Consider the following 57,408-nt stretch of genomic DNA (forward strand, 5'->3'; position numbering starts at 1 on the left):
CAGGCCGACGGCGAGCGCGACCGCCGCGCCCGCCGACATCAGTGCTTTTCGGGTGCGAGGAAGTCGTGACAGAACATTCATGATGAGCCTCTCGTCCGCTTTCAGGCAGGAGCAGCCTGAAAGCGGCACCATCAAGAGTCGAGCGTCGAATCGAAATTGGATCGGTCCTCTTTGCCGAGGCTTATTAACACCGTCTTCGCTAGTGTTCCGCCGAAGCAATCGAGCCTGACCGGCCTGCTCAGTGCGCGCGATCGTCGGGTGCGAGGGTGTGCGTGGTCGCCACCGTCCGATGTCGGCAGCAGGACGACATTCATCTACGGCGCTCGGCTGCGCATTTTTCCGTCTCCTCCAGGACTCCGCCATTCAATGTTCGGTATATCGAACAATATTCGGAAGCGGTCGCCTGGACGTTAAGACGCCTGTTACGGCCTGTCAACGGCCTTTCATCGATTACTTGACGGACTGCCCGACCAGAGCGTCAACACCCTCTGTCGGCGAACCGGCGATGACCAGGCCTCGATGCGGACCCGGCGCACGCCGGCGGGCCGCCGGCCACCGGTCCGTAGCGCGTCAGGAAGGCTCTCGGCGGCCGGTGTCCGTACGTAGTCGCGGGCCGGCTGGTGCCCGGTGATGAGCGCGGGGCATGAGTGCCATGGCCCGGCTCCGACCCGCCAGTTGCCATGGCGTGCTCGCAGTCACCGAGCTCGGCTTGGTATGCCTCGTCCATCTTTTGAACAGAAAACTGGTTGAGCTGGAGTTTTGAGGTCGCCGATGCCTGCGGAGCCGTCCTTGGGGATCAACTTCACCTCACCGCCGGCGTTCACCGTCTCGTTGGCTGGATTTGTACCTGCGGGTAGGGCGAGGTCTGTCCGGTGAGGAGCGGTTCGGGGCTGTTGCGCAGGGTGTGGTCGACGAACGCGCTCAGGTAGGCGTTGGTGATCTGGAGCCCGAGGTCGCCGTCGATCGTGCCCAGCGCGAGCAGGTAGCGGATGGGGGCGGCCAGGTAGTAGGCGGCGTAGTCGGTGAAGTTGAAGTGCCGGGCTCCTTCGATCTGGTAACGCCAGGCGGGTCCGGTGCCGGCGGTGAGCATCGCGCGGGCCGTGGCGAGGTCGGAGCGGTTCGCGGTATCGGTGGGCCGGCAGATTCCGGTCACGCAGGAGTCCTGGGCGGCGGTAATCATCATGGGCTTGTTCAGGCCGGTGCGCGCGACCGGTCCGTACTGAGTGCCGTCGAGGTCGGCAGCGCCCGCGCAGTGCGGGTCGGTGCGGCACGCTTCCAATGCGGCCGCGCCGCCGAAGGAATGGCCGACATAGGCGGTGCGCATCGCGTCGACGCGTCCGGCGAACCGGCCGGTCAGGCCGAGCCGCGCGACCTGGACGGCGGCGAAGCGTGCGTCGGCGGCCCAGATGCCGGCGAGCCGGTCACCGGCCTGGGTGGCGCCGGCGGTGTGCAGGTCGGCGCCGTCGAACGCCGGGTTGCCGGAGGTGGTCGCGTGTACCGGATGGCCGTGCAGAACGGTCACGTTCGCGCTGTAGGTGGGGGTGACGCCGGCGACGAGGTAGCCGTGGCTCGCCAGGTTCTCAGCCAGCGTGGTGTACTGCGGCGCGGCGAACCCGAGGCCCGGTAGGAGCACGACGACCGGGAAGCGGCCGCCGGCCGGTGGGACGTCCTCCAGAGCGTGTGTCCGGACGGCGGCGAAGCCGGTCTCGCCCAGCCCCGGCAGGCTTGGCAGATGCAGTCGGTTCCAGGCACCCGGGGCGTACGGCGCGCGGCGGCCACGGGCGCCGGGCACTGCGGGGTACCACACCCACACGGACAGGTCCCGAGCGTTCCCGGGTGCGGGGGCGAGCGGATCGGCGCGGGTGTGGTCGGTCCAGTCGAATATCGTGCGGCCGACGTGGTACGGACCTGTCGGGGCGGGCAGTATGACCGGTTGCGCGTGCAGTGTTGCCGCGGCGGCGACGTAACCGGTGCTCACGACCACCAGCGCGGTCGCGGTCGCCGCGATCGATTTGACCGTACGGCGCGCCCACATGCGCCATCCTCGCGGGGTTTCGCGCCGCCCGGCCGGTCGGCTGAGGATCAGGACGGTCCCGAAGACGACCAGTGTGGTGGTGGCCGCGCCGGTGAAGGTGATCGTGGTCAGCGTGACCCGTTCGGGCAGCCGGCCCCCGCCTCCGAGCATCGGCCGGATGCTGCCGCGCAGCACCGCGGACGTGGGCAGGGCCAGCGCCCCGGCGACGGCGGTGATCCGGGCCGAGCGGCGTGCTCTGCCCGGGCGCGCGGACGGCATTTCATCATTCGCTTGCGGTACGACGACCCGTAGCGCCTTGTTGCAGACCATGAACAGGGCGAAGAACCCGCCCGCGCCGATCGCGGTCGCGGTGGCGAACAACAGTGGGTCGGTCCAGTGCTCGCCGAGCGTCTCCCCAATGCTGAGCAGGAGTCCGGTGACCAGGGCGGCCGCCGCCGCGAGCATCACGACGTGCCGCCGGGCGAATCTGATCACGTCGTCACGGCCCAGCACGCCGGCGAGCCGACGTCCGGTACGGGGAAGGGGTGTTGCCGCCGCCTCGGTCAGGGCCGGGAGGTCGTCCAGCCAGTCGCCCTCCGGCCCGCGAGCGTCGCGGGGTGGCAGCCGGCGGAACGCCCGCCGCTGCGTCAGCAGTCCTGCTGCCACCGCCGCGGTGAGGGGGACCAGCGCTGCGATGAGCCAGGGCGTGCCGTGGTTCCATAGCCGGTGGTCGGCCCGTACGGTGACCGCGAGCCAGTCGGTGAGGACCGTGGCGGCGACCAGCAGGGTGCACACGAGCGCGGCCCGCAGCAGCTGCGCGACCCGGAACACCGGCTGGCAGCCGCCTCCGCGCAGCAGCCGAGCGCGCGCCACCGTCAGCACGGCCAGCGCCGGAACGATGAACTGGGTGAACGACACGACACCGTCGTAGGGGTCGTCCTGCCAGGGGCTACCCGCGCGAACGGCGTGGACCTGGGTCGTGAGGAAGGCGAACACTGTGAAGACCGCCGCCCCCGCGACGGATACCCACAACGCCGTCACCGCGGCCGATTGTGCCCGGTGCCCGACCGGGAGGACCGTCATTTCGGAGTTTGTCAAGATCGTGACCTTTTTAGCTGTTGATGTCCCGGCGCAGGAAGAAGACCAGCGCGGCCGTGTCAAGCAGGACAAGCGGGAGGGTGGCATGGAACACGGCTTCGGCCGTCGTGCCGCCCGGGGCGACGTGCCCGAGGGTGAGATTGCGCAGGACAGAGCCCGGCAGCCACCTGTCGAGTTGCGCGGAGCGGCCCTGCAGGACGGCTTCGGCGGGCAGGATCCAGCCGAGGGTCACGGTCAGGGCGACGGGCACCGACCGGGTCATGACTCCCACTGCATGCCCGAAGACCGTGAGGGCCGCGCAGGCCATGGCGAGCTGCGCCGTCGCGGTCGCCATGGCGCCGACGGAGGGAACACGGCCGAACGCTCCGCTGACCAGGTAGGCGCCCAGCCCCATGATGATGGCGCTGCCCACCGCGACAGTGAGCGAGGCGGCGAGCTTTCCCAGGAACACCGGGCCTCGCGACCGGGTGGAGATGATCCACGGGCGGATGGTCCCGGTGCTGAAGTCGCCGGCCGTGATGGTCGCAGCCCGGCCCATGAACAGGGTCGCGTTGAAGATGGCGGCCTGGCGGAACCCCCACAACGGCGGCTCGTGCTGTGGCCCGGCGTTCGACATGCTGAAGATGGCCAGGCAGAGGCAGAGCAGCAGCAGGCAGCCAGTGGCTCGGCCGGCGGAACGGAGCAGTTCGGGGGACCTGCCCCTCGTGCAGCACGGTGAGGGTGTCGGCGACCCCTTCGAGCTCCCGGAGCATGTGCGTCGACACGATCACGCGGTGCCGCGGTCGGCGATGCGCCGGATCATCACGCGCAGGTGAGCGGTGGCCTCGGGATCAAGGGCGTTGGTCGGCTCGTCCAGCAGAAGGGCGGCGGGCGATCCCAACAGCGCTACGGCGATGGCAACTCGCTGCCGGTAGCCCTGGGACAGGGCACGGATACGGCGTGACATGACGTGCTCGATCCGGGTCAGCGCTGCGACGGATGCGACGTCGTCCGGGTCCGCGCCGGTGAGGATGCGATGAATCCGCAGGTTGTGGCGCACCGTCAACCCGGTGAACAGCGCAGGAGCCTCGATCATCGCGGACAGCGGGCGCTGCCCCTGCTCGGCCGGCACCGTGACCGAACCCTGCGTCGGCTTGATCAGGCCGGTCATGATGCGCATGAGGGTTGATTTGCCGGCGCCGTTGAGGCCGACCAGCGCTGTCACCTCGCCGCGCCGGGGCGACCAGGAGACCGAGCGGACGGCGCTCGCGGATCTGAACTTCTTGGTCACGTCAGTCACGACCACAGGTGCTTCGTCGTTCATGGCCGCCGATAGTACACACAACGTAGTACTTGTTGCGTAGTAATGTGGGCGGCGAGAGGAGGTGCTGATGCAAGCGAACGACGCTCAGACGCTGGTGCTGTGCGTACTGGCCGAAGGGCCGCTGCACGGTTACGCCATCAACACCGCGATCGAGGAGCTGACCGGGCGGCGGCTGGGGCCCGGCAGTCTGTATGGGGCCCTGACCCGTCTGGAGACCAAAGGGCTGATCGAGTCACTCGACGAGAGCGGCCGCCAGCGTCCGGTCCGGCTGACCCCCCAGGGCCGTCACGTCCTGGAACGGGAGCTGCGGGCCATGGAGCGCGTCGCCGCCGCGGGCCTGCGCAACCTCGGGGCGCGTCCGGCGTGAACATCGCTCGGATGCTGGTCAGGCTCTACCCGGCCGCCTTCCGGAGCCGGTGGGGTCCGGCCCTGGAACACGAGATACGGGCCGGCGGGTGGAGAGCCTGGCCCAACCTGCTGGCGGGGATCGCCGACATGTGGCTGCACCCGGTGGTCTGGCCCGCCGAGTCCCGCGCGCAGCGCTGCCGACGGGCCGCGACGATGGCGGTCGCGGTCTCGGCCGTCTGCTGGTTCGTCACGCACGCGGTCATGGAGTTGCACGCTCCACTGTCGGCGAGGATCGCCGGATCCTGGCCGATGAGCGTCTGCAGCCTCCTGATGCTCCTCGGACTCGCCCTCGTCGCACCTCGTCCCCGCATGACCCGCATCGCCATGATCGCGGTGGTTCGCTGCGCTGCGGCCCGATTCGCCGTCCCGGTCACGCTCGGCGCGGGCGCGGTGGTCTGCGTTCACACCGGCGCGTCCGCCGCCGCACCGACGCCGCTGCGACCGGCGCTGTTCGCCTGCTGGTGGACCGCGCTGGCGCTCGCAGCGATCCAAAGTTGCCGGATTATCGCAGCTCTCGGTCAGGCCGTGGTCGTGCCACCCCGCCCCGGAAACCTACGGCTCGGCCTGTGGATCCTGGCGGCCGCAGTGACCGCGCCCGGTCCCATTCTCCTCCGCGCTTCCACGACCAACGGGCACCTCGACCTGCTGTCCGCCGTGTCGGGTGCCGGACTACTCGTCTTGGCGCCGGCGTTCGCCGGAACCCTTCGCGACGTTCGTCACCTGACACCGGCCGACTGAGCGACACCCCATAGCGCCCCACGCCCGGTCGCATGTTTCCCTCACGACTCGGCGGTCGTTCAGTCCGGTGCCTCGGAACGTCTCGCGGCGAGCAGCAGCTGGATCACTTGATTCAGAGTGGCCTCGGGAGCGTAGGCGGCGGGATCCAGCGTGGAGTGCAGGACGAATCCGTCACCGGCCGCGATGATCAGGGAGGCCATCGGCTCCGGATCCACCCACGCGGCGATGTAGCCGCTCTCACGCAGTTCGCGGATGCTCGTCGCGAGTGCGTCGCGGAGTTCGGCCAGCAGGCCGACGACCTGGTTGCGGACGGTCTCGTCGCGTGACGCGGTCGCCAGGGCCTCGATATAGGCGGGGAAATGCTCGCGTGCCTGGTCGAGGGCCTCCTGGAGGGCGAGTACGGTGCCGAAGAGACGGCCCAGCGGGTCGTCCGCGACGCCGGTCAGGGCGGTGCGGGCCGGCTCGATCCAGGTCCGGACGGCGTGGACCAGCGCCTGAGCCACGAGCTCGTCCTTGGAACCGAAGTGGTACGTGATCGCCTGAAGGTTCACTCCCGCCGCCGAGGCGATTTGGCGGGATGTCGCTCGTGCGGCGCCGTGGCTGCGGAGCACGTCAAGGGTGGCTTCGAGCAGGCGGCGGCGGGTCAGGTCTTGGCGCTCATTCATACGTATGTATGATTTGAGTGGTGGCCGCTGGTGGAGCGCCCACGGAAGGGATCGGTCATGAGCCAGATGGATCTTGTGACGGGTGCGTACGGATACTCCGGAACCTACCTCAGGCAGCGGCTCGAGACGGCGGGCCACACGGTCCGCACACTGACGAACCACCCGACGCCGGACGCCGACATCGAGGTGTTCCCTCTCGACTTCGGCGACCCGGAGGCATTGGCGGAGGCATTCGACGGCGTCACGACGTTCTACAACACCTACTGGTCCCGATACGCGCCGGCGGGCACCAGCCATCTGGACGCGGTCACCAATACCGCGACCCTGCTCGAGGCCGCTGCCCGAATGGGGGTCGAGCGGGTCGTGCACCTGAGCATCACCAATCCGGATTCGGCCTCTTTCTACACCTACTACCAGGGCAAAGCGGCGGTCGAGGATCTCGTCACGGCCAGCGGCATGTCCCACGCCATCGTCCGGCCGAGCGTGATCTTCGGCGGAGACGACATTCTGATCAACAACATCGCGTGGTTGCTGCGGCGGTTCCCCATGTTCGCCATTCCCGGGACGGGCCGGTACCGGCTGCGCCCGGTGCAGGTTCAGGATCTCGCCGACCTGTGCGTACGCCTGGGGGCGGAGCGGACGAACACGGTCACCGACGCGATCGGCCCCGAGTCGTTCGGTTTCGAGGACCTGGTCGGCACGATCGCCCAGGCCATCGGAGTCCCGTTCCGGCCGGTGCATCTCCCGGCGGCTGCCGTGTCCGTGCTACTACGCGGATTGTCGATGCTGACCCGGGACGTCGTGCTCACGCGGGACGAGATCGAGGGGCTCATGGCAGAACTCGTCATGGTCGATGGCGAGGCCACCTGCCCCACGCTGCTGACCGGTTACCTGCACGAGAACGCCGGCCAGATCGGCCGCCGCTACCAGTCGGAACTCGCCCGCCGCAAGACTCCCGCGCGCCGCTGACCGCAGGGCACTCGACTCTTAATGACGTTCAAGCTGCGGCGTCAGGCCGCGGTTGTGGTGGCCGTCCCGCGCTGATCAACTGACCGGCCGGCGACCCCGGGAGCTTCGAACAGGGAAGGAGGCCGCCGGCCGTGAGGGAGGTCAGGAATCCTTGATCACGAACACGTTGAGGTCGTATGCGTTGTCCTGGGTGAGGGCGACCGAACGGATCGGGGCCGGTGCCTTGTCGAAGTCGGCGATCCAGCTGCCGTACCAGCCATCTGGGAACTGGGCCGTGTGCTGGAGGACGCCGTCCGCGCTGACGCCGAAGACCTCGAGGTTGCCCTGCGGTCCGGGGCGCAGCGCGACCGACTTCATGAGCGGGGCGTTCCACGGACTCGGGATCCAGTGATCCTGCCAGCCGTTCAGCGACAGTTCGGTGAGGTGGAGGACGCCGTCCGTGCCGACGCCGAAGACTTCGAGGTTCCCGCCCGGCCTGCGCCGCGCCGCGACGGAGCGGAGCGCGGGCGCGTTACAGAAGCCGGGCGTCCAGAAGTCCTGCCACCACCCCTCCTTCGCCTTGCAGGTGTGGTGGAGCGTGCCGTCGGTGCCGATGCCGAACACCTCGAGGTTGAGCTGGGGCCCGTAGGCTCCGGTCACCGACCGCAGCGGGGGCGCGTTGTCGAAGTTGATCGTCCAGTCGCCGGACCAGCCCGACGCCGACCCCGCGGTGTGGTGGAGCACGCCGCTCGCGTCGATGGCCAGCAGGTCGATGTCGCTGGACGGCCCGGTCGCCAGGTAGACCGACTGCACGCCCGCCGGTGCGCCGGCGAACCGCGTCCAGTTCCCCTGCCAGCCGTCGGTCGTGAGGCAGGTGTGGTGCAGCACCCCGTCGACGCCGACGCCGAATACCTCCAGCGTGTTCCAGGGACTGATGATCGCCTTGACCGCCACCAGCGGAGGGGCTCCGGTGAAGTTCGCCGTCCACTCCTCCTGCCACCACCCCTCCTTCGCCTTGCAGGTGTGGTAGAGCGTGCCGTCGGTCGTGCAGGCGAACGTCTCGAGGTTGCCCTGCGGGCCGACCACCATCTCCATCGTTCGTACGTCCGCAGGGGCCTTCACGGGCCGTATCCACTCTCCCTGCCAGCCGCCCAGGGTGAGGACGTCGCGGTGCACCGTGCCGCCGCCCGGCCATGAGTCGTTGACGATGATCTTGTAGGCGTACCCGTGCACACCGCTGTACAGATAGGTGCCGTCGGTCGCCAGCCGGGTCTGGTAGTCGCCGCCGATCCCCGTGACGAGGGTCAGCAGCAGGCTGTGCGTCCTGCCTCCGGCGACCGGGTCCAGCTGACAGACGTATCCGTTGGACCCGGCGAACAGCCTGCCGTCGTCCACGAGCACGTCGACGGGGTCGTAGGCGAGCCCCATCATCGCGGTGTACCAGTAGTTCTTCTTCGTCCAGGTGCCGTCGATGGGCCACCCGTAGACGTAACCGTGCACGCCCGCGAAGAGGCGCGTGCCGTCGGTCGCCAGCCGGGTCTCGTAGTCGCCGGCGCCGAACTTGTCGGGAAGGAGCATCTCCTGTTTCCGGCCTCGGCCGGCCAGGTCCATCTCGTAGGCGTATCCGTTGGAACCGGCGAACAACCGGCCTCCCGCGAAGAGCACGTCGACGCTGTGCCAATCCTCCACGCCGGTGTACCACGTGGCCCCGTCCCATGTGCCGTCGATGGCCACCGAGTACACGTAGCCGTACAGCCCGACGAACAGGTGGGCGCCGTCGGTGGCGAGCCGGGTCTCGATTCCGACCCAGGAGAGCCGCAACGCGTGGACGACGGTCCCGGTCTCCGGGGCGATCTGGTAGACCCAGCCGTTCGACCCCGCGAACAGACGGCCGTTGTCGTACAGCAGGGTGACCGGGTGGGAACCGGCCCCCTCCAGCGGTATCCGCCGCGGGCTCGCCCAGTCGCCCGCCGGCGACACGACGTACACGCAGCCGTTCACGCCGACGAACAGCGACGTGCCGTCGGTCGCCAACTCGACGTCGCCGCCGTCCGGGTCGAGCTGCAGCGGGGGACGCACGGGCGCTCTGCCTTCGGCGTCCAGCGCGTACAGCCGGCCGTTCGCTCCGGCGTACAGGACGCCGTCGTGGAAGAGGGGGTGTACGGCCGGGTAGTCGTCGCCCTCACCGGCCCGCCGGTACCAGACGTTCGCGAAGACCTGGTCCTGGGAGACGATGCCCAGCCGGGGGCTGGAATACCGGATCGCCGTGATATCGGTCTTGATGGTGGGAAAGAGGTCCTGGCAGAGCTTCTTCTGGCCGTACGCCCAGGTGGCCAGGTCCGTCACGGTGTCCGGGTCGTCCCCCACACGTGTCGGGAAATGCCGGAAGATCTGCTCGACCGTGATCGACGTCTTCCCGGTCGTGACGATCTCGATCAACGCCTGCCGTGACAGTTGCGCGGCCGTGCTGGTCTCCGTCGCGCCGTTCGCGCCGGTCGGCTTGCTCAGCAGGGTGTTGTCGCCCCAGATCTGGTACGGGCCGGGGCTCTCCTTCGAGGACGCCCACAGCGACGCGCCGTTGAAATGGTCGTGCACGGTGGCCGAGGCCATCTGCGAGATGGCGCCGGCCAGGAACGTCAGGTAGTTCTGGTAGGCGTCCGCGGTCGATGCCTTCCCGTACGCGACCACGCCGCTGCCGGCGATGCGGCCGGGGATCGAGCCGATCTCCTGGACGGTCTGGGGGTCGTTGCAGAACCTGCCGCCGGACCAGGGGTCGTCGTACAGGCCAGGGTCGACCAGGCCCGGCTGTATCGCCTGCGTCATGTTCTGAACGACGTCCCAGTCCACCGGCTGGTAATCCTCGTTGCCGGGCAGAGCCGCGAACTCCAGGAACCACTGCATGACCAGCGTCTTGTTGATCAGATGCCCCGCCGCGAACGAGTCCTGGAGGAAATGGTCGGCGTAGCCGTGGTAGACCCACGCCATGCGCTCGAGTTCGGCGTTCTTCTCCTCGAAGGAGCGGCGCGCGTAGTCGCGCGCGATGATGTGCGACGTCTGCCACCGGTACCAGGTGTACGGCGCGAAATGGCAGGCGTTGCGGGCCAGCAGCCCGCTGTAGTGCGCGGTTCCCTGGACGCCGAGCCCGCTCGTCAGCTCGTCGAGCCCGAGCGACTCCAGCAGGCTCTCCAGCAGTTCGACCGGGAGCGACTTGGTGACCGCATCGTCGAAGGCCTGGTGCGGGTTCTTGCCGCCCAGAACCTCGCTGAGCCTGTTGTAGCCCTCCTGCCGGATGCTCTGCAGGATCCTGGTCAGAATCTTCGGATCGACCGAGTCCAGGGCGGCCGCGTCGGACAGGTAGTCGGGCAACGCGTTGAGCTCCCCGTACGTCACCCACTGCTTGTCCGGTCCCAGCTGAACGGCCCTGACCCCGGGGAAGACCTCCTGGAGCTTGTCAGGTTTCACGTTCGGCTGGTGCTGCCACAGCTCGAGGAGTTTGAGCTGGGTGCCCAGAACCTTCTTGCGCTCGGCCTCGGTCCCCCACACCGCCCGCACGTCCGAGGTGTCCATGTCCCCGAGGAACCGGTGCTCGAACGACAGGTGCCGCTGGACCAGGCCGGACAGGCCGGGGCGCACCCGTACGGCCTCCGGCCGGCGGGCGGGCGATCCGGCCAGCACCCGATCGGCCCAGCGGTCGGCCTCGGCCTCGCGGGGGTCCGCCGCGGCACCGACGGCCGGGCCGTCCAGCACCGCGGGACCCGCCGCCCCGGCGGCCTGCTGCACCACGTGCGCCGCCTCATGGGCCAGCAGATGGAGGCCCGCGCGCGTGCCGGGCCGGTACGCCCCGGAGCGGAAGTACAGGTGGGAGCCGCACGCGAAGGCGTCGGCCCCCAGTCTCCGCGCCAGGCGGTCCACGGCCGGTCCCGTGTGGACGCGCACGGCGGACAGGTCCGCGCCCAGACCTCGCTCCAGAACGGCCCGCGCCGTCGTGGGCAGCTCATGCCCGGCGTCCGTGACGGCTTCGATGTCCTTGCCGATCGATCTCATCGGCCCTCCCCGTATCCCCTGTGTGCCGCATGGCGCGATGTGTGCGCCCTCATGCGATGAACCCGCTCATATTCGCCATCAGCGCCGGAAAACGCCTCAGAGGGCCCCCCTGAAATTTCGCTATGCTCGTGGACGATGCCCCCCAAATCGGACCCTGCGCCGTCCGGTGACGGTGCCCTCGTGGAACGCGAGGACGAGCTGGGGGTCCTGTACGGCGTCATTCGAAGTGCGCTGCGGGGCGTCGGCGGCGTGGCGGTCATCACCGGGCCGCCCGGCACGGGCAAGACCGCGTTACTGCGCGCCGTACGCGCGTACGGCCGGCGATCCGGCCTGCGCGATCTGCACGGCCGGGGCCGCGAACTCGAACGAGACGTCGGTTTCGGCGTCGCGGCGGGCATGTTCGGGCCCGCCGTTCGAGCCATGCCGCCCGACGCGCGGCGGCGCCTGCTCGCGGGGCTGCCCGGCGCACTGCTCGACGTGCTGCGACCGGTCATGGCCGAGGGCACGGCGCACACCCCTGACCAGATCGTGCTCGGCCTGTACTGGCTGACGGCGACGCTGTGCCAGCCGGACGACGAGCACGGTCCGCCCGGCCCCCTGCTGCTCACCGTGGACGACGCCCACTGGTCCGACGCCGGGACGCTGCGGTTCCTGTGCCACCTCGCCGACCATGTGGACGAACTGCCGGTCGCCATCGTGGCGACCGCCCGTACCACCGGCCGGTCCTGGCTCGACCGGCTCGCCGCGCATCCGAACGGCGTCGCCGTCACTCCCGGGGCGCTCAGCGACCGGGCGGTCGGGCTGTTCGTCGAACATCGTTTCCCGGGCGCGCATCCGAACTTCTCGCGCGCCTGCGCGCGAGCGACCGGCGGAAACCCGTTCCTGCTGGTCGAGTTACTACAGTCGCTGGAGGCGGACGGCGTGGCCCCGACGCGGGCGTCGGCCGACGCGATCGCCGGGATCGTTCCTCACGCGGTGCTGCGGTCCGTGCTCGCCCGGCTGAGCCGGCTGCCCGATGAGGCACGACGGCTCGCCCGCGCGGTCGCGGTCCTCCGCGACGACGTGCCCCTGACACGCGCGGCGGCCCTGGCCGGCATCGACCTGGAGACGGCCGAACGGGCCGCCGACGCGCTGGCCGGGGCGCACTTCCTGCGCCCGGGAGCGCCGCTCTCCTTCGTCCACCCGCTCATCGCCGGCGCGGTCTACTCCGACCTGCCGCGCTTCGCCCGGGCACGGGCGCATCGGCAGGCCGCCGACCTGCTGGCGGCCGATGGCGAACCGGCGGACGCCGTCGCCGGGCACCTGCTGCACACCGAGCCGATCGGCGACCAGCGAACAGTGGCCACGCTCGAGGCCGCAGCCGCGCGGGCGTCCGCCCGCGGTGACCCGGCCGCCGCGGCCAGGATGCTCCGGCGTGCCATCGCCGAGCCGCCGGACCGCCCGCGGCAGGCCGGGCTTCGGACCGAACTCGCTCTCGTCCAGCTCCGCAGTGGTGATCCCGACGCCGCGCGCAACGGCCGGGCGGCGCTCGACAGCGCGTCGTCTCCCGCCACACGCTCCCGGGCACACGACGTTCTCGCGCAGATCCTCATCGCGCAGGGCGAACACGAGGAGGCCGGCGCCCACAGCGCCAAGGCGCTCGACCTGCTGGAGGAGGGCGGCTGGGCATGGCAGGACGTCCTGGCCCGGCATCTCACCGCGACGGCGTTCCAGCCGGGGCGCTCGCCGGAGGTCAGGGCCCGGCTGGGACCGCTCCTCGCGCAGGCGAGGGCCGGCCGTCCGCCCGACCACGCCGGGCTTCGCACGCACCTGGCCCTGCACCTCGCCCTGAGCGGCGCTGCCGCGCGGGAGGTCGTCGAGCACGCCGTCGCCGTCGTCGCCGAGAGCAACGGCTCACTCGCCGGTCTGCTCGTCCACGCGCTGCTCATCGTCGACGAGGTCCCGACGGCGGAGAAGATCGCCGATGAGGCACTCGCGGCGGCGCGCCGGCAGGGGTCCGTCATCGCGTACGCGAACGCCAGCTTCCATCGTGCCCTCTGCCGGTACGCGCGCGGCGCGCTGGCGGACGCGCGGGCCGACCTGGAACAGCTGCGCACCGTCGAAACGACCGGCGGCCACGGGGCCGCGGGCTGGGTCGGCACGCTGCTCGCGCACCTGGGTCTGGAGACGGGTGACCTGAAGGCCGCGCGAGCGGGGCTCCGGCTCGCGCGGCGAGCCCCCGAGGACAGCATGGAGGGCGCGCTCGCGCTCGGCGCCTCGGCCCGGCTGCTGCTGGCGGACGGGCATGCGGACGCCGCGACCTCGGCGGCGCTGCGCGCCGGCAGCTCGCTCGCGGAAAGGTTCGACGTCGACCACCCCGGGCTCCTGGCCTGGCGCTCCCTGGCGGCGGTGGCCGCGCACACCGCGGGGCGGTACGAACACGCCAGGCGCCTGGCCGCCGAAGAGATCGGCCGCGCCGAGACCCTCGGTCTCACCCGGCCGCTGGGTGTGGCCCTGCACGCCGCGGGCCTGGTGGCACCCGCGTCGTCCGCGATACCACTGCTGCGGCGGGCCGCCGAGACGCTCGCCGGATCCCCGGCGGTGACCGAACACGCACGCGCGCTCATCTCGCTCGGCGGCGCCCTGCGCCATGCCGGCCATCTGAACGAGGCCCGGAACTCGCTTCGCCGGGGGCTGGCCCTGGCGGATCAGATCGGCGCCGGTCCCCTCGCCGACCGCGCCCTCGAAGAACTCCTCGGCTGCGGGGCCCGGCCGCGCCGCGCCGCGATCACCGGCCAGGCGGCCCTCACGCCGGCCGAACGCCGGGTCGCCGATCTGGCGGCCGCCGGGCACACGAACCGCCAGATCGCCCAAGCGCTGTTCGTCACCGCCAAGACGGTCGAAACGCACCTCACCCACGTGTACCGGAAACTCCAGATCACCGATCGGACCAGTCTGGCCACCGCGCTGACCCGGCCGCTCGCCTGACGGGCCCGCCACGGCAGCCGCTGCCCGGCTCGGCCGTGGGATTTCCACCGAGCGAGCACGCTGACGGGCTGCGGCCGGTCACGCGGTCACGAATCGGCGGGCTCGGCCGGGACGGGTTCGGGGCCGGTGAGGTGGGCCTGGGCGTACTTGCGGAACGCGGCGACCAGGCGACTGCGGTCGTTGGCGCGGGTGGCCAGCACGACGTGAGCCGGATCGACACCGTCCAACGGAATCGAGGTGAGGTCGGGGCGCAGGGCCCTGAGGTTGTGGCCGGCGGAGATGGCCACGGCCTCCCCGGAGGCGACGAGTTCGAACTTGTCCTCGAGGGCGTCGATGACGGGACCGTCGGGCGCGGGGCGACCGTCGGGGCGCGGATCGATGCGCCAGTAGGCGCTCCACGCCGGGTCAGCGGCGGCGACCCGGACCTGGATCTGCCCCGGTCCAGGTCGCGGCACTGGCACGTCCGCCATCTCGTAATGCTCGGGTGGTCCATAGCCGGTCGCGATTACAGCCTTCATGTATCCCTCCAGAAGCGGACCGTGCGGTCATGTTATGGCGAGGGAAGTTAGCAATAAACGGACCGCGCGGTCAACTTGCTAAGCTGCGGACGTGCCCTCGACCCGTCCACTGCGCGCCGATGCGGCACGTAACCGTGCGCTGCTGCTTGCGGCGGCCGCAGACGAGTTCGCCGAGCGAGGTCTGGACGCCTCAGTCGCCGACATCGCCCGCCGGGCCGGTGTCGGAAAGGGCACCGTGTTCCGCCACTTCGCTACCAAGGACGACCTGATCGCCGCGATCGTCCTCGACCGGATCAACGCGCTCAACGCCGTCGGCGAACAACTGCTCGAAGCGGCGGATCCGGGTACCGCGCTGCTGGAGTTCCTGACCGCCGCCGCGCGACAGCGACAACAACGCGACCTGTCGTTCCTGCAAGAGGCCGGCGAACTCAACGCCGAGGTGACTCAGGCCCGCACGAAGATGTTCCGGACCATACACACGCTGCTCGACCGGGCTCGCGAGCACGGCGCCGTGCGAGCCGACGTCACCGGTACAGACATCATCCTGCTGATGTGCGCGCCGAACTACGTCACCAGTTACGTGTCAGAGGCCTCGCCAGACCTGTGGCAGCGATACCTCGCCATCATCTTCGATGGCCTGCGCCCCGAAGGCGCCCACCCGCTGCCCCAACCGCCACCTGCAGTTTCTTGACGGCCACTCCTCCACGCCATCGCCGCCATACATCGCGGCATTCTCATACACACTTTTCTGCCGCGATGACGTCAGCCGACTCCATACATACTGTTCGCCGCAGCGCGCGCCGCAATCGCCGATGTTGAGCAACCGCGTCCTCTTGCGGAACCAGCGCGTTCACCAAAGCTTAAATTGCCGAGGCGATATGCTCACTCCCATGTATTCGACGCAGGTCTCGCAGCACGTCAGGGCTTCGCGGCCAGCCGTCTATCAGGCGCTTCTGGACGCGGACGCCATCGTGAAGTGGCGGGTGCCGGCGGGCATGAGCAGTCACGTGCACGAATTTGATGCCCGCGAAGGTGGAGCGTTCCGCATTTCGCTCACCTATGACGCGCCGGGTGACGCTGGCAAGTCGACGCCACATACCGACACCTACCAAGGTCACTTCCTGAAGCTCGTGCCGAACGAGCAGGTGGTCGAGGTTTTCGAGTTTGAGACCGCAGACCCCGCGCTTCGCGGCACGATGACGATGACGACCACGCTCACTGATGCAGACGGCGGCACTGATGTCCTCGTCGTGCATGAAGGGATTCCCGACGGTGTGCCCGCCGTCGACAACGAGACGGGCACGCGTATGGCGCTGGCAAACCTTGCCCAGCTCGTTGAGGGGCTCCGTGGATCACCTGGCTGAACCATCCGCCGCCGAGAGGACGGCATCTCGTATCCGGCCCTGCTGCGTGGCCGTGAGACCGGCGGTGGGTCAACTCGGGATCCCCGTAGCATTCGCGCGGAAAACAACGGATTAACCTGGGTTTCCGGCAGCCTTGAGTGGGGTCGCCACCTGGCGGCCAACGCATCATCGGGGACGGCAGGGCTGATGCGTTCTCATGGAGTGAGACGGCATAGCCGGAGTGCGTCGGCGGGGTGGCTGCGGTAGTGCGGGGCGGGCCAGGCTGATTGGCGCCGTCCACCGATATGCCCTGCACCCGGCTGGGCGGCTCGGGCTCGGGTGGGTCTTTGGGCATCGGGTCACGGTGGTCGGCCACCAACGCCGTGGGGGAACCCGCGTGTTTCCACGGTGTTCTACTCAGACGAGAAAATTATCGTCTCAGCGGACGGCGGTAAACGCAGTGACGTGCCGTCGGCGCCCAATACATGGATGTGCCTCCCAAATGGGTGATTCATTCGGGGGTCATCACCGAAGCTCATGACCATGCGCCCGTCCGTACGGCGCCACCGGGCGACCGCCCCATCAGACATCAGATCTCAACAGTCTCACCAGCCGAGAACGCATCAGCCCTGTTGGGGACGGTCTCCCCAGAGGAGCACCGAGATAATCAGACCGGCCAGCCCGTGACCGATCGTGAGCAGCAACAGCAAGGACGCCACGAGTCCAGCGCAGGGGCGCGGACAGCAAGAACGCGACGGCCATCCACTCGCAGACGAACCAGCGGTCAACCTTCGCAGGCTTTCTTCCGAGGTGTTCGTGGACCTTCCGGCCGGGACAGCCGGACGTGTCCAATCCGACCAAGCCTTCTCAGCCGCTGGTCTCGGCCGTGAGCCGCCCCGGGCTGGTTGGAGGCCCTGATACCTGGAGAGTCGAGGGGCTATGGCACCCTCGAGGAAGTACTCCGCTGAGCTGCGCGAACGTGCCGTCCGGACGGTGTTCGAACTGCGTGAACAGACGGGTGAGAAGACCGGGACGATCGCCCGGGTCGCCGAGCGGCTCGGGGTCGATCGCGAGGCGTCGCGTACCTGGGCGCGCCAGGCCGAGGTGGATGGAGGGGGAAGCACCCCTGTCACATATTTCGGTCCCCGACTGTCAATTGGGTGGACACATTGAGCAGATAGGGAGGTAAGCGATCTTGGACGTCTATGAGGCGGTCACGACCCGACGGGCGGTGCGCGGATTCACCGACCGGTATGTCCCGAGGGAGGTGCTTGAGCGCGTGCTGTCCGCCGCGGCTTGGGCGCCGTCCGGATCGAATCTCCAGCCGTGGCACGCCTACGTGCTGACCGGTGGGCCGCTGGCCGAGCTCAAGAAGCGGGCCGGCGAGCGCCTGGCCGCAAGTGATCCCTGGGACGAGCGGGAGTACGAGATGTACCCGCCCGCGCTGAAGTCCCCGTACTGCGAGCGCCGATCCGCCTTCGGCAAGGAGCGCTACAGCGCACTCGGTATTTCGCGCGAGGACTGGGAGGCACGCCAGCGGGCCGCTTCCGCGAACTGGGACTGTTTCGGCGCGCCCGCCGCCCTGTTCTGCTACATCGACCGCGACATGGGCCCGCCCCAATGGTCCGACGTCGGCATGTATCTGCAGACCGTCATGTTGCTGCTCCGCGCCGAAGGGCTGCACAGTTGCCCACAGATGGCGTGGTCGGTGTATCGCAGGACCGTCGCGGAGGTCCTGTCACCCCCGGACGGGCTCATCCTCTTCTGTGGCATGTCGATCGGGTTCGAGGACGTCACGGTGGATTACGCCCGTACGGGCCGGGCGCCGCTCGACGAGACGGTCACGTTCGTCGATGGCTAGTACGGGGTTAGTACTGCAATCGCATGTGGCGTGACGGGGTGGGTTGATGCTCGTTGGTGGCAGGTCGGCCGGCTCCGCCCGGACGGTATCCAGCGCCTGCTCAACCTTTCCCGACTGGGACGAGAACACGGTCCATCCGGGCCGGGCAGCCCGGATCGACGCGGCCGTCCGTCGCTTACGGCGGGGGCGTAGGTCCCTCTGATGCGACATCGCGGGTACTTGTGCGTCCACGCGAGCGTGCGAATGCTTCGAGTTTCGCTGGGTTCATTATCCACTGGAGCGTGTGGATGCCTTCTGGCAGGGCTTCGATGGTCAGTAGTGCGATGTGGGTGCCGTTGCGGGAGATCAGGATGCCGGGGCGTGTGTTCGTCTCCACCCATTGCACGTCTGTGCCTGGCCAGAAGCGTGGTCCGAAGGCGGCGATGAACTTGGCCACGCGGGTGGGGCCGACCACGGGGATCCTTGCGGCTCCCTTGATGCCGTTGCCGTCGGTGTAGCTGATGACGTCTGCGGCGAAGAGGTCTTCGAGGGCGGTGACGTCGCCTGCGCGGGCGGCGGCGAGGAACACTTCGAGGAGTCGTCGGTGCTCGGCGGTGTCGACGGGTTCGCGTCGTCGGGTGGACAGGTGTTTGCGGGCGCGGCTGACGATTTGGCGGGTGTTGACGGTGCTGAGTTGGAGGATGTCTGCGATCTGGGCGTAGGGGTAGTCGAAGGCTTCACGGAGGATGTAGGCCGCGCGTTCGGTGGGGTTGAGTTTTTCCAGTAGGAGCAGGACGGCGAGTTCGACTGCCTCTGCGCGTTCGGCTCCTGCTGCCGGGTCGGCGCTGGTGTCGAGGGGTTCGGGTAGCCAGGGCCCGATGTAGGTCTCGCGTCGTGCTTTGGCGGACTGGGCGACGTTGATGGCCAGGCGGGTGGTGGTCTGGGCGAGGAATGCCGCGGGGGCGATCACGACGGTGCGGTCGGTTTTCTGCCAGCGTAGCCAGACCTCTTGGAGGATGTCCTCGGCCTCCGCCACGCTTCCGAGCATGCGGTAGGCGATGCCGAACAGGCGTGGGCGTAGTTCCAGGAAGGTAGAGGTGGCCTGGTCGAGGCTGCTGTCTTTTTCCGGGTGTTCTGCGCGCATGCGTGCCTGTCTGATGCCGTCTGTTGCTGTTTCCCCAGCTTACCGAGGTCACGGCGCCGGGTCTGATTTGAGGCAGGCCGCGGCGGGGGCCGGTAGTCGGAGTTGTCGGCCGCGGCGGGTACGCCGGCGGCGAGGACCAGTACACCGGCCGGCTGCACGATGGCCAGGAGCAGCTCGAGTGGGCTGGAGGTGTGTGACGAGTGATTTTCGTCGGGGCTGTCACAGGTGGTGGGGTTGTCTTGTCCTAGCTGGTGACCGGGCGGCAGAACGACCCCCGGCGTATAGAAGGGCATGGCATGAAGTTCGTGGTCGTCGGTGGCACCGGTCTCATCGGGTCCAAGGTCGTGAGGAGTCTGCGCGAGCGCGGTCATGAGGCGGTGGCGGCGGCGCCGAGCACCGGTGTGAACACTCTCACCGGTGAGGGGCTGGCCGAGGTCCTGGCCGGTGCGTCGGTGGTGGTCGACGTGTCGAACTCCCCGTCGTTCGAGGACGCCCCGGTGCTGGAGTTCTTCGTGACCTCCACCCGTAACCTGCTGACGGCTGAGGCGGCCGCCGGTGTCGGGCATCACGTGGCGTTGTCGGTGGTGGGGACCGAGCGGTTGCCTGAGAGCGGCTATCTGCGGGCCAAGGTCGCGCAGGAGACGCTGATCGAGGGTTCGTCGATCCCGTTCTCGATCGTGCACGCGACGCAGTTCTTCGAGTTCGTCCGCGGCATCGCCGACGGCAGCACCGATGGCGGTACGGTCCGGATGGCTCCGGTGTCCTTCCAGCCCATGGCGAGTGATGATGTGGCCCGGGTGGTCGGTGAGGTCGCGGTGGGGACACCGCTGAACGGCAGAGTGGAGACCGGTGGCCCGGAGCGGTTCCGGATGGATGTGTTCTTCCGGGACACCTTGGCCGCCTGGAACGATCCGCGTGAGGTGGTCACCGACCCGCACGCCCGCTACTTCGGCACCGAGCTGAGCGAACGGTCTTTGGTGCCGGGCGATGACGCGATTCTCGGCAAGATCCGCTACAGCGACTGGCCGGGCCGCATCCCCACCGGCGAGTAGCGACCCTTCCGCACGGAGATCCTCACGTCCGACAGTACGCAGAAGACCAGATCGACCGCGTGGCAGACGGCGCTGACCACGCTGCAGGAGGCCGTACCGCCCTTCATTCCCACCGGAGCGCACGCGATGACCGTGGTAATCGAATTCCCGCCGTCGATACACCCGGTTCATCTCCGATCGGTGCGCGTCCGAAGAATCGGTCGCTCCCGGCGCTTGTGACTGATCGCCGTCGATGACTGAGATCGCCCGAGGTACAGGGGCCAAGGCGGCCGGCTCCCGGCGATCCGCCGGCTCCCGGCGATCCGCCGGCTCCCGGCGATCCGCCGGGTACCGGCCGGGCCGCCGCCGATCGACCGCACACCCGCCGCGATCGGCGTTATCCAGGACGGCCGCGCGCGCCGCGATCATGACGAGGACCAACCAGGACGGGCCTGACAATGGGGTACAGCCCGGACGCCGCCCGGTGATCCGCACCGGCCGCGGCGACATGGATCGACCGGTCCCGAGCCGCGAGGGGCGGCCTCGGGACCGGTCGAATCTTCGTCTCCGAGTCACCACGAGTCACCCGGCTCTCTCCGGCCGGCCCCGGGGGAGCGGGCGCGATCTCCCTCCTCCGGCGGCACGTCACTCTCCGCCAAGTGCCGTCGAAGGATTACGCCAAGCACGAACGCGCCGTGCCCGGCCGCCCGGCCGCCCGGAACGTCCCTCTGTGGTCATGGGCGATCGTGGTCGCTCAGTGGCTGCTCGTCTGTCCCGCAACGTCCCGTCGGAGAGGCGTCAGGATGAAGTCCTGGTTCACGGGTGCGGCTGTGTCGAGTAGCAGGCGTGTGGCGGTCGGCTGCCGGCCGGGGGCGCCGGCGACAACGACGGCGAAACCTTCGTGGAAGCCGGTGGCTGCGTACTCGCCGTTCTGGTCCGTACGGGTATGGAGGAGTTGGCGGCCGTGCGAGTCGGTGACCGTGATCGTGATGCCCGGTAGTGGTTCTCCGGCAGGGCCGCTGACTCTCCCGGTCAGCATCGGCGGTTGCTCGCCGAAATGCTGCCGACGCGGCGGGAGGGCGACCGGCTCGGGGAGCTCCGCGGTGGGATCTTCCGCAGGGGGCATGGGGACGTATTCCGTTATGCCTGCCTGTGCCTCGCGTACGAGCTGGCGTAGTTGCTTGACGTACCCGAGCACGATGAGAGCGGCGCCGAACGCGATCCAGGCGCAGAGTACCGCCGTAGGCCGGCCCAGTTGCTGGTCGTCGAAGTAATTGACGTTGCGCAGGGCATCGGCGGCATTGCCCATCGGCAGGACGGGGTGGAGGAAGCGGAAAAAGCCCGGGAGCAGGTCGACGGAGACGGTGAGGCCGCTGGAGGGCACGCTGAGCATGATGAACAGCGTGACGGCGGCCCCTGGGAAGAGCGGGCCGAGAAAGGCCACGAGACCGTAGGTGGTCAGTGACACGGACTGCGTCAGCAGGAACAGGTACAGCAGGGCAAGCGGGTGCTGCGGGATCGCATCCATCCCATAGGCGGCCGTGAAATAGCAGGCGAGGGCGGCGACGGCGCCGCCTCCAACGATCGTGGCCACATGTTTTCGACGGTTGAAGCCCACCGCGCGCTGCATGGCGGCCACCAGGAAGTAGGCGGGGAGAGTGCAGGCCATCAGCAGGTAGAACGGGCTGGTGCCCAGGGTGTCTCCCGGCCTGGTCGGGACCAGTTCCTGGAAGTCGAGGGTGGCACCGGTCTTCTGGGCCGCAGAGGTGAAGACCTGGCGAATGATCGACTCCATGGGGGCGCCGTCCGCCTTGGCGGCGTACAGCTGCGGATGGTGCGGAGTCGGCGCGAATGCCGCCACCGCGTCGTTGTTCAGGACGGCAGAACGTGCCTCGGCCGCGGAGTCGACCGACTGGAGGGTGAATCCGTCCGGGATCGCGGTGTCGAGTTGCTGCTGCAGCTGCGCTGTCATGGCCGGCGAAGCGGCGACCGCGACCTTGATGTGGTGCGGCGTCGGGTGATGGAAGGCCGGCAGGAAGGAGTAGAGCAGTCCGGCCAGGAAGATCGCGGGGAGCCAGAGCCCCATCACGAGTGTCCGCACGGTGCCGCCGGCACGTGTCGTCTTTGCATGCGCAGATGCCATGCGGCTCACCTTAGCAATTTTTGCACTGATGCAATAATACGGGTGTGTAGCCGACCCGTCGTGAGTACGCTGGCCCTCGGCGGCCGTGAGAGGACTTGATCAACATGCAGGGCGTGACCACGGGACTTCGTGAACGTAAGAAGACCGAGACTCGCGAGGCCCTGCGCGCCGCCGCGATCCGCCTCTTCCTGAAGCACGGCCCCTCGGCGGTCACCGTGAACGACATCTGCGAAGCCGCCCGAGTCTCCCGCCGGACCTTCTTCAACTACTTCGAGAACAAGGAGGCGGCGGTCATTGCCTGGGACCAGCGCCTCACCGAGGAATTCGCCTCCAACCTCGCCGCGCGGCCGTCGCACGAACCACCGTTCACAGCCATACGCCGGGCGATGGACGACACCATGCCCAGCTTCGCCGCACAGACCGGCTGGCCCGAACGCAAGGAGCTGTACAGCGCGTATCCCGAACTGAGGGCGAAGATTGTGTACGCGATCTTCCGCCTTGAGACCAGGCTCGCCGACACCCTCACCGATCGCATCGGGTGCCCGGCGGGCAGCCTGTATCCGCGGCTGCTCGCGGCAGCGACCGGGTCAGTCTTCCGCGCGGCTTTCACCACCTGGACGCCGGAAACGGGGATCGAGAGCCTGCAAGCGCTCATGGACCAAGCGTTCGGCCACCTCGCCGCCGGCCTCTCCGTCCCCGCCTCCTGACCGCTGCGCTCGCCGGGGGACCGTCGCCGCGGCGACGGCCGGTCTGCGGCGGCATTGCGCATGAGTTCTTCGCCGCCCGTACGTCCGGTCACGGCTTCCGGTCCGAGATTCGCCCGGACGGGCGGCCCTGCCTGGGGTCGATGAGTGTGAAGAGCCGGATGCGGGTCAGCGGTGGCTCCACCCCGGTCAGGCCGCTGCGGATCCACGCCGCGTGCACGGTCAGGCGGATCAACCGGCGGGCCGCATAGAAGCAAAGCCCCGCCAGCGGCAGCTCACCGCACAGCGCGGTCACGACACTGAGCGGGAACTCGTCCGCACCCCACGACAACATGACGTCGAACCACGCGTCGCAGGTCAGCAGCGTGGAGGTGATGAGCATGCCGACGATCGCCACCTGCCGCTTGCGCAGGGTCGCCAGCGTGGTGCCGGCCAACGCCGCCAGCAGGGCGATGTCGAAGCCCGTCCACGTCGCGGACCACTGATCAGCCGTGTGGTTCCCGGGCAGGGTGAAGGCCAGATAGACGATCCAGGGAATCATCCACACACACGATCCGACCGTCACCGCGATGAAGAGCCGGCGCCCCTTGCGGTGGCCCGGATCGTCCAGCGGATCCTCCTCGGCCAACTCGGCCAGTGCCCGTATCAACGCAGCGCGCTCGCGCGGCTCCATGAGCCGCAGGTCGTCCGTACTCCACTCCATCGCCCTGGCTCCGTCGTGTGCGGGCCCTCACTTTATGCGATCCCGGAGCTGGTGGAGTCGGCGGCCAGGCGGGCCGTCAGCCGGGCCGAGGCGGTCCGGCGAAATCAGGGTCGGCGGATGTTGCGGGTCCATTCGCTGATGGTGGCCCGCCACTCGGTCGTGTCCTCGGGCCGTCCGGGTACGCCCGGCCGGCGCTGCCAGGGCAGCGGCCCTTCGTCCGGGCGATACTCCACGCCCAGCGCCGTCAGGCGGGGCAGGTGAGCGGCGAGCCGGTGACGGAAGCCCGCCAGGTCCTTCTCGGGGGGGCTCCATACCGTCTCCGCGAACGCCGCGAGCCGCGGGAACGCCATGTAGTCGAGATGCCGTGTGGAATCGATCAGCTCGGTCCAGAGGCAGCACTGCGAGCCGAGGATGTGCCGGGCGGCCTGGTCGCCGGCGAGCGCGGCGGGGAGCGGGTCGAAGGCATAGACGTCGTCGAGGGTGAGCACGGTGCCGAACGGTGTCGGTTCCTCTTCCCCGGGCGCCTGCCGATAGTCGAGATAGACCGACATGTTCGGGCAGGTGATCACATCGTGTCCGGCTCGCGCGGCGATGACCGCCCCGTGATCGTCGCGCCAGGAGGCGACGACGGCTCCTGCCGGCAGACCGCCCTCCAGGATCTCGTCCCAGCCGACCAGCCGGCGACCGCGGGAGGAGAGGTGCCCGGCGAAGCGGCGGATGACCCAGCTCTGCAGCTCATCCTCGTCGCGCAGGCCGAGCTCGGCGATCCTGCGTTGCGCGGCCGGGCTCGCCCGCCACTGGTCCTTGCGGCACTCATCGCCGCCGATGCTGATGTAGGGGCTGGGGAACAGGTCGATGACCTCGTCCAGCACGTTCTGGAAGAACCTGATCGTGCTGTCCTCGACGTTGAGCACGTTCTCGCAGATCCCCCACGTGGTCGCGACCTGCAGCGGGGTGCCGAGATTGCCGAGCTCGGGGTACGCGGCGATGGCCGCCTGGGCGTGGCCGGGCAGGTCGATCTCGGGTACCACCATGATCTGGCGCAGAGCGGCATAGGCGACGATCTCCCGGATGTCGTCCTGGGTGTAGTAGCCACCGTGCGGACGGCCGTCCATGACGCCGTTCCAGCCGATCTGACTTTCCGTGCGCCACGCGCCGACCTCGGTGAGCCGCGGATAGCGCCTGATCTCCAGCCGCCAGCCCTGGTCATCGGTGAGGTGCAGGTGCAGGACGTTCAGCTTGTGCATCGCCATCAGGTCGATGAACCGCAGCAGATCGGCCTTCGGCATGAAATGCCGGGCGACGTCGAGGAGGCAGCCGCGCCAGCCGAAGCGCGGCCGATCCTCGATCCGCACGGCGGGCAGCGCGAGCTCCCGGCTTGCGGTCGCCTTCCTGAACGCCTCGGCCGGGAGTAGCTGACGGAGCGTCTGTACGCCGTAGAACGCCCCGGCCGTGTCGCCGGCCTCGACGAGCACGCCTTCGGCGTCGATGGACAGCCGGTACGCCTCCGGCCGCATCTCCCGTACGGAAAGGGTGATTCCCGGGCCCGGTCCCGGCAGCAGCTCACCACGGGTGACCGGGCCGAGCTCGCCTCTCGACCAGGCGGCCACCTCGCCGAATGCCGGGTCGGCGGTCAGCGAGGTGTGCCGGTCGAGGACGAAGCGGTCCGGCCGGGGTTCGAACCGAACGGGCTTCGGGATGATCATTATCTCCTCACTGCTCGCGGGTGATCCCGTCAGACCGGGTTGAGGCTCGGGGTGCCCGGCTCGATGACGAAGGAACCCGACGTGTAGGCGGGGGCGTCCGGCCGGCTGACGTAGCCGACCGAGCGGAAGTCGACCTTCATCGCGTCCTTGGACAGCACGCTGCGTACGTAGCCGCGGCGGCCGTTGAAGAACTTGACGTGCGGGTTCTCGGACAGCAGCACCTTGGTGTTCGGGTACTCGTCCAGGCCGTCGCGGGCCGATGTCACCGAGGTCGTGACGAGCTCGACGGCCACGGACTTGGACTCGGGGTTCTGGTAGTCGCGTTTGATCTCGCCGGCCCAGTGGGAGTGCACGTCGCCGGTGAGCACCACGCCGTTGCGCTTGTGGTCGTCGATGGCAGCCGCCACCCGGTTGCGGCTGGCCGCGTAACCGTCCCAGCCCTCGTTCGAATACTGGACGCCCGGACCGTTGGACCAGTCCATCTGCATGAGGAAGACCTGCTGGACGAGCACGTCCCAGGTGGCGCGGGAATGTTCGAGCCCTCTCCTCAGCCAGGCCTCCTGCTGGTCGCCCAGGATCGTGCGGTTCGGCGCGAGGCGCTCGGTGCAGTCGTCGCCGATCATGCCCGACTTGCCGATACAGGCGTAGAAGTCCCGGTACTGGCGGGTGTCGAGCATGTGCAGGTTGGCGACCGAGCCCCAGCGCAGGCTGCGATAGAGGTGCAGCGCCGGTCCGACGGGCTTCTGCGCGCGGCGTAGCGGCATGTTCTCGTAGAAGGCCTTGAACGCGGCGGCCCTGCGTGGGAGAAACGGCGGATCGGGCTGCTCCGGCACGTCGGCCGCCCAGGCGTTCTCCACGTCGTGGTCGTCGAAGACGACGACCCATGGCGCGATGGCATGGGCCGCCTGCAGATCGGGATCGGCCTTGTGCTGGGAGTGCCGCAACCGGTAGCCGGCCAGGTCGAAGCACTCGCCGCCGGCCTGATCGCGCACTGCGTTCTTGTAGTCGCCGTACTCGTAGATGTAGTCCCCGACGAAACCGATCAGGTCAGGGTGGTCCTCGGCCATCCTCCGGTACGGCGTGAACCAGCCGAGCTGGTAGTCGGCACACGACGTGAAGGAAAGGTGCAGGTCCCGGCTGTGGGTGCCCGGGGCGGGAGCGGTGAGCGTACGCCCGACCGGGGATATCTCGTTGGTGACCCTGAAGCGGTAGAAGTATTCGGCGCCGGGTTCGAGGCCGCCCACCTCGACGTGCACGCTGTGCGCGTCCTCGGGCCGGGCGATCTCCTCGCCCCGCCGCACGATCCTTTTGAAGCCCTCGTCCCGGGCCACCTGCCACCGGACCGGAACGGGCCGGTCGGGCATGCCGCCGAGCCCGTCGAGGGCGATGGGATCCATGGCGAGGCGTGTCCAGAGCACGACGCCATGGGGAGCGGGTTCACCGGAGGCGACACCGAGCTGGAAGACATCCGACAGAGGGGCGCGGCGGGTCGCCGCGCGCACGGGTGAGGAACCCAGTGCGGCGGCGATGCCCAGACTCGCGCCCCCGGCGAAGAAGGAACGCCGGGTGATCATTAGATCTCCTACTTGACGAGTGCGTTGCCCTGTTGGACGGCCTGGTCGGCTGCCTGCTTGACGGCGAGCCTGCCGAGGTACATCTCGTTGAAGATTCGGATCAGCTTCGGCTCGAAGGCGGTGAAGCCGGTGGTGATCGGCAGGTTGAACGTGGTGCCTTTCGACTCTTCGAGGTACGGGGAGACGTCGATGTTCTTCTTGCGCCAGTAGTCGACGTAGCCCTGGGAGAGGCCGTTCAGCGCGGGGAAGATGTAACCCTGGTCGGCCATCATCTTCTGCGGCTCTGCCGTGCTGAGGTAGCTCGCCAGCCTCATGGCCTCCTTCTTGTGCCTGCTCTTGGAGTAGACGGCCTCCGACAGGCCGTTGAGGTTCACCGAGCGGCCCGCGGGCCCCTGTGGCATCGACGCGACGCCGAGGTCGAAGTGGGCTTCGGGAGTCACAAAGGGAAGCAGCGCGTTGTTGGCGGGGAACATCGCCACCTCACCGCGCTTGAACATCTCGTTGATCTTGTCGCTGGGCGGGTTGGTCTGGGCGGCCGGCGGTGAGACGTGGTACTTGTTCACCAGGTCGACGCCGAACTGCAGGGCCTGCACCGAGGCGTTGTCGTTGAAGGTGTACTTGCCGAACGGCCGATCCATCAGCTTGCCGCCGTTGGAGTTCACCCAGTTCATCCACTGGGTCTGGTAGTGGTCCCAGGACGCGAAGCCGTACTGCTGGACCTTGTTCGGGTCGAAGCCGGGCTGGTCGGGATGCTTGCCGCTCGCGTCGACCGTCAGCTTGCGCGCGACCTGCAGCAGCGTGCCGGAGCCGTCGGGCGCCCACGTGAGGTTCGCCGGCATCTGGACACCGGCCTTCTTGAACAGATTCTTGTTGTAGAGAAGGCCGACGACGCCGAAGTCCTTGGGTACGCCGTACAGCTTGCTCTTGTAGGTGTAGGCCGCGACGACGTTCGGGTGGTACTTGGCGGTGTCGAGCTTGAGCGGGGACAGATCCGCCAGCACGCCCTTGGTCACGAACTCGGGGAACTGGTTGGTCTGCATCCAGAACACGTCCGGCGCGGTGCCCGCCACCGCGTCGGCGGTCATCTTGATCCAGTACTGGTCGTACGGGAGCAGCTCGATCTTCACATGGATGTTCGGGTTGGCCTTCTCGAAGGCCGCCATCACCTTCTCGTAGCCGACCTTCTGCTGATCGTCCCAGAGCCGGTAGGTGAGCGTGACCTTGTCTCCGGGGCCTGCGCCGGAACCGCCGCAGGCGGCCAGGGGGGTGAGCAACGCCGCGCCGAGGAGAGCCGCGGCCCAGCGGAATCGGGTGGAGGGCATGGGTGTGCTGACCTCTCTTACTTGAGGCCGGTGAGGGCCACGGAGCGGACGATGTATCGCTGGAAGACGATGAAGATCGTGACCATGGGGGCCAGCGCGATGAGGCCGCCGGCCATCATCACGTTCTGGTCGACGCCGACGCCGCCCTTCAGCCCGGCGAGGCCGACGGTGAGGACCTTGGTGTCGTCACTGCTGGTGATGATCAGCGGCCACAGGAAGTTGTTCCACGACGAGATCACCGTGATGATCGCCAGCGTGCCCATCGCGGGACGGCACAGCGGGAGCAGGATGCGCACCAGGATGGTGAGCGGTCCCGCACCGTCGATACGCGCCGCCTCCTCCAGCCCGGCGGGCAGGCTGCGGAAGTACTGCCGCATCAGGAAGATCCCGTACGGTGTGCCGAGGATGTACGGCGCGAGCAGCCCCCACCACGTGTTGACCAGGCCGACGTCGCGCATGATGAGGAAGAGCGGGATCATCGTGACCGCGCTCGGCACCATCATCGTGGCCACGTACAGCCAGAACAGCACGTCGCGCCCGCGGAAGCGGAGCCGGGCGAACGCGTACGCCGCGAACGTCGTGAACACCAGCTGGCCGGCGGTGAGCGCGGCCGTCATCAGCAGCGTGTTGGCGACGTAGCCGGGGAAACCGGACCTCAGCAGCTTCGACAGGTTGGCGAAGGTGGGCGGGATACCGGGCAGCCACGGCTCGGTGGAGCCGAGCTGGCCCTGCGTCTTCAGCGCGGTCAGGACGACCAGCAGAAAAGGGAAGACGGACACGAAGGCGCCGATGACGAGCGTGGCGTGCAGCAGTATGCGCTTGAGCATTGGTCCCTCCTCAGCTCAGGTCGTAGGTTGTGCGTTTGCTGAAGAACCGGACCTGCACCAGCGTCACCGCGAGGATCACGACGAAGAGCAACGTGGACAGCGTCGAGGCGTAGCCGAAGTCGAACTGCCGGAAGGCCATCTCGAAGATCTTGAAATTGAGCACTTCGGTGCTCTGGTTCGGCCCGCCGTTCGTCATCACGTAGACCGTGTCGAAGATCTGGAACGCCCCGATGAGGTTCGTGACCATGACGAAGAACATCGTCGGGTTCAGCAGCGGCAGGGTGACCCTGAAGAAGCGCCGGACCGGGGTCGCGCCGTCGATGGCGGCCGCGTCGTACAGCTCCTGGGGGATGCCCTGCAGCCCGGCGAGGAAGAACAGCATGTTGTAGCCCGTGTACTGCCAGATGTTGACCAGCGCGATCGCCGGCAGCGCCCACGTGGTGTCCGACAGCCAGTTGGGGCCGGCGACGCCGACCAGGTCGAGCAGCCGGTTCAGCGCACCGTCGCGCGGGTCGAAGACCCAGGTCCAGACCAGGCCGAGGACGATCGGCGTGGCCATCCACGGCACCACGAACAGCGCCCGGTAGAACCGCATGCCCTTGGCCCGCTGGTTCAGCAGGAGCGCCAGGAGCACAGCGAGGACGGTCTGCAGCGGGATGCACAGCAGCACGTAGACGGCGGTCCGCCACAGCGAGTGCCAGGCGTCACCGTCGGCTGCCAGCCGCCGGTAGTTGGCCAGGCCGGCGAAGGTCGGGTCGGACAGCAACTCCCAGTGGAACAGGCTCAGGCCCAGCACGACCACGAGGGGCAGCAGGAGGAAGGCGAGCACGCCGAACAGGCTCGGCCCGATGAACAGGTAGGCGTACCAGTTCGCGAGCCACCGGCGGCGGTACCCGGCGGGTGACGCGGGGACCGATGTCCTCTCGGCGAGTGAGACCGGTCCGCGGGCGTCGCCGGGCTCCGCCGGCGACGAGACGCGGCCGCGAACACCGTCGGCGCTCTCCATCACGACGGGTCCGTCCGCGTGGGGACCATGAGCCGTCTGGTCGTCTCCAGACCCCACGCGTCCAGGGCGGCGATCGGGTCGCTCGCCCCTCGCAGCCCGCCGGTGGCGTCGATGTGCGCGGCCCATTCCTCGCGCGCCTCGACCTGCGGCCTGACGATGATGCAGTCCGGGTCGTTCACCCACCATCTGGCGTGCAGGAACTCACGCGCCGCACCGGTCAGCCGGGCCCCGAGCTGCGACGGCTGGCTCACGTCGCCCGCCTTCGGGTGGACCTGCGGCGCGGTGTCCGGGCTGACCCGCATGATGTCGGCCAGTCCGATGCTCGGCAGCATGGGAGCGCCGCACGCGTGCACGGTCGCGCCGGGCCCCGCCCCCATCCGGATCAGCTCCAGCCCCCGCCGGTAGGCCGCGATCGGGTCGACGTCCTCGTGCCGCCGGCCCGCCAGCGCCCCGGCGTAGAGGTAGTCGAGCTTGAAGTGGGTCAGGCCCAGCTCGCTCAGGGACCGGAACACGTGGATCAGGTACTCGGCGGCGTCCGGGTGGGTGACGTCCAGGACCGACAGCTCCTGGTCCCACATGACGCCCGCGTGCGCGCCCTCGACGAGCCAGTCGGGATGCTCACGGAAGATCCGGCTGCGGCGGCCGGCGAGGAACGGGGCGACCCAGATGCCCGCCCGTTTCCCCGCCTCACGTATGGCGCCGACGGCACGTTCCAGCGAGCCGAACCCGGGGCGGAGCTCCAGCCAGTCGCCGATCTCGGCCTCGTATCCGTCGTCGATGAGGAACATGTCCGCGTCCACGCCATGCCGCTCCGCGAGCCGGAGGTTCTCGATGACGTCGGCGTCGGTGACCTTGTCCCAGTAGCCGTACCAGGAGCACCACATGGGCGGCACGGCCGGGTAGGCAGACGGCGCGTACCCCTCCGCGATCTCCACCGCCCACCGCCGCAGCGCCGCGTCGAGGTGGCCCTCGTGCTCCCAATGCCGTACCGGGCCGTCCGCGGAGACCGTCAGCCGGTCGCCGTGCCGCCGCACGCGGATGGAGGGCACCCGGGTCGGGTCGGGCGCCGACCAGACGGAGATCGGGGCGCCGTCCCCGGGATCCACGGCGATCAGGCCCTCCCCCTGGAACGCACCGTCCGGGACCGGCGTCTCCGGGCGATAGCAGATCAGCTGGATGTTCTGGTCGGCGGCCCTGGGCGGCGTCTCATCGAGACGGTACGTGCCGGTCGGGCTCCACGACTGCCACCCGAACTCGAAGATCAGCGGTTGGCCGGGGGCACAGAGCTCTCCGACGTCGGTGAACGGCATCAGACGGTCTCCTCCGCTTATTATTAAGGAGTCCATCATTAGTACACCTCAGCCCCAACCGACACAAGGTCGATTTTTTCGCCGACAGGACTGTGTACGGGCATACTCGACAGGTCTATGATCGAAACAGGCCCGGATTTAAAGAGGAAAGCTTCCAATGTCGAACATCCCGTCGCGAGGCGGCGATCTGTCCAGGCTCCGGCAGCTCAACTCCCTGTCCGCGATCAAGGCGCTGCGCGGCAACGGACCCGTCACGCTGTCGGCACTCGCCGAACTCACCGGGCTGTCCCGGCCCTCCACCAAGGAGGTCGTCGACGAACTGATGGAGCTGGGCTGGGTCGAGGAGGTCCCACCCGCGCCGGGGACGATGGGCAGACCGGCCAGGCGCTACCGGTTCCGGGCAGACGGCGGTCACCTGGTCGGCATCGACATAGGAGCGCACAACGTACGGGCGGCGCTCGCGGACCTCGACGGCAACGTCCTGGCCGAGACCCGGCAGGCCGCCCGGCCGGACGCACCGCTCGGCGAGCGCATGGCGACGATCGAGCGTACGGTCTCCGGCTGCCTGAGCCTGAGCGGCCTGACCACGGCCGACCTGTGGACGGTGGCGGTCGGCACCACCGGGCTCGTCGACACGCAGGGCCACATCAAGCTCTCGGCCGCGATCCCCGCATGGAACGGCCTCGACCTGGCCGCGTCGTTGCAGGAGATGTTCCCGTGCGACGTGCTGGTGGAGAACGACAGCCGCCTCGCCGCGCTCGCCGAGTCGCGGCGCGGGGTGGCGCGCGGGTCGCGCGACGTCGTGTTCCTGCACGTCGGACGGCGCATGGGCACCGGACTCATCATCGACGGCAAACTCCACCGGGGCTTCGGGGCGGCGGCGGGAGAGATCGTCATGCTGCCCGAGGCCGGTTGGCTCACCGCGCCGGAGGAGCTCAACGACTCCGGGATCGTCCCCGCCGGCATGCCACCCGAGGACGCCGCCGGCTACACGCTCGCGGCCGCGCGGAACGGCGACCCCATCGCCCGCGAGGCGGTCGAACGGTACGCCGAGAAGCTGGCCATCGGCACGGCGGCCGCGGTGCTCCTGCTCGATCCGGAGATCGTGGTGCTGGGCGGTGGCTTCTCCCGCTCGGCCGACGTTCTGCTCCCGCCGCTGCGCGCCCGCCTGGAGGCCGTCTGCCTCCGCATCCCCGAGCTACGTGGTTCGACGCTCGGCGACGAGTGCGTCGTGCTCGGTGCCATCGACTACGCCATCGACCATCTCGACCGGCAGTTCTTCACGGCGGACGAACCGGCGCTGCGCCCGCCGTTTCCCCAGGAGCCCGTGTCATGAGCCGTCCAGAGATGCTTCGCGGACTCAGGCCCTGACGGGACCGCCGCCCGCGGTCGCGGACTCTTCCACGCCAGGCGGGTCGTCACGGCGGGTGAGTTCGGCCTGGTCGTACTGGCCGTCCACACCACGGCACTCCTTCGCCGCGCGTGACTTATCCGGATGTGTGGTCGAAGTGGAGTTTCGTGGTGATGCGGTAGCGGTCGCCGCGGTAGGCGGACTGGACGTATTCGATGGTGCGCCCGGTGTCGTCCTGAGTGGTGCGTTCGACGCACATGATCGGGAAGTACGGTGTGACGTCCAGCAGGTCCGCCTGTTCGGGGTTGGTGACGCTCGGTTCCAGTGTCTGGACCGCCTCGGTGACGTTGATCCCGTACCGCTCCCGCAGCAACTGGTAGAAGTTCCCCGTCTCCATGTCCTGCGGAGCGAGCCCCGGGACCAGGACCGCCGGGAGCTCGAGGCGTTCGATCGCGATCGGCTCCCCGTCCACCAACCGCACCCGCGTCACCCGCAGCACCTCATCGTCCGGCTCGACGCTCAGCCGCGACGCCCGTGACCAGCCCGCCGGCGCGATCGTGAAGGCGACCACGCGGCTCGTCCAGTCGCCCTTCGCGGGAGGGACGCCGAGGCCGTCGACCGTCGTGGACAGCTGTTGGGTGACCTTGTGCGGGCGGGTGAACGTGCCGCGGCCGTGGCGGCGGACCAGCAGGCCCGTACGGGCGAGTTCCTCGATGGCCGCGCGGACCGTTGGGCGGGACACGCCCAGCGTCACGGCCAGTTCGCGTTCGGACGCCAGGCTCGTTCCCGGGCCGGCCTTCTCGATCACGTCGAGGATGTGGCGGCGGACCCGGTCGCGTTTGGCGGTGGGCGGACGGCGCGTCCCGTTCAGTGCGGTCACGCCGCGCCCCGCCCGGGAAGCGCGCCGAGTACCCGCAGACGTTCCCGGTGAACCGTCAGGCGGCCCTGGAACTCCTCGTAGTCGCGCGTGCCCTCGCTCCACGCCGCCTCGGCCAGGGCGCACAGCCTCGGGAACGTCAGGTACCGGACGTGGTCCGGGGTCGGCGCGAACTCCGTCCACAGCTGCGCCTGGGTGCCCAGCACACCGGGGCGGCCCCCGTTGCCCGGATCGGCGACCGGCAGGCCGCCCGCGAGCGGGTCGAAGCCGTACACGTCGGCGACCGTCGTGACCACGTCGGGCTGGGCCGGTGGCTCGCCGGGATGGGTGCTCTGCGCGTAGTCCAGGTACGTCGACCGGTGCGGCGCCATGATCACCTGGTGGCCGCGTTCGACCGAACGTACGCCGTGGGCCGGGTCGCGCCAGGCGGTCAGGGTCATGTCGGCGGGCAGTTCGCCGTTCTGTTCCGCCTCGTCCCAGCAGACGGCGCGGCGGCCGTGCTCGGTCAGCGTCTCCTGCATCTGCCGCAGGAACCAGCCGTGCAACTGGGCCGGCGTCGTGAAGCCCAGCTCCGCGGCGCGGCGGCGGGCCACCGGGCTGGTCTCCCACTGCGTGGTCGGGCACTCCTCGCCGCCGATGTGGACGTACCGGGACGGGAAGACCGAGACCGTCTGCGCCAGCACCGTGCGGCAGAACTCCAGCGCCTCGTCGTGCACCCCGAGGATGTCCTCGCTGATCCCCCAGCTCGTCCAGACCGGGAGGTTCACCTCGGGCCGGTTGCCCAGGTGAGGGTAGGCGGCCAGGAGCGCGCGGGCGTGGCCGGGCATCTCGATCTCCGGGACGATGGTCACGCCGCGGCGGGCCGCGTACGCCACCAGGTCGCGCAGCCGGTGCTGGGAGTAGAAGCCGCCGTGCGGGATCCCGTCGAAGCGCGTGCTGCCCGCCGGGCCGACCATGGACGCCGTACGCCAGGCGCTCACCTCGGTCAGCCGCGGCAGCCCCTCGATCTCGATGCGCCAGCCCTGGTCGTCGGTCAGGTGCAGGTGCAGCACGTTGAGCTTGTGCAGCGCGAGCCGATCGATGAACTCCTCGAGGAACTCCAGCGGCATGTAGTGCCGCGCGACGTCGAGCATCACCCCCCGCCACGGCAGCCGTGGCGCGTCGCGCACGGTCACGCACGGCCACCGCCACGCGTCCGGCGGAGCCGACGCCGGATCCAGCGCGGCCGGGGGCAGGAGCTGGCGCAGCGTCTGGACACCGTGGAAGAGCCCCTCCTCGCCGGGCGCGGTCAGGAGGACCTCGGGCGGGGAGATCTCCAGGCGGTACCCCTCGTACGGGAGGTCGGCCGGCGCGATCTCCACGCGGACGGCCGGCCCGTACGACGCGCGGGGCCGGTCGCCCAGGTAGCCGGCCAGGAGGTCGGCGGCGCGCGCGGCGCCCGGTCCGGCCGAGAGGTGGAGGGCCGCGGGGATGACGAACTCACCGGGGTGGACGGTGAGTTCGGCGGGGCGAGGAATTATCACAATGGCCTTTCTCGAAAAGGGCTATCCCTTGACGGCCCCGGCGGTCATTCCGACGACCAGCCGGCGCTGGATGAGCATGAAGAAGACCACGATGGGCAGTGCGAACAATGTCGATCCTGCGATGAGCCCGCCATAGTCGGTGCCGATGTTGGTGGAGAACGACGCCAGCCACACCGGCAAGGTGTACCGGGACTGGTCCTTCATCATCACGTACGCGTAGATGTAGTCGTTCCAGGCGACGATGAAGGAGAAGACGCTGGCGGCGATGATGCCCGGCATCACGAGCGGGAGCAGCACCTTGCGGATCACGGTGAACCGGCTCGCCCCGTCGACCATCGCGGCCTCTTCGAGTTCCACCGGTACGCCGTGCAGGAATCCGCGCATCACCCAGATCGTGAGGGGCAGCACGAACGCCGAATAGGTGACGATCAGCCCGATCAGCGTGTCGAGCATGTTCAGGCTCTTCATGCTCAGGAACAGCGGAATCAGCAGCGCCGGCCCAGGGATCATCTGGATCACCATGATCCCGATGAGGAATCCGCGGCGCCCGAAGAAACGAAAGCGCGTCAGTGCGGTCGCCGCGAGAAAGGCGACCACGACGGACAGTGTCACGACCACTCCGGTGACGATGACGCTGTTGACGAGGTAGTCGGCGAAGTGCGGTTTGCGCACCGCGTCGGCGAAATTAGCAAGACTCATCGGGAAGGGCAGGAACTTCGGCGTCGGGCTGAGCGTGTCGCCGGTCGGCTTGAGCGCGGTGTTGACCATCCAGTAGACCGGGAACATCCAGACGGCGCAGAAAAGAACGGCTCCGGTGTTCAGCGCCACGCGGGCCGGCCGGACTCTTCTCACCATGCTTCTCCCGCCCGCACCAGCCGGCGCACGTAATACGACGTCAATGCCGTGAGAAGGGCGGTCGCGAGGACGGCGATCGCGGCGCCCTGCCCGTACGACTGGCTCGCGAAGGCCCGGCGGAACGACCAGACCACGAGCGTGGTCGTCCCGCCGTCCGGGCCGCCGCCGGTCAGGAGCCAGATCTGGTTGAACACGTTGAAGTCCCAGATCACCGACAGGACGGTGACGAGCAGCAGGATCGGCCGCAGGAACGGCACCGTGATCACGCGGAAGCGCGTCCAGTACCCGGCGCCGTCGAGCGCGGCGGCCTCGTAGTAGTCACCCGGGATCTGCGACAGCCCGGCGTACAGGGTGAGCGCGACGAACGGCACCGACTGCCAGACCACGAGCAGCCAGACCAGCAGGAGCGCGGACACCGTGTGCGCGGTCCAGTCGTACTGCCCGAGCCGGAGCAGCCAGTTGACCACGCCGTACGTCGGCTGGAACAGCCAGGTCCACAGCATCGTCGCGGCCACATTCGGCACCGCCCAGGCCGCGATCAGGCAGAACGTGACCAGCGTCCGCATCCGCCGGCCCAGCGCGCGCATCGCCAGAGCGACGCCCGTGCCGATCACGAGGGTGCCGCCCGCCATCGCCACACAGACGAGCGCGGTGCGGACCAGCATCGGGACGATCTCGTCGCCGTGGAGGACGGCGGTGTAGTTCGCGAACCCGGTCCACCGCGTCCGGCCGCTGAACAGCGCCCGCAGCCCGTAGTCCTGGAAGGAGATCAGCACCAGCCGTACGAGCGGGTACCCGATGACCAGGGCGAGGACCAGGGCGGCCGGGGCCAGGAGCACGTACGGCAGCGCGGAGCGGCGGCGCCGGGCCCGGGGCGCGGCGGCCTCGGGCACGACGGTCGCCCGCGCGGCCAAGGTCTCCATGCGCGTCACTGGGATGCGTTCAGCGCCTGGTTCAGGTGCTGATCGAAGGATTTCGCGGCGTCGGCGATCGGCGTCTTGCCGGTGGAGATGTCACCGAAGAAGGCCTGCAGCGACTTGTCGCTCTCGATCGTCGCCCAGCCGGGGCTCGCCGGCGTCGCGACGCTGCGCTTGGCCGCGAACGAGAACGCCTTGAACAGCTCCGGGCGCGACCCGGCGGTCTGGTCGATGAGCTGGGACGAGACCGGGGTCCAGCCGTCGATCCCGGCGATCGCGCTCGTCTGTACGGCGGTGCTGGTGGCGGCCTTGAGGTAGGCGAGGGCAAGGGCCCGGTTCGGGCTCTTGGCCGCGACGCCCAGGTCCGAGCCGCCGAGGAAGACCGGCTGGGTGGTGCCCGCGTCGGCGCCGGGGAGCGGGAACGTGCCGAGCTGTCCCTTGAGCGACGGCTTGATCTTGAGGATGGAGTTCACGCTGGTGTTGAGGATCGCCGCGGTCTTCTCCTGGGCGAAGACCGCGTTGTAGTCCGGGGTGAGGTTGAACAGGTTGCGCGAGGCGGGCGTGGAGTAGGTGTTCTGGAACTGCTTCCAGGCCGCCAGCCCGCGCTGGGCCTGCGGCGACTCCAGCGCCCCGGTCCACTTGTCACCGTTCTTGGTGGCCAACTCGCCGCCCGCGTCCCAGACGAACTGCACGCCGCCGAACCAGTACTGGCCCGGCATGTAGAACGCGGAGAAGTCCGGCGCCGGGTTGGCCGCCTTGATCTTGTCGAGGTCCGCGGTGAACTCCGCGAACGTGGCCGGCGGCTTGGTGACCCCGGCTTTGGACCAGATCTTCTTGTTGTAGACCACGGCGCGCTCGGCCGCGAAGAGCGGCGCGGCGTACAGCCGGCCGCCGACCGTCGCGGGTCCGACCAGCCCGGGCAGCCAGGTCTGCCCCTGCGCCATGGTCTTCTGCACGGCGGAGATGTCCGACAGGCCCCCGGCGGCGGCGAACAGCGGGACGTCGGTGTTGCCGATCTCGAGCACGTCCGGCGGATCGTTCTGGGCCAGCGCTGTCGTGATCTTGGTGTTGATGTCGTCCCATTCCTGGATCTGCACCTTCACCGAGGCGCCGGTGGCCTTGGTGAACTCGGTGTTGATCGCCTTGACCGCGGCGTCGGACAGATCGCCGTCCATGTACCAGACGGTGAGCGTCTTTCCGGTGCCGGAACCCGGCCCGGCGATCTTCGCGGCGGGCGTGGAGGCGGTGCCGCCATCTCCGCCGCACGCGGTGGCGGTGCACGCGAGCGCGACGCTCGCCGCCAACGCGGCCGAAACACGTCTGTGCATGTCGATCCCTCCTGGATGGCCAGAGCTCACCGCTCCGGCGTCGGCCGGTCGCGCCCCCGCGCTCGGTGCGCCAGATCGTGACACTTGTCCATTGGTCATGTCAATGACGGAAGATCGCCGACGCTCTGGCTCCCTGGGCTGCGGCGTCTCTTGCCCGAGAAATGCGGCTAAAGCGCGGCGAACTGAGGGTTGACAGGCCGATAGGCGGCGTTCATCTTGATGGCCATCGGCCACCATAGAACTGACCGTTGGTCAGGTCGCTGACCGTACGCGGTGTCTTCGTTTGCCCTTGGGGGACGCGCGTACGGTGCCGTCCGCCCGCGTCCGGCCGGCGCCCCGGCCGCGGGCGGCGGGGCCGGCCATGTCCGCCCGCCACGCAAGGAGAACCATGCGGCTTCACCCCGCCCTCAGACGCCTCGCACCTGAACGTCGCCTCACTGCCCTGCTGACCGCCCTCGGCCTGTTCGGCGCCACCGTCGTGACGACCGGCGTCCTCACCGGCGGCCCGGCCCAGGCGGCCTCAAGCCTCCAACTGCAGTACCGGACGACCGAGACAGGAGCCACAGCCGGGGACATCGAGCCCTGGTTCCAGGTCGTCAACACCGGCTCGTCGCCCGCGTCGCTGTCCGGCGTCGCGATCCGCTACTACTTCAGCGCCGACACGACCGTCCCGTACGTCTACACCTGCGAATGGGCGGTGATCGGCTGCTCCAAGATCTCCGGTACGGTCGGCGCGCTGAGCGGCGGCCCGGCAACGGCCGACCACTACCTGGAGGTGGCCTTCGGGTCGAGCGCCGGCTCGCTGGCGCCCGGCGCGTCAACCGGCGACCTACAGCTGCGGATCAACCGGCAGGACTGGCAGCAGGTGAACCAGGCCAACGACTACTCGTTCAAGAACCAGACCTCGTACGGCCCGTCCGGCACCGTCACCCTGTCGGTGAACGGCACCGTCGTCTCCGGGACCGCCCCGGGCGGGACCTCGACGCCGCCGACGTCACCGCCACCGAGCGGCAGCGGCGTCCTGTTCGACGACTTCCACTACACCGGCCCGTCCGATCCGAACCTCGGCGCGCACGGGTGGTCGATCCGTACGGGCGGGGGCGGCCCCGGCATCCAGGGCACCTGGTCGGCGAACGCCTTCAGCTTCCCGTCGGACTCCACCGCCCAGGGCGGCAAGGTCATGAACCTGGCGGCGACCACCGACGGCACGACCAGCGGAACCACCCAGGCCGAGATCGACACGGTCCAGCGCAAGTTCTTCGAGGGCACGTACGCGGCGCGCGTGTACTTCAACGACGCCCCGACCACGGGTCCGAACGGCGACCACGTGAACGAGACCTTCTACACGATCACGCCGGACGACTCGCTCTACAGCGAGCTCGACAATGAGTACCTGCCGAACGGCGGCTGGGGCGCGCCCGGCCCGACGCTGTACACGACCACCTGGTACAGCGCCGACGCCATGGACCGCCAGACGCACAATGTCATCTCCAGCCTGCAGGGCTGGCACACGCTGCAGATGACGGTGGCGGGCGGCACCGTGACGTACTACGTCGACGGCAACGTCTACTTCTCCACCACGGGCAAGTACTACCCGCGCGAGAAGATGACCATCGACTTCAACGAGTGGTTCATCGACCTCCCGTTCAGCGGCGCGCGTACGTGGAACGAGAAGGTCAACTGGGTGTACCACAACGCGTCCGGCGCGCTCACGCCGGCGCAGGTCACCAGCGCCGTGAACGGCTACTACAGCGCGGGCACCCACTTCACCGACACGGTCCCGAACTGAATTCAGGCCGGTCCCGGGCCGTACGACGGTTCTCGTACGGCCCGGGCGACCGTCTTGTTGAGACTATGGGGGCGTGACCAGCACCGGGCAGAGATCCCCCCGTACGCCGTCGACCCCCAAACGCGACCGGGTCCGCCGCCACATCCTCGACGTGATCGAGAAGGCCGGCCCGGGAACGAGCCTGGCGTCCGAACGCGATCTCGCCAACGAGCTCGGAGTGTCCCGCCCGACCATCCGCGCGGCCATCGACGAACTCGTCCGGTCGGGCCTCCTGGTCCGCCAGCACGGCCGCGGCACGTTCACCAGCCCCCAGAAGATCACACAGGAGCTGCCGGGAAGCACCGGCTTGGCGGTCCCTCCGGCGGAAGGTACGTGGATCAGCCGCGTGGTCGCCTTCACGATCGCGCCGGCGGGCTGGTCACGGGCGTCGCGGCTGAGCGTCGAGCCGGACGATGAGGTGCTGCGGGTGACGCGGGTGCGGTTGGTGGACGGGGAGCCGATCGCGATCGAACGCCTCGAGCTCCCGGCGGTCCTGGTCCCGGGGCTCGCTCCGCAGGACATGGAGACGGGGAACTTCTACCAGTTGCTGCGGGAGCGGTACGGGATCAACGTCACCGAGGCGGTCCAGACACTGGAACCGAGCGTCACCAACCCCGAACAGGCGGACCTGCTGGACGTCACACCGTACTTCCCGATCATGTGCGTCGAACGCACCACTCAGGACGACACCGGGCGCACCATCGAATACGTCCAGTCCGCCTACCGCGGCGACCGCTACCGCATCACCACGAAACTCCACTTCGACCACACGTCCGGATAAGTCACGCGCAGGGCATGGAGCAGCTGGCGCTGGTTCCAGATCAGTCCGGGCGAGCCGGCAGTCTCAACTGACGCAGCACCTTCGGGGCTGCGGAACGAGTTGTAACAGCGGGTTCGATGCCCACGGGCTGATCAGAACATCCCGCCATCGAGCTGAAGAGTGCGGCCGGTCATGTAGGCCGCGTCGTCGGAGGCGAGGAAGGCGTATCCGGCGGCCACCTCGGACGGCTCCGCGAGCCGCTTCAGCGCGACCTGTACGTTGAGCCACTCGGGCAGTGACATCTTGCCGGACAGCTCGGGGTGCAGGTAGCTGGCCGCGTGCTCGGCGGCCATGTCGGTTGCGGTGCCGCCTGGGGCGATCGCGTTGATGGTGATCCCCTTCTGCCCGAGTTCAGCGGACAGGTTCAGCACCATCGACTCCACCGCTGCCTTGCTGGCGGCGTACAGAGTGTGGCCGAACACCGCCATGGAAGCGCTGACCGAGGAGGTCAGCACGATCCGGCCACCTTCGCGCATGCGGGCGGCGGCGTGCTGGGCGGCGAACAGCTGCCCACGCGTATTGACGGCGAAGACACGGTCGAAGTCGGCCGGGGTGATGTTCTCCAAGGCATCGAAATGCTCGATACCGGCGCAGGACGCGAGCACGTCCAGTCGGCCGAACTCGGCCACCGCCCGCTCGATCAACGCCCACGTCTGATCCGGGTCGGCGGCGTCGGCCTGCACGGCGACTGCCCGGCTCCCGTCGGCCGTGAGGTCGGCGAGGAGTGCGTCCGCCGCCGTCTTGTTGCCCCGGTAACCAATGGTCACCGCGGCTCCCTCGGCAGCCAGTCGCCTCGCGACGGCCGCGCCGATGCCCCGGCTGCCGCCGGTGACCACAGCCACCTTGCCTTCGAAACGTGCCATCTGCACTGGTGCCACCACTTCTCTCTGTCAGATCGCGCGGCGCGCGGTGTGCCGGTGATTGGGTCTCTCGAAAACCGGGGTATCTGTGCATCGGCATCCCGCTGGAGGGGCCGCCCGCCCTGCTCACCCGGCCCCTCGCCGACCGGGATGCCGGCTTCGACATTACTGCCGTTCACCGTGTTGGAGACGCGCGCGAGGAGTGAGGGCAGCGTTAGCGTGGAACACGCAGGCCTCCGGTTGTGGAGCGGTTCCCAAGTCCCACTCCACAACCGGAGGCCTTCGCCATCACGCACATTCAGGCCGTGTCGTCACACGTCCTCAACCGACCTGCCCGGGCAGTACAGCCGGCTCATGTTCCAGTGCGGTGTCCTTGTTCATGAGGACCAGTTCCACCGCTGGTTGGCGCCGCCGTTGCAGGTCCAGATCTCCAAGGGGGTGCTGTTGGAGGTGCCGCCGGCGGTGGCGTCGAGGCACTTGCCGGAACCTACGCCGACGACGGTGCCGTCGGCGCGGACCATCCACTGCTGGTTACTGGCGCCGGTGCAGTCCCAGATGATCACCGGGGTGCCGTCCGTCGTGCCCCCGCCGGACACATCGAGGCACTTGGTGTCGTACACGGTCAGCTGGTTCGAGGCGGTGGAGGTCCACTGCTGGTTGGTGCCGCTGTTGCAGTCCCACAGCGCCAACGCGGTTCCGTTGGTCTGTGAGAAGCCGGGCACGTCGACGCACCGGCCGGACTGCTGGCCGCGGATGACCCCGGCGGTGACACCCCGGCCCCACTGCTGGTCGGCCCCGCCGTTGCAACCCCAGATCTGCAGCGGGGTGCCGTTGTCCGTGCCCTGAGCGGCGGAGTCGAGGCACTTGCCGGAGCCGACGTTCAACACTGTGCCGTCCGGGTTGACCGCCCACTGCTGTGCGCGAGTGCCGTTGCAGTCGTCGATCTGCGCGGCAGTGCCGTCGGCGGTGCCATCGCCGGCGACGCTCAGGCACTTGTTGCCGTACACCTGCAACTGTTGCTGCGGGGTGAGCGTCCACTGCTGGTCGGCGCCACCGGTGCAGTCCCACAGAGCCACGGCCGTGCCGTTGGCCTGCGAGGCGCCGGTCACGCCGGCGCAGCGGCCGGACTGGCGGCCCTTCAGGACGCCGGCGAGGTTGCCGGGCGGGTTCGCGGTGACGGCGAGGTTGTCGAACATGTCGGTCTGGTAGCCGACGACGCCGAGACCGACCTGGCCCGTGACGTAGGAGCTGTCCGTCACCGTGCCGAGCGTGGCGCCGTCCAAGGAGGCGGTGATCTGGTTGCCCGAGAACCCGAGGCTGATGGTGTGCCAGGTGTTCAGGCCGAGGCCGGAATGGGTGCCGGACGTCAACGTGGTCTGGGTGCCGGTGGCGGTGTTCTTCGCGATCGACCAGGCACCGGTGTCGGCGATGCGCAACTGGTAGGCGGCCTGGTGGCTCTGCGGCCGGTTCTGTTTGCCCGCCCGCCCGAGCAGTGTCACCGTGCCGGCCTGCTGCAGGTCCACGTCCACTTTGACGGTGTAGTTCGCCCAGGTGGTGTCGCCCAGCAACGTGTACGCGTCGGAGTCCTGCTGCCACTCGATGGGCTTGACCGGCGTGACCTGCTGGATGCACTGGCCGCCGCGGCCGGCTGCGCACGGGCGTGCCTCGAAGGAACCCTGCATGTCGGAGAGGTACTTCGCCTCCGCGTTGGTGGCGACGCGGTCGAAGTCGTCGGTATAGGGCAGGGCGAGCGGGTGGTCGGCGGGCGCGGTGGTGGTGCCCTTGCCCTGCCCGCCGAGGGTGCTGACGGTGTAGACGTAGCCCGGCTGCATCGTCAGGGAATACGAGCCGTTGCTGGGCGTGATGTCGGCGGTGTGGACGAAGGAGGTGGATCCGCTGGGCGCGTTGACGTCGGTGGCCCACACGTGGACCCTGTCGGTGGACAGGCCGCCCTGGACGTGGACGTTCACGGTCTGCGCCGAACTGGATGTCGTGGTCTCCAGGATGGTGGAGTAGTCGGCGCCCTTGGCCGACTTCAGCGTCACGTACGTGCCGTTGGCCTCCGACCCGCCGAGATAGCCCGAAGCGCTGTCGATGAACTTCCAGCCGGGCCGGGTGAACTGGGTGACCTGGGCGGTCGCCCAGGTGCTGGCGCCGATGGTGTAGTTGCCCGACCAAGGGGAGCCGGCGGTGGCCAGGCCGGTGGTGTTGAAGGGCAGGTTCGGGTAGAGCGCCGCGATGAGCGGCCAGTTGAAGAAGCTGGTCATCTTGGCGTCGATGTAGCCGCGGACGATCGCGCGGATCAGTGCGGGCGCGCCGATGTTCATGTCCTGCGAGCCGTTTTCGCTGTCCCACAGTGGCTTGCCGCTGTCGCGAGCCGTGGCGGTGCTGGAGCAGGTGTTGGCGCTGCCGCCGTCACCGCCCTCGCAGGAGTAGTGGGTACCGATGATGGAGACCGCGTCGTTGAACGCGGGGTTCTTCGCCATGTCGTCGGCCACGCTCCAGCCGCTGTCGTCGGCGACGAGCTGAACGCCCTTGTATCCGTGGGAGTCCAGCGCGGAGCGCAGCTGGACGAACCAGTTGGCGTCGTGGCCGCGTTCGTTCCAGCCACCGAGGTACTTGATCTTCAAATCGTGCTGCTTGGCGCAGTCCAGCCAAGAGATCAGGTAGTTGATCGTGTCGGTGGACCAGAATCCGTCGTTGATCCAGCCCGGGGCGGCCCATGCCAGCCCGTACAGACCGATGTCGGGATTACGCGCCTTGGCCTGCTCACCGAGCCAGAACTCATAACCGGCGTTGCAGTTGATCGTGCCGCGGGAGTGCTCGATCGACGGCTCGGAGCCATCGGTGGAGTTGGCGTCCCCGCCGATCTCCAACTTCAGCAGCTGCAGGTCGGCGCCGTAGCCGGGCTTGAACAGATAGTCCAGGATCTGTGACCGCTGTGCTGCCGGATAGTCTCTGAGGAGGCGTGAGTTTCCGCCGCCCCCGCTGATCGCTCCGATACCGTCGAACGTCCGGCCGCTCTGGCTCCCGTCGACGGTGATGGAGGTGGTGGTGGCGGCGCGCGCCGGAGCGGCACCCCCCACGAGCAGAGAAGCGAGCAGGGCAGCGAGCAGGGCCAGCACCCATACGGGCGTGAGCCTCGATGGACGTGTCATTGTCGGCATCCTTTGCTTGCGGGAATCGGCTGGTCGAACGCGATGACCTTCGCGTCGGTGGTGAGGGCGCGCAGGATCTCCACGCGCTGCCGCTGCGCGGGTGTGAGGTGCGAGCCGAGGGTGTAGGGGTCCGAAGCCCGGCCGGCGGCCGGACGGCCTTCAGATGTCGGGTGGGGCGGCCCGGAGGCCGCCCCACCGCGTGGTCAGGTGCAGGTGATGCGGGCGTCGGCCCAGTCGGCGTGGTCGCTGTCGTTCCCGTTGCCGCCGTCGGTGACGATGAGGCGGACCATGGTCGCCCCGGCGACGTTCGCCGTCAGGTGCGCCGCCGGGTCGGCGGTCGTGAGCAGGCCGCTGCCGGCGACCTTGGCGCCGTCGGCCCAGATCTCGAAGGTCACCGAGCCGTTCGAGGTCTTCTCGTCGTCCACGCCGACGTCGGCCGCCACGGAGGTGCACTTCTTGGCGGCGTAGTACTCGATGGTGCTCAGCGCGTGCGCGCCCAGGCCCTTCTTGTAGACGACGCCATTGATGGTGATCGGGTGACCGTCGCCGGCCCCCGCCTCACCATTGCTCATGTCCTTCTCCACCGGCCCCCAGCCGTTCGTCGACCGCACCCACGGCAGGTCGCTCAGGTACGTGGTGCCGGTCGGCGGCGTCGTCAGCTTCAACGCGGTCACCTGAACGGTGGACTCCGCCGAGCCATCGGCGTAGGTCGTGGCCGCGCTCAGGTCGTGGACACTGGAGGCGTCCTGCGGCGGGGTGACCGTCCAGGAGGTGGTGAAGGACTTGTCGGTGCCGAGGGCGGGCGTGTTCGACGGGGACGCGGGCCGTACGGTCCAGCCGTCCGGCGCGGTCAGGCGGGTGCGGACCTCCAGCGCCGGCTTCCGCCCGGCGTTGGTGACCGTCGTCGTGACGGTGGTCGGCGTGCCGGGTTGGATGATGGGCACGGCACCGGGGTAGGGAACGGACAGGCCGACGCCGACGTCGACCGCCGGCGGGTACTGCGCCCACGCCCGGTCGGCGGACACTCGGAGCAGGACGGTGCCGTGCGCGGGGACGGTCGCGGCGATCGCCCCGGCGGTCTCGCGAGTGGTGTGCGCCCACAGGTCACGGACCGTGTAGGCGGGCGCGGCGGGCAGGCCGGCTGCGGCCGCCGACGTGCTGATCCGCTGCGGTCCGTCGGACTCGTTGAACAGCGCGACCGCCCGGTCGCCGCCCTTCAGGGGCTTGACGAACACGTCGCGTCCGCCGTCCGTGCTGATCGGCGCGCCCTGGACGCCGAGCGGGTCCTGGTCGACCGCGATGACGTCCCGGTTGGTGAGGATCTTCATGGTCGCGGCCGAGGCCTTGCGCAGGTCGGTACCGATGAGCAGCGGGGCGGCCATCACCGACCAGAGGCTGAAGTGCGAGCGGTACTCGGTCTCGGTCATGCCGCCGTTGCCGACCTCGAGCATGTCGGGGTCGTTCCAGTGGCCGGGGCCGGCGTACGGGGCGAGTGTCATGTTCTGGTGGATGATCGACAGCATCGAGGGGTAGTTGTCGAAGATGTCGCCGGTGGTGCGCCAGGAGTTGCCGACGTCCTTGGCCCACAGCCAGGGCTTGTTCTCGCCCCACTCGCACATCGAGAACAGGATCGGCCGGCCGGTGGCGGCCAGCGCGTCGCGCATGGCGGTGTAGCGCGTGACCGCGTCGATGCCCTGGTTGTTGCAGTTGTCGTACTTCAGGTAGTCCACGCCCCAGGACGCCCACAGCCGCGCGTCCTGCTGCTCGTGGCCGAGGGAGCCGGGCATCGTCTGGGCGCAGGTGAGCGTGCCGGCGCTGGTGTAGAGGCCGAACTTCAGGCCCTTGGAGTGGACGTAGTCGGCGAGCGTCTTGATGCCGTGGGGGAACCTCGTGGCGTTCGGGACGTAGTCGCCGTTCGCGTCACGGTTCTTCTCGGCCCAGCAGTCGTCGAGGTTGACGTACTGGTACCCGGCGTCCTTCAGTCCCGAGGACACGAACAGGTCGGCGATGCCCTTGACCATTTCCTCATTGAAGTCGGCGTCGCAGTGGGTGGCGTTCCAGTTGTTGAACCCCATCTGCGGGGTCCGGGCCAGGCCGTTCTCAAGGGCGGCCGCCGGGGGTGCGGAGGCGGCCGAGGCGAGGGTGAGCGCCACGGCGGATGCGGCGCTCACCGCGAGCGCGGCGAGGGCGGAGGTGAGAGAACGGACGGTGCGCATGCTGGTCTCCTCTGGGGTGGCGGGGGGATCGCGCACGGGTGTGGGGCGGCGCGGCGTAGCGGCACCACGCCGCCCCGGCGACCGGCGGACGGCGGAGGACGTCCAACGGCCACATCTCGGGGATCTGGTTGAGCTTTCCTACCTTCCGGTCCGGCCGCCCATGAGATTTCCGTTGAGTTACGAGGTCTGATCGCGGTCATTCGTACCATTGCCAACACGAACCAACAAGACCCGATCCACATCCTGTTGAGTAGTGTTGACATCTGTCGCTTCGAGGGAGATGCTCGGTGCCCCGGCGCGAGGAGGGGGACGATGCTCGCCCAGCGGCGCGACGGCGTCCGCGTCGCCGACCTCCTCCGGGAGTGCCCTTCCCTCGCTCGCCCCGCACCCGCGTCTTGGGGGTCGCGAGGCTTACCGGACGAGACCGGCGTGCTGTGGCCGGCCCTCGGGGGTCGAGGCCGACGATGCCGTACGCATCGGCGAGTCGCCCGGGTGGACCGAGCCGCCTGGCTCGCGCGTCAGCGCACCCGAACCTCGGCCTCCACCCGACGCGGTAAACAGAAAGCTAACTTTCCTATTGACTCGAAATAGTAAAGAAGCCATCCTGAGGGCGCTCTCGCGATGAAGAGCTTCGAGCGTTCGCGGACGAATTCTGAGGCCGGCTGGGGAAGCGATCAGCCGGCGAGACGGCGATCGCGTGCCCAGGGCGGCTTCTGCCTGCTCTCCAGGAGATAGGAGAGGTGAGAATGCGCAAGCTGTATGGACTGCTGATCGCGGCTGCGGTCGTGGCAGGCGGCTCGATCATGGCCGTCACGCCCACGGCGGAGGCCACCGTCACCACCGCGACCATTCCGTTGCAGGTGGCGAACGGTTCCGGCCGGACGGATCCCGTCTACCTTTACGTGCTGGGTACCAACCTGGCGACCGGTCAGCAGGGATGGGCGGACGCCGGTGGCGGCTTCCACGCATGGCCGGCGGGTGGCACGCCGCCGACGGCCGCGCCCGACGCGTCGATCCCGGGACCCGGGAACGGCCAGTCGATCACCATCCAGCTGCCCAAGTTCTCCGGGCGGGTGTACTTCTCCTACGGCCAGAAGCTCAAGTTCTTCGTGACGACCGGTGGGCTGGTCCAGCCGGACGTGAACAATCCGTCCGATCCGAACCGCAACATCCTGTTCAACTGGAGCGAGTACACGCTGAATGACGCCGGCCTGTGGATCAACAGCACGCAGGTCGATATGTTCTCCGCACCGTATGCCGTCGGTGTCAAGAACACGAGCGGGACAGTGCGCAACACCGGTCATCTCAAGTCCGGCGGTTACCGTGGCTTCTTCAACGCTCTCACCGGACAGCCCGGCGGCTGGGCCAACCTGATCCAGCGCGACTCGAGCGGCAACATCCTGCGGGCCATATCGCCCGGCCATGGGATCGCCGCCGGAGTGTTGCCGTCGAACGTGATGGACGACTACGTCAACCGGGTCTGGGCCAAGTACAGCTCGGCGACCCTCACCGTGCAGCCGTTCGCCGACCAGCCCAGCGTCCGGTACTACGGCCGCGTTTCCGGCAACGTCATGAACTTCACCAACAGCGCCGGCCAGATCGTCACCAGCTTCCAGAAGCCCGACGCGGACAGCATCTTCGGCTGCTACAAGCTGCTGGACGCACCCAACGACCAGGTCCGCGGCCCGATCTCCCGGACGCTGTGCGCGGGCTTCAACCGCAGCACCCTGCTCACCAGCACCACCCAACCGGACACCAACGCCGCGGACTTCTACCAGGACGTGGTGACCAACCACTACGCGCGCAAGATCCACGCCCAGATGCAGGACGGCAAGGCGTACGCCTTCGCCTTCGACGACGTGGGCAACTTCGAGTCCCTCGTCAACGATTCCAACCCGACCACGGCGTACGTGACGCTGGACCCGTTCGACTGAACCGCGCCGACGTGCCGCCCACCCCGGCGGCCACACCCTAGGGCGTGCCTGCCAGAGATCACCGCACCTTGGTGTCGAGGTCTTTCAGGCGGCCGACCAGGACCTCCACGAAACGCGGGTGGTCGAACTCCAGCGCTACGTGGGCGTTGGGCGGATGACCTGTGACGTCGTTCAGGTCCACGATGGTGGTGCCGCGGCTCAGTGTTTCGCCACAGTCGACCGTCACGTAGTGGTGGCTGGTCTCGACGATGCCCGGGATGATCACCTCGGCGAGCGCGAGGGCGTCGTGCTGGTAGGTGTCGGTCGTGCCGTAGCGGTCCTGGTGGAAGCGGCCGTAGAAGCCGACCGAGTCCTCGACGAACCGGGCGACCCGGCCGTCGCCCATGCCGTTCACGTCGCCCACGGTGATGACCGAGCGGTCGGTCACATCCAGACCGATCATGGTCAGCGGCAGACCGGCGGAGAACACCCGGTGGGCGGCCTCCGGATCGGACCAGATGTTGAACTCCGCCGTCGGCGCTACATTCCCACCGCGCGCGGCACCGCCCATCACCACCAGGCGGCCGATGCGGGCGGCCGCTTCCGGATGGGTGGCGACCAGCAGCGCGATGTTGGTGAGCGGGCCGATGGCCGCCACCGTCACCGGCTTCGGCGTCGACAGCAGCCGCTCGGCGAGGAACGTCACCGCGTGCGAGGCCACGGGCGGGACGCTGGGCGCGGGCAGCGGCAGCCCGCCCAGGCCGTCGGAGCCGTGGACGTACTCGGCGGTCCGCGGCGCCTCGCGGATGAGCGCGCGCGACGCGCCCGCGGCCACCGGGATGTCGGTACGCCCGGCCAGTTCCAGGATCCGTAGCGCGTTGTCGGTGGTGTTGGCCAGGCTCGTGTTCCCGGCGACGGTCGTGACGCCGATCAGGTCGACCTCGGGGCTGCCGAGCGCCAGCAGGATGGCGAGCGCGTCGTCCAGCCCCGGATCGGTGTCGATTATCAGCGGTGTCGGCACTGTGCTCATCATCCGATGTACTTGTTGGTGTAGTACGTCGACGGGGGGAGCGCCTTGTCGAGCTGTCCGGCGGCCACGAGCGCCTGCGTCAGTTGCGTCCACTGGCCGTCGGTGGCCGTGAACAGGCCGGTCGAGCCCTTCAGCAGCGGGACCGTGGCCTTCCACTCCGCCAGGTCCGTGGCGTAACCGCTCGGCTTGAGCTTGTGGTAGGCCTCATACGCCTTGACCGCGGCGTCGGGGTTCGCGATGGCCCACTCGGTGGCCTTGGCGGTCGCGGCCAGCCATTTGCGGGCGAGGTCGGGGTTCTTCTGCAGCCACCGGGTGCTGGCCGCGTAGTTCCAGATCGGGATGTCGGGGGCGCCCAGGCCGGTCGCCGGCATGGTCTCCGGCTGTGCGCCGGTCTTCTCGGCGTACGAGGGAGGACCGAAGTTCGTGGTGTTCGTGGCGACGTCGATCTTCCCGGCGATGAGCAGGGGGATGTCGCTGTCGGTCGCGGTGACCTGCTGGATGTCGGTGGCCTTCAGCCCGGCCTTCCGCAGGACGACGCCGAGCATCGCCTTGGTCCACGCGTCGTCGAAGACGCCGACCTTCATGCCCTTGAGCGCGGCAGGAGAGGCGAGCTTCGCGCCGGTCTTCGTGAAGAATCCCCAGTTGTTGGTCTGCGACAGGTTCGCGATGGAGATCACCGGCAGGCTCTGCTTGGCCGCGAAGACCTGGTCGGTCAGCGTCGTCTCGGCGATGTCGGCCTGGCCGCTGGCGACGATCTTCACGGAGGAGGAGTTGTCCGGCGGCGGGACGAGCGAGACGTCCAGGCCGGCCGCCTTGTAGAAGCCGTTGCTGATCCCGACGGTGTAGGGGATCCACGTGATGTCGGCGGCGATCCAGTCCGGAGCCACCTTGACCTTGGTGAGGCCGTCGGCGGTCTTGCCGCTCGAGGCCCCGGCACCGCCGCAGGCGGAGGCCAGCCACAGCGGGAGCAACGCGCTCGCCGCGAACCACTTGGAGGTCTTCATTGATTTCGGCCTTTCCTGTCGACGCCGATTATCGGCGGAACCAGCGGCGGGCTGTGCTTCGGGTGCGCCATGGGGTGGCGACGCGTTCGAGGATGGTCATGAGCAGGAAGCCGCCGATGCCGATGGCGGTGAGCAGCAGAACGTCGGCATAGACGCCGGCGGTGTCCAGGCGTGAGTTCTTCAGCAGGAGGTCCTTGCCGAGGCCGGGCGTGATCGAGGCGGTCCATTCGCCGATGACCGCACCGGTCACGGCGTATGCGGCGCCGAGTTTCAGCGCTGAGAACAGCGGGCTGAGCGTGGCGGGGAGCCGGATCAGCAGGAAGATCTTCACGGGCCCGGCGCCCATGGAACGGGCGAGGTTGACCATGCCCGCGTCGATGCCGCTGAGGCCGTCCAGGACGTTGACGACCACCGGGAAGAACACGATCAGGCCGACGATGACGAGCTTCGGAGCCAGCCCGTACCCGAGGATGATGACCAGCGGCGCGGCGATCGCGACGATGGGCACGGCCTGGGTGGCGATCAGAATCGGGTAGAGCACCCGGTGCGCGATCTTCACGTGGGCCATCGCGACGGCCAGCGCGAAGCCGATACCCGCGCCCACCAGGAAGCCGATGGCCGACTCGTACAGGGTCTGAGCCGCGAGGCTGCGGATGTTCGTCCAGTCGTCCCCCAGCGCGGACCACGTCTGGGAGGGGCTGGGCAGCACGTACGCGGGAACCTTGAAGACGGACACGGCGAGTTGCCACACCGCGGCGACGAGCAGGACGGCGAACAGCGGGGTCGCCAGGCGCACGGCCTTCATTCAGCCCTCCATGTGGTGGTAGAGACCGGCGAGGACCTGGCTCTTCAGCTCCATGAAGTCCGGAGTGAGCAGAGTGTCCACCGTGCGCGGCCTGGGCAGGCCGACGTCGTGGATCGCCTGGATGCGGCCGGGCCTGGGTGACATGACCACGACCCGGTCCGCCAGGAAGACCGCCTCGTCCACGTCGTGCGTGATGAACAGGACCGTGCGTCCCGAGTCGGCCCACACCTGGAGCAGCCACTGCTGCATCTCCAGCCGGGTCTGCGCGTCGAGGGCGCCGAACGGCTCGTCGAGCAGCAGTACGTCCTTGTGGAAGGCGAGGGTGCGCATGAGCGCGACGCGCTGCCGCATACCGCCGGACAGGGCATGCGGGTAGTGGTCGACGAAGTCGCCGAGGCCGTACCGGCGGGCGAGTTCACGGGCGTCGGCGCGGTCGGCATTGGTGGCTCGGCCGGTGAGGGCGGCGCCGAGCACGATGTTGCCGGTGACCGTACGCCAGGGGACGAGCAGGTCCTTCTGGAACATGTAGCCGACATGGCCGGGACGACCGCTGATGTCCTGGCCGTCCATGAGCACCCGGCCACTCGTCGGCCGTTGGAGGCCTGCGACCACGTTCATCAGCGTGGTCTTGCCGCAGCCCGATGGACCGACGAAGGTGATGAACTCCCCGTTCTTCACCTCGAGGCCCGTCTCGGCCAGCGCGAGTGCCTCTCCGAACCTGACCTCGACGCCGTCGATGGTGAGTTTGGTGTCCGTCATGGTGTCCTTCCGCGCGCAACACGCGTTGTGCTGTCACCGTCACAACAGGAACGGAAGTCTTCGCGGCCGTACGCCGGGCGTTCCGACAACAACACGCCTCCCGTACCGTCGAAAGTCCGGGCTGCATCCGTGGGGGGTAATCCGAACACGGACTATCTGAAAAAGCAAGCGTTCGAACCGTATCCAACCCGGCTGAAACATCGCGAAACGTCGGCCCTCGGCGAGCTCTGCCTGCGGCCGGCGTGTGAGCAGGCCCCGGCTTCATGTTCCGTCCCCGGATCGCGGTCTCAGCGGCGGTGCGGAACCGGCTCGGCTTTGAGATCAGCCGAGGCGTCGCACCATGGAGGCCGTGGCAAGGTAGAAGCATGACAGCCGATGCCGAGCGGGAGCGGGAGGCGGTCACGACGCCTGCCGCGCTGATGGCCGCCCCCGGATACCTGGCCCGGCGGATCTACCAGTCGTACGTCGCGCTCTGGACGCGGGTCGTGGACCCGGTGCTGACCGGCCCGCAGTTCGCGGTGCTGACCGCGGTCGACAGCCATCCGGGGGTGGATCAGGGGTCGCTGGCATCGTCGGTCGCGCTGGACCGGTCCACGATGACCGACGTGGTGCGCCGGATGGAAGAAGCCGGCCTGATCGTCCGGCAGACGGCTTTGCATGACGGGCGGCGCAAGCTGCTCTATCTGACCGAGGAGGGCGCGCGGCGGCTGGCCGAGGTGAACCGGCTGGTCCGTGCGCTGGACGAGGAGTTGCTGCGCGGTTACGAGGGGGCCGAGCGCGACCGGATCATGCGGGAGCTCACGAGGCTGGCCGGTCACTGGGAGGGCCTGCTCGAGGACCGCTGACGGACGTTCGTTCCGCGTTTCGTCTTGCTACATCTCGCTTCAGCTCCATGCCTTCCGAGATAGTCCGTGTTCGGATTAGTTCTCGCGGGCGCAGGTCCGCGCTTCCGTCGACACGGAACGCTTGCCGTCAGGAGAATCCGTATTTAGTGGCGCGTACTTCGCCGAGCATGCGCACGTACCGTGCGGTCACGGCCGGGAAGTCGATGGAATCCCATCCGCCAGTGCCGCCGGTGGTGGCGGAATCGTGGCTGTCGACGTTGAGGCCAGTCGGAGACGGTAATGGTCGGGCCGTAATTGACTATTTGATGCCCTGATGTCGCAGACCCTTATCCTCGGGCCCCGGCAAAGTAATATCACGGTGATATCCCGCCTTGGGATAGACCGGCTTCAGTCCAGTAGTATCGGCGGATGAGCTCGGCGCGTGCAAATCCTCAAGATCGCCACGGGATTCGGTCGGCTCAGCCGGAGTCACATCAAGATCATCCCACAGATAACACCCACTAACAAAGTCCTACAGGAACCGACCGGAAATGCCCGGCTCGCGTAAAGAAAACGTCAAGAACGGGATTCGGATCGCTCATTCGGCGGCACCGGAGAACTCCTAATCGGTCGTGATGCGCCCGTTGACCATCCAGTTCGGTCCCGGTATCTCCAGCAGTCGGATGTCGGCGTCGGGCAGATTGAGTCGTTCGTGCAGGGTCATGAGCAGCAAGTGACGGCTCGGGGCGATCAGGCCCTCGCACACTTCCACATCGATCATCAGGTATCCGTTGGAGCGCGGGACCTCGATGTTCTCGGCGGGGAGCGGAACGTAGCGCTGGTATGGCCGATAGGTCTCGTCGTCGGCCTTGCCGAAGAATTCCACCAGGCAGGAATGGATGGCCACCGACAACGGCTCGCGAACCTCCGTGAGCGCCGACGCCTCGCCAAAGACGATCACCCTGGGTGGCACCTCGAGTGAGGCGCGCGCGGCGCGTGTCTTCGCTCTGATCGCCCGGATGTTGCGCGAGCCCGCAATGTAGAGGACTGCCATCCAGGTGACGACGAGAAGGATTTCGAGCGCGTAGATCGGCCAGTCGTTGCCCATTCACTGCTCCCGGTCGAGGAGATGTACGCAAAATACTTTACTGTTAATCTTGTTGCAGTCGAGCTTGTGCCCGTTGAGGGGGTCGTGTGAACGGGGGAGCATCATGGGTCTGACAGTTGATGTGGTCGGTCTGCGCGAGGCGGCCGATACTTATGTCAAGTATGGCGATGAGTTCAAGACCCAGGTTCAGCCGGGCGTCGTGCAGGGTTCACTTCCCTGGACGGCCTTTCCGCTGGTGGACATGGGTTTCAAGGACGCCTACTCACAGGCGTGGGAGGCGCTGGATCTCTCTACGCATGCGCTGGGCGACGTGCTGACGACCATCGGCCTGGCGCTGACCCGGGTGGCGAACCACTACCAGAACATGGAGGCGGAGAACACCAAACTGTTCGGGGGCAAGCCGATCACCGCTCCTTCGTCGCCGCTCGCCCATTCCATGAACACGGCGCCGAGCGGCGGCCAGATCGTATCCGGCGCCGTCGTGGGTGGCGGCGCGGTCGCCTCGGTCGTCTTCTCGTCGATGGGGTTACTCCAGGCATCATTACCGTTCGGTGTCTCGTTCATCGTGATCGAGGGTTCCCTGATCAGTGCGGCGGTGCTGAACCTCCGTGATCCCGTGCCGTTCTTCACCGCCGCTGAAGGCTGGGGTGACGTCCGCGGCGTGCTCAACGTGGCGGCGGCCAAGGTCCCGCAGCTCATGAACAACGTCGTCTATCGCGGCAAGTGGGAAGGGGACGGCAAGGACGCCTTCTACGCCTGCATCAACAACGACATAGGTCCGGCGATGGCGGCGATGAAGGACCTCAACAACGACATGCAGATCGCCTGCCGCGACGCCGCTATCGCGCTGGGTCTTTCGGTGATCAGCTATGTCGCCGGCACCGTCACCGCGGCGACGATCTGCGAGACCGCCAACGCGGCGGGGGCCACCGGGGTAGGGGCCCCCGCCGCGGCCACGACCGTGAACATCACCCTCGCCTCATGGATCACCTTCGCCTCGGAACTCTTCGTGGACCTCGCCACGGTGGTCGGCGGCTTGGTCCTGGCGGCCTCCACGATCAGTCAGGGCTATGACACGCTCAAAGCGTTCCTCGGCACCAAGGGCAACACGCTCGAGGCGGGGTCGATCAGCCTCCGGTCCTCGGAACTCCAAACCATGCAGGACTGGGAGCATGGCTGGAAGGACCCGGGGATGCAGAAATGACATCAGAGTTCGCCGATCTGCGCGCCATCCTTGAACAGTACGCGAGGGGCTCGGACGAGATCGGGTTCCGGCGCATCGCCGAGCGAGTCCGCGCCATGCAGGAACGACTGCAGGCGGTGCTCGCCGAGACGGTGTCCGCGACGGACGCCAGCGGCACCGTGACGGCGACGGTAACGCTGGGCTCACAGATCAAGTCGGTCCACATCTCGCCCCTGGCCCTGCGCCAGATGAACACCGGTGCTCTCGGCCGGGCCTGCCTGGAGGCGATCACCACCGGTCGCAAGGCGGCCGCGGATGCCCTGTCCACGCGGATGGAGGAACTGTCCGGCCCCGCCTCACCCGATGACCTGAACACGGTCTTGCGGATGCTCGACCAGTTCAGATGACGGAAGGGAACCGATGACCCCGGAAGGCATGCCCATCGATCTCGAGCAACTCGCCCAAGAGCTGCCCAAGATCAAGGAGAGGGCCTCCGCGATCGCCGCCGAGGTCGTTCAGTCGTCGTTCGAGGGCAGCAGCGCCGACGAGCGGGTCGTGGCGACCGTGACCGGCGCCGGGGTCCTCACGGCGGTGCGGATCACCGAGTTGGCCCGCCGCCAGGTGGACAACCTGACGCTGGGCGACCTCGTGGTCGAAGCCGTGCGCGCCGCCGAGGCGGCCGCTAGACAGGAGATGCGCGACCGGCTGGCCGAGGTGACGATCGGAGGCGAGTCCCTGGGGAAGTACGTCCCCGATCCCCGGACAGGCTGAGTCACGCCGCGAAGCGGTCGAGGGCGGTGGGACGCGAACAACAACGACGATTGTCTTCGCCGCCTGTTGGATGCCTGAAATTCGGCTACCCCGGCGGTCGGGTTGGCGGTGACGCCCAGGACGTGGGCGCGGCGTGTGGTGTGCTCGACGACGGCGAAGCAGTACAGCCGCGCCAAGGTGATCGTGTCGGCGTGGAAGAAATCACAAGCCAGAATCCCGGACGCCTGGGCACGCAGGAACTGGCCCCAGCTTGGCCCGGTCCGCTGCGGGGAAGGGGCAATGTCGGCCTTGTGCGGGATTGCTGGGCGCTCCTGGTGGAACCGAGAACGCCCAGGTCAGGGCGGGTGCACCGCCAGGGACTTGAACCCCCGAACCCGCGGATTAAGAGTCCGCTGCTCTCGTGTCAGATCAGTGCTCTCACTGCCGGTCTATGCCGGTTCGTCCGCGACTTCACCGGTTCCGATGCCGGATCCTGCCGCCGCGTGCCGGGTTGTTTCGTGGCATCCGAGCAACCAGCGAGCAACCACGGGCCCATGCCGCCCCGTTCGGGACCTGTTGCTGCGGAGTGCGGCTCGGACTCAAATCAGCATTCGGTCATACCTCGGCCATATCGGCCTGGTGGTGGGCCGGTTGGGGCCCGGCACTGGTCGCCGAGGCACAGGGCGGTCCCGAACGCGCGATCGACATCCTCCGCACCCCGTACACCGATCCGGCCGAACGGTGCTGCCTGCTCATGGTCGAAGCCGATGCCGCGGCGTGGCTGACCAGGACCGCGCTCGCCATCGGCGACCACACCGGCGCCGAGGCCGTCACCGCGACAGCCGAACGCCTCGCCCGTGACAATCCCGGCTTCCCCACCCTGGCCGCGTCCGCCGCGCACGCGCACGGTCTCTTCCATGAGAACGCCGCGGCGCTGGCCCAC

The 57,408-nt window shown here is 68.6% G+C and carries 48 protein-coding genes (2 of these 48 only partly in view); 19 read left to right on the forward strand and 29 right to left on the reverse strand.

Annotated elements, in window-relative coordinates; all coding sequences use genetic code 11:
• The 4 genes from NE236_RS18080 to NE236_RS18095 form a co-directional block, all read right to left on the reverse strand.
• On the reverse strand, positions 1-39 hold the start of the coding sequence (locus NE236_RS18080; protein WP_252843187.1) for an alpha-L-arabinofuranosidase B. Its footprint begins 1,473 nt before the window's first position; only the first 39 of its 1,512 coding nucleotides appear in the window; it begins with the start codon at positions 37-39; its stop codon lies beyond the left edge, outside the window.
• A gap of 781 nt (positions 40-820) precedes the next feature.
• Positions 821-3,112 carry an alpha/beta hydrolase family protein gene (locus NE236_RS18085; protein ID WP_252843188.1) on the reverse strand — a complete coding sequence of 764 codons (2,292 nt, stop codon included), beginning with the start codon at positions 3,110-3,112 and terminating at the stop codon, positions 821-823.
• Positions 3,113-3,125: 13 nt separating this feature from the next.
• Positions 3,126-3,728 carry a hypothetical protein gene (locus NE236_RS18090; protein WP_252843189.1) on the reverse strand — a complete coding sequence of 201 codons (603 nt, stop codon included), beginning with the start codon at positions 3,726-3,728 and terminating at the stop codon, positions 3,126-3,128.
• Positions 3,729-3,878: 150 nt separating this feature from the next.
• Complete coding sequence (locus NE236_RS18095) at positions 3,879-4,415, reverse strand: ABC transporter ATP-binding protein (protein WP_289850575.1); 537 nt, start codon at positions 4,413-4,415, stop codon at positions 3,879-3,881.
• A 67-nt stretch (positions 4,416-4,482) separates the two neighbouring features.
• Between NE236_RS18095 and NE236_RS18100 the strand changes: the two genes are divergently transcribed.
• Positions 4,483-4,782 (forward strand): PadR family transcriptional regulator, encoded by a 300-nt coding sequence (locus NE236_RS18100; RefSeq protein WP_252843191.1) that lies wholly within the window; start codon positions 4,483-4,485, stop codon positions 4,780-4,782.
• 11 nt (positions 4,783-4,793) lie between these two features.
• Positions 4,794-5,561 carry a hypothetical protein gene (locus NE236_RS18105; RefSeq protein ID WP_252843192.1) on the forward strand — a complete coding sequence of 256 codons (768 nt, stop codon included), beginning with the start codon at positions 4,794-4,796 and terminating at the stop codon, positions 5,559-5,561.
• 59 nt (positions 5,562-5,620) lie between these two features.
• On the opposite strand, the gene NE236_RS18110 is transcribed toward NE236_RS18105, so the two are convergent.
• Positions 5,621-6,226, reverse strand: a complete 606-nt coding sequence (locus NE236_RS18110) for a TetR/AcrR family transcriptional regulator (protein WP_289850576.1) — start codon at positions 6,224-6,226, stop codon at positions 5,621-5,623.
• 57 nt (positions 6,227-6,283) lie between these two features.
• Here NE236_RS18110 and NE236_RS18120 point away from each other — a divergent pair, with 57 nt between their 5' ends.
• Positions 6,284-7,195 (forward strand): SDR family oxidoreductase, encoded by a 912-nt coding sequence (locus NE236_RS18120; RefSeq protein ID WP_252843193.1) that lies wholly within the window; start codon positions 6,284-6,286, stop codon positions 7,193-7,195.
• A gap of 141 nt (positions 7,196-7,336) precedes the next feature.
• Here NE236_RS18120 and NE236_RS18125 read toward each other — a convergent pair whose 3' ends face one another.
• Positions 7,337-11,218, reverse strand: coding sequence for an eCIS core domain-containing protein (locus NE236_RS18125; protein ID WP_252843194.1), 3,882 nt, complete (start codon positions 11,216-11,218; stop codon positions 7,337-7,339).
• Positions 11,219-11,353: 135 nt separating this feature from the next.
• On the opposite strand from NE236_RS18125, the gene NE236_RS18130 reads away from it, so the two are divergent.
• Positions 11,354-14,185 carry a helix-turn-helix transcriptional regulator gene (locus NE236_RS18130; RefSeq protein WP_252843195.1) on the forward strand — a complete coding sequence of 944 codons (2,832 nt, stop codon included), beginning with the start codon at positions 11,354-11,356 and terminating at the stop codon, positions 14,183-14,185.
• 86 nt (positions 14,186-14,271) lie between these two features.
• Here the strand turns inward: NE236_RS18130 and NE236_RS18135 are convergent, their stop codons facing one another.
• The gene (locus NE236_RS18135) at positions 14,272-14,703 is read right to left on the reverse strand and encodes a hypothetical protein (RefSeq protein ID WP_252843196.1); all 432 of its coding nucleotides are present in this window, start codon (positions 14,701-14,703) and stop codon (positions 14,272-14,274) included.
• A 91-nt stretch (positions 14,704-14,794) separates the two neighbouring features.
• On the opposite strand from NE236_RS18135, the gene NE236_RS18140 reads away from it, so the two are divergent.
• From NE236_RS18140 to NE236_RS18150, 4 genes are all read left to right on the forward strand, one after another.
• Positions 14,795-15,394, forward strand: coding sequence for a TetR/AcrR family transcriptional regulator (locus tag NE236_RS18140; RefSeq protein WP_252843197.1), 600 nt, complete (start codon positions 14,795-14,797; stop codon positions 15,392-15,394).
• Positions 15,395-15,593: 199 nt separating this feature from the next.
• Complete coding sequence (locus tag NE236_RS18145; protein ID WP_252843198.1) at positions 15,594-16,067, forward strand: SRPBCC domain-containing protein; 474 nt, start codon at positions 15,594-15,596, stop codon at positions 16,065-16,067.
• Positions 16,068-16,985: 918 nt separating this feature from the next.
• Positions 16,986-17,219, forward strand: coding sequence for a transposase (locus NE236_RS45080; protein ID WP_372494380.1), 234 nt, complete (start codon positions 16,986-16,988; stop codon positions 17,217-17,219).
• 22 nt (positions 17,220-17,241) lie between these two features.
• Complete coding sequence (locus NE236_RS18150) at positions 17,242-17,907, forward strand: nitroreductase (RefSeq protein ID WP_252843199.1); 666 nt, start codon at positions 17,242-17,244, stop codon at positions 17,905-17,907.
• A 175-nt stretch (positions 17,908-18,082) separates the two neighbouring features.
• Here NE236_RS18150 and NE236_RS18155 read toward each other — a convergent pair whose 3' ends face one another.
• The gene (locus tag NE236_RS18155; RefSeq protein WP_252843200.1) at positions 18,083-19,030 is read right to left on the reverse strand and encodes an RNA polymerase sigma-70 factor; all 948 of its coding nucleotides are present in this window, start codon (positions 19,028-19,030) and stop codon (positions 18,083-18,085) included.
• A gap of 296 nt (positions 19,031-19,326) precedes the next feature.
• Between NE236_RS18155 and NE236_RS18160 the strand changes: the two genes are divergently transcribed.
• On the forward strand, positions 19,327-20,082 hold the full coding sequence (locus tag NE236_RS18160; protein ID WP_252843201.1) for an SDR family oxidoreductase: 756 nt from the start codon (positions 19,327-19,329) through the stop codon (positions 20,080-20,082).
• Between the two features lie 733 nt (positions 20,083-20,815).
• Here the strand turns inward: NE236_RS18160 and NE236_RS18165 are convergent.
• On the reverse strand, positions 20,816-22,204 hold the full coding sequence (locus NE236_RS18165; protein ID WP_252843202.1) for a carboxypeptidase regulatory-like domain-containing protein: 1,389 nt from the start codon (positions 22,202-22,204) through the stop codon (positions 20,816-20,818).
• A gap of 104 nt (positions 22,205-22,308) precedes the next feature.
• Here NE236_RS18165 and NE236_RS18170 point away from each other — a divergent pair, with 104 nt between their 5' ends.
• On the forward strand, positions 22,309-22,911 hold the full coding sequence (locus NE236_RS18170) for a TetR/AcrR family transcriptional regulator (protein WP_252843393.1): 603 nt from the start codon (positions 22,309-22,311) through the stop codon (positions 22,909-22,911).
• A gap of 88 nt (positions 22,912-22,999) precedes the next feature.
• Here NE236_RS18170 and NE236_RS18175 read toward each other — a convergent pair whose 3' ends face one another.
• From NE236_RS18175 to NE236_RS18205, 7 genes are all read right to left on the reverse strand, one after another.
• A complete protein-coding gene (locus tag NE236_RS18175; RefSeq protein WP_252843203.1) occupies positions 23,000-23,611 on the reverse strand; it encodes a hypothetical protein in 612 nt (203 codons plus the stop codon).
• A 104-nt stretch (positions 23,612-23,715) separates the two neighbouring features.
• A complete protein-coding gene (locus tag NE236_RS18180) occupies positions 23,716-25,317 on the reverse strand; it encodes a beta-N-acetylhexosaminidase (RefSeq protein ID WP_252843204.1) in 1,602 nt (533 codons plus the stop codon).
• Between the two features lie 29 nt (positions 25,318-25,346).
• Positions 25,347-26,891 (reverse strand): alkaline phosphatase D family protein, encoded by a 1,545-nt coding sequence (locus NE236_RS18185; RefSeq protein WP_252843205.1) that lies wholly within the window; start codon positions 26,889-26,891, stop codon positions 25,347-25,349.
• 8 nt (positions 26,892-26,899) lie between these two features.
• Positions 26,900-28,213, reverse strand: a complete 1,314-nt coding sequence (locus tag NE236_RS18190; RefSeq protein WP_252843206.1) for an ABC transporter substrate-binding protein — start codon at positions 28,211-28,213, stop codon at positions 26,900-26,902.
• Positions 28,214-28,230: 17 nt separating this feature from the next.
• Positions 28,231-29,040 (reverse strand): carbohydrate ABC transporter permease, encoded by an 810-nt coding sequence (locus tag NE236_RS18195; RefSeq protein WP_252843207.1) that lies wholly within the window; start codon positions 29,038-29,040, stop codon positions 28,231-28,233.
• Positions 29,041-29,050: 10 nt separating this feature from the next.
• Entirely contained in the window at positions 29,051-30,046 is a 996-nt protein-coding gene (locus NE236_RS18200) for a carbohydrate ABC transporter permease (protein WP_252843394.1), read from the reverse strand.
• Positions 30,046-31,356, reverse strand: a complete 1,311-nt coding sequence (locus NE236_RS18205; protein ID WP_252843208.1) for a glycoside hydrolase family 36 protein — start codon at positions 31,354-31,356, stop codon at positions 30,046-30,048. Before NE236_RS18205 ends, NE236_RS18200 begins: the two co-directional genes overlap by 1 nt.
• A gap of 157 nt (positions 31,357-31,513) precedes the next feature.
• Here NE236_RS18205 and NE236_RS18210 point away from each other — a divergent pair, with 157 nt between their 5' ends.
• Complete coding sequence (locus tag NE236_RS18210; RefSeq protein ID WP_252843209.1) at positions 31,514-32,692, forward strand: ROK family transcriptional regulator; 1,179 nt, start codon at positions 31,514-31,516, stop codon at positions 32,690-32,692.
• 151 nt (positions 32,693-32,843) lie between these two features.
• On the opposite strand, the gene NE236_RS18215 is transcribed toward NE236_RS18210, so the two are convergent.
• From NE236_RS18215 to NE236_RS18235, 5 genes are read right to left on the reverse strand one after another with little or no spacing between them, the layout of a single operon-like run.
• Entirely contained in the window at positions 32,844-33,587 is a 744-nt protein-coding gene (locus tag NE236_RS18215) for a GntR family transcriptional regulator (RefSeq protein WP_252843210.1), read from the reverse strand.
• Positions 33,584-35,107 carry a beta-N-acetylhexosaminidase gene (locus NE236_RS18220; protein WP_252843211.1) on the reverse strand — a complete coding sequence of 508 codons (1,524 nt, stop codon included), beginning with the start codon at positions 35,105-35,107 and terminating at the stop codon, positions 33,584-33,586. The genes NE236_RS18215 and NE236_RS18220 overlap by 4 nt, the downstream gene beginning before the upstream one ends.
• Positions 35,108-35,128: 21 nt before the next feature.
• A complete protein-coding gene (locus NE236_RS18225; protein WP_252843212.1) occupies positions 35,129-35,962 on the reverse strand; it encodes a carbohydrate ABC transporter permease in 834 nt (277 codons plus the stop codon).
• Complete coding sequence (locus tag NE236_RS18230; protein WP_252843213.1) at positions 35,956-36,885, reverse strand: carbohydrate ABC transporter permease; 930 nt, start codon at positions 36,883-36,885, stop codon at positions 35,956-35,958. The genes NE236_RS18225 and NE236_RS18230 overlap by 7 nt, the downstream gene beginning before the upstream one ends.
• A 5-nt stretch (positions 36,886-36,890) precedes the next feature.
• Positions 36,891-38,207, reverse strand: a complete 1,317-nt coding sequence (locus NE236_RS18235; RefSeq protein ID WP_252843214.1) for an extracellular solute-binding protein — start codon at positions 38,205-38,207, stop codon at positions 36,891-36,893.
• A gap of 388 nt (positions 38,208-38,595) precedes the next feature.
• Between NE236_RS18235 and NE236_RS18240 the strand changes: the two genes are divergently transcribed.
• Both NE236_RS18240 and NE236_RS44535 read left to right on the forward strand, forming a co-directional pair.
• The gene (locus NE236_RS18240) at positions 38,596-39,996 is read left to right on the forward strand and encodes a cellulose binding domain-containing protein (protein WP_252843215.1); all 1,401 of its coding nucleotides are present in this window, start codon (positions 38,596-38,598) and stop codon (positions 39,994-39,996) included.
• A gap of 73 nt (positions 39,997-40,069) precedes the next feature.
• Positions 40,070-40,816, forward strand: a complete 747-nt coding sequence (locus tag NE236_RS44535) for a GntR family transcriptional regulator (RefSeq protein WP_252843216.1) — start codon at positions 40,070-40,072, stop codon at positions 40,814-40,816.
• Between the two features lie 131 nt (positions 40,817-40,947).
• Here NE236_RS44535 and NE236_RS18250 read toward each other — a convergent pair whose 3' ends face one another.
• The 3 genes from NE236_RS18250 to NE236_RS18260 form a co-directional block, all read right to left on the reverse strand.
• The gene (locus NE236_RS18250) at positions 40,948-41,718 is read right to left on the reverse strand and encodes an SDR family NAD(P)-dependent oxidoreductase (protein ID WP_252843217.1); all 771 of its coding nucleotides are present in this window, start codon (positions 41,716-41,718) and stop codon (positions 40,948-40,950) included.
• 374 nt (positions 41,719-42,092) lie between these two features.
• A complete protein-coding gene (locus NE236_RS18255) occupies positions 42,093-44,873 on the reverse strand; it encodes a ricin-type beta-trefoil lectin domain protein (RefSeq protein WP_252843218.1) in 2,781 nt (926 codons plus the stop codon).
• Between the two features lie 203 nt (positions 44,874-45,076).
• On the reverse strand, positions 45,077-47,089 hold the full coding sequence (locus tag NE236_RS18260) for an NPCBM/NEW2 domain-containing protein (protein ID WP_252843219.1): 2,013 nt from the start codon (positions 47,087-47,089) through the stop codon (positions 45,077-45,079).
• 746 nt (positions 47,090-47,835) lie between these two features.
• Between NE236_RS18260 and NE236_RS18265 the strand changes: the two genes are divergently transcribed.
• A complete protein-coding gene (locus NE236_RS18265) occupies positions 47,836-49,023 on the forward strand; it encodes a glycoside hydrolase family 64 protein (protein ID WP_252843220.1) in 1,188 nt (395 codons plus the stop codon).
• Positions 49,024-49,081: 58 nt separating this feature from the next.
• Here NE236_RS18265 and NE236_RS18270 read toward each other — a convergent pair whose 3' ends face one another.
• From NE236_RS18270 to NE236_RS18285, 4 genes are read right to left on the reverse strand one after another with little or no spacing between them, the layout of a single operon-like run.
• Positions 49,082-50,023 (reverse strand): nucleoside hydrolase, encoded by a 942-nt coding sequence (locus tag NE236_RS18270; protein ID WP_252843221.1) that lies wholly within the window; start codon positions 50,021-50,023, stop codon positions 49,082-49,084.
• An 8-nt stretch (positions 50,024-50,031) separates the two neighbouring features.
• On the reverse strand, positions 50,032-51,036 hold the full coding sequence (locus NE236_RS18275; protein WP_252843222.1) for an ABC transporter substrate-binding protein: 1,005 nt from the start codon (positions 51,034-51,036) through the stop codon (positions 50,032-50,034).
• 28 nt (positions 51,037-51,064) lie between these two features.
• Complete coding sequence (locus tag NE236_RS18280; RefSeq protein WP_252843223.1) at positions 51,065-51,841, reverse strand: ABC transporter permease; 777 nt, start codon at positions 51,839-51,841, stop codon at positions 51,065-51,067.
• Positions 51,842-52,600 (reverse strand): ABC transporter ATP-binding protein, encoded by a 759-nt coding sequence (locus NE236_RS18285; protein WP_252843224.1) that lies wholly within the window; start codon positions 52,598-52,600, stop codon positions 51,842-51,844.
• A 365-nt stretch (positions 52,601-52,965) separates the two neighbouring features.
• Between NE236_RS18285 and NE236_RS18290 the strand changes: the two genes are divergently transcribed.
• On the forward strand, positions 52,966-53,445 hold the full coding sequence (locus NE236_RS18290; protein WP_252843225.1) for a MarR family winged helix-turn-helix transcriptional regulator: 480 nt from the start codon (positions 52,966-52,968) through the stop codon (positions 53,443-53,445).
• Between the two features lie 601 nt (positions 53,446-54,046).
• Here the strand turns inward: NE236_RS18290 and NE236_RS18295 are convergent.
• Positions 54,047-54,532 carry a hypothetical protein gene (locus NE236_RS18295; RefSeq protein ID WP_252843226.1) on the reverse strand — a complete coding sequence of 162 codons (486 nt, stop codon included), beginning with the start codon at positions 54,530-54,532 and terminating at the stop codon, positions 54,047-54,049.
• Between the two features lie 103 nt (positions 54,533-54,635).
• On the opposite strand from NE236_RS18295, the gene NE236_RS18300 reads away from it, so the two are divergent.
• The 4 genes from NE236_RS18300 to NE236_RS18315 all read left to right on the forward strand — a co-directional run.
• On the forward strand, positions 54,636-55,736 hold the full coding sequence (locus NE236_RS18300; RefSeq protein WP_252843227.1) for a WXG100 family type VII secretion target: 1,101 nt from the start codon (positions 54,636-54,638) through the stop codon (positions 55,734-55,736).
• Positions 55,733-56,122, forward strand: a complete 390-nt coding sequence (locus NE236_RS18305; protein WP_252843228.1) for a YbaB/EbfC family nucleoid-associated protein — start codon at positions 55,733-55,735, stop codon at positions 56,120-56,122. Before NE236_RS18300 ends, NE236_RS18305 begins: the two co-directional genes overlap by 4 nt.
• 28 nt (positions 56,123-56,150) lie before the next feature.
• On the forward strand, positions 56,151-56,486 hold the full coding sequence (locus tag NE236_RS18310) for a YbaB/EbfC family nucleoid-associated protein (RefSeq protein ID WP_252843229.1): 336 nt from the start codon (positions 56,151-56,153) through the stop codon (positions 56,484-56,486).
• A gap of 565 nt (positions 56,487-57,051) precedes the next feature.
• A protein-coding gene (locus tag NE236_RS18315) for a helix-turn-helix transcriptional regulator (protein WP_252843230.1) crosses the window boundary here: on the forward strand, positions 57,052-57,408 show its 5' end (the start). The gene runs 435 nt beyond the window's last position; 357 of the gene's 792 nt are visible here — the first part of the coding sequence; it begins with the start codon at positions 57,052-57,054; the stop codon falls past the right edge of the window.

The sequence above is a fragment of the Actinoallomurus purpureus genome, assembly GCF_024055795.1.
Taxonomy (GTDB): Bacteria; Actinomycetota; Actinomycetes; order Streptosporangiales; family Streptosporangiaceae; genus Actinoallomurus; species Actinoallomurus purpureus.

Excerpts from the sequence above, each read along its gene's own strand:
- NE236_RS18185 (WP_252843205.1), bottom strand. The coding sequence starts at position 26,891 with ATGATCACCCGGCGTTCCTTCTTCGCCGGGGGCGCGAGTCTGGGCATC.
- NE236_RS18235 (WP_252843214.1), bottom strand. The coding sequence starts at position 38,207 with ATGCACAGACGTGTTTCGGCCGCGTTGGCGGCGAGCGTCGCGCTCGCG.
- NE236_RS18305 (WP_252843228.1), top strand. The coding sequence starts at position 55,733 with ATGACATCAGAGTTCGCCGATCTGCGCGCCATCCTTGAACAGTACGCG.
- NE236_RS18090 (WP_252843189.1), bottom strand. The coding sequence starts at position 3,728 with ATGTCGAACGCCGGGCCACAGCACGAGCCGCCGTTGTGGGGGTTCCGC.
- NE236_RS18265 (WP_252843220.1), top strand. The coding sequence starts at position 47,836 with ATGCGCAAGCTGTATGGACTGCTGATCGCGGCTGCGGTCGTGGCAGGC.
- NE236_RS18290 (WP_252843225.1), top strand. The coding sequence starts at position 52,966 with ATGACAGCCGATGCCGAGCGGGAGCGGGAGGCGGTCACGACGCCTGCC.
- NE236_RS18275 (WP_252843222.1), bottom strand. The coding sequence starts at position 51,036 with ATGAAGACCTCCAAGTGGTTCGCGGCGAGCGCGTTGCTCCCGCTGTGG.
- NE236_RS18195 (WP_252843207.1), bottom strand. The coding sequence starts at position 29,040 with ATGCTCAAGCGCATACTGCTGCACGCCACGCTCGTCATCGGCGCCTTC.
- NE236_RS45080 (WP_372494380.1), top strand. The coding sequence starts at position 16,986 with ATGGCACCCTCGAGGAAGTACTCCGCTGAGCTGCGCGAACGTGCCGTC.
- NE236_RS18255 (WP_252843218.1), bottom strand. The coding sequence starts at position 44,873 with ATGACACGTCCATCGAGGCTCACGCCCGTATGGGTGCTGGCCCTGCTC.
- NE236_RS18110 (WP_289850576.1), bottom strand. The coding sequence starts at position 6,226 with ATGAATGAGCGCCAAGACCTGACCCGCCGCCGCCTGCTCGAAGCCACC.
- NE236_RS18130 (WP_252843195.1), top strand. The coding sequence starts at position 11,354 with ATGCCCCCCAAATCGGACCCTGCGCCGTCCGGTGACGGTGCCCTCGTG.
- NE236_RS18210 (WP_252843209.1), top strand. The coding sequence starts at position 31,514 with ATGTCGAACATCCCGTCGCGAGGCGGCGATCTGTCCAGGCTCCGGCAG.
- NE236_RS18200 (WP_252843394.1), bottom strand. The coding sequence starts at position 30,046 with ATGGAGAGCGCCGACGGTGTTCGCGGCCGCGTCTCGTCGCCGGCGGAG.
- NE236_RS18120 (WP_252843193.1), top strand. The coding sequence starts at position 6,284 with ATGAGCCAGATGGATCTTGTGACGGGTGCGTACGGATACTCCGGAACC.
- NE236_RS18260 (WP_252843219.1), bottom strand. The coding sequence starts at position 47,089 with ATGCGCACCGTCCGTTCTCTCACCTCCGCCCTCGCCGCGCTCGCGGTG.
- NE236_RS18100 (WP_252843191.1), top strand. The coding sequence starts at position 4,483 with ATGCAAGCGAACGACGCTCAGACGCTGGTGCTGTGCGTACTGGCCGAA.
- NE236_RS18145 (WP_252843198.1), top strand. The coding sequence starts at position 15,594 with ATGTATTCGACGCAGGTCTCGCAGCACGTCAGGGCTTCGCGGCCAGCC.
- NE236_RS18310 (WP_252843229.1), top strand. The coding sequence starts at position 56,151 with ATGCCCATCGATCTCGAGCAACTCGCCCAAGAGCTGCCCAAGATCAAG.
- NE236_RS18095 (WP_289850575.1), bottom strand. The coding sequence starts at position 4,415 with ATGAACGACGAAGCACCTGTGGTCGTGACTGACGTGACCAAGAAGTTC.
- NE236_RS18165 (WP_252843202.1), bottom strand. The coding sequence starts at position 22,204 with ATGGCATCTGCGCATGCAAAGACGACACGTGCCGGCGGCACCGTGCGG.
- NE236_RS18175 (WP_252843203.1), bottom strand. The coding sequence starts at position 23,611 with ATGGAGTGGAGTACGGACGACCTGCGGCTCATGGAGCCGCGCGAGCGC.
- NE236_RS18250 (WP_252843217.1), bottom strand. The coding sequence starts at position 41,718 with ATGGCACGTTTCGAAGGCAAGGTGGCTGTGGTCACCGGCGGCAGCCGG.
- NE236_RS18105 (WP_252843192.1), top strand. The coding sequence starts at position 4,794 with ATGCTGGTCAGGCTCTACCCGGCCGCCTTCCGGAGCCGGTGGGGTCCG.
- NE236_RS18170 (WP_252843393.1), top strand. The coding sequence starts at position 22,309 with ATGCAGGGCGTGACCACGGGACTTCGTGAACGTAAGAAGACCGAGACT.
- NE236_RS18190 (WP_252843206.1), bottom strand. The coding sequence starts at position 28,213 with ATGCCCTCCACCCGATTCCGCTGGGCCGCGGCTCTCCTCGGCGCGGCG.
- NE236_RS18240 (WP_252843215.1), top strand. The coding sequence starts at position 38,596 with ATGCGGCTTCACCCCGCCCTCAGACGCCTCGCACCTGAACGTCGCCTC.
- NE236_RS18280 (WP_252843223.1), bottom strand. The coding sequence starts at position 51,841 with ATGAAGGCCGTGCGCCTGGCGACCCCGCTGTTCGCCGTCCTGCTCGTC.
- NE236_RS18160 (WP_252843201.1), top strand. The coding sequence starts at position 19,327 with ATGAAGTTCGTGGTCGTCGGTGGCACCGGTCTCATCGGGTCCAAGGTC.
- NE236_RS18155 (WP_252843200.1), bottom strand. The coding sequence starts at position 19,030 with ATGCGCGCAGAACACCCGGAAAAAGACAGCAGCCTCGACCAGGCCACC.
- NE236_RS18300 (WP_252843227.1), top strand. The coding sequence starts at position 54,636 with ATGGGTCTGACAGTTGATGTGGTCGGTCTGCGCGAGGCGGCCGATACT.
- NE236_RS18125 (WP_252843194.1), bottom strand. The coding sequence starts at position 11,218 with ATGAGATCGATCGGCAAGGACATCGAAGCCGTCACGGACGCCGGGCAT.
- NE236_RS18205 (WP_252843208.1), bottom strand. The coding sequence starts at position 31,356 with ATGCCGTTCACCGACGTCGGAGAGCTCTGTGCCCCCGGCCAACCGCTG.
- NE236_RS18230 (WP_252843213.1), bottom strand. The coding sequence starts at position 36,885 with ATGGAGACCTTGGCCGCGCGGGCGACCGTCGTGCCCGAGGCCGCCGCG.
- NE236_RS18180 (WP_252843204.1), bottom strand. The coding sequence starts at position 25,317 with ATGATCATCCCGAAGCCCGTTCGGTTCGAACCCCGGCCGGACCGCTTC.
- NE236_RS18135 (WP_252843196.1), bottom strand. The coding sequence starts at position 14,703 with ATGAAGGCTGTAATCGCGACCGGCTATGGACCACCCGAGCATTACGAG.
- NE236_RS18225 (WP_252843212.1), bottom strand. The coding sequence starts at position 35,962 with ATGGTGAGAAGAGTCCGGCCGGCCCGCGTGGCGCTGAACACCGGAGCC.
- NE236_RS18285 (WP_252843224.1), bottom strand. The coding sequence starts at position 52,600 with ATGACGGACACCAAACTCACCATCGACGGCGTCGAGGTCAGGTTCGGA.
- NE236_RS18295 (WP_252843226.1), bottom strand. The coding sequence starts at position 54,532 with ATGGGCAACGACTGGCCGATCTACGCGCTCGAAATCCTTCTCGTCGTC.